At 67.7% G+C, this 57,671-nt stretch carries 44 protein-coding genes (1 of these 44 running past the window's edge); 26 read left to right on the forward strand and 18 right to left on the reverse strand.

The features are described 5' to 3' along the window. Positions 1-623 precede the first annotated feature (623 nt). The 7 genes from argS to DB354_RS01530 all read left to right on the forward strand — a co-directional run bounded on the left by argS (position 624) and on the right by DB354_RS01530 (position 10,110). A complete protein-coding gene (argS, locus tag DB354_RS01500) occupies positions 624-2,399 on the forward strand; it encodes an arginine--tRNA ligase (protein ID WP_107833667.1) in 1,776 nt (591 codons plus the stop codon). A 326-nt stretch (positions 2,400-2,725) separates the two neighbouring features. Beyond that, positions 2,726-3,475, forward strand: coding sequence for a DUF4339 domain-containing protein (locus DB354_RS01505; protein WP_107833668.1), 750 nt, complete (start codon positions 2,726-2,728; stop codon positions 3,473-3,475). Position 3,476: 1 nt separating this feature from the next. Beyond that, positions 3,477-5,216, forward strand: coding sequence for a YihY/virulence factor BrkB family protein (locus tag DB354_RS01510; RefSeq protein WP_107833669.1), 1,740 nt, complete (start codon positions 3,477-3,479; stop codon positions 5,214-5,216). 136 nt (positions 5,217-5,352) lie between these two features. Continuing rightward, on the forward strand, positions 5,353-7,026 hold the full coding sequence (locus DB354_RS01515; RefSeq protein WP_158277313.1) for a peptidyl-prolyl cis-trans isomerase: 1,674 nt from the start codon (positions 5,353-5,355) through the stop codon (positions 7,024-7,026). Between the two features lie 419 nt (positions 7,027-7,445). Further along, positions 7,446-8,999 carry a TolC family protein gene (locus DB354_RS01520; protein ID WP_107833671.1) on the forward strand — a complete coding sequence of 518 codons (1,554 nt, stop codon included), beginning with the start codon at positions 7,446-7,448 and terminating at the stop codon, positions 8,997-8,999. Between the two features lie 145 nt (positions 9,000-9,144). Beyond that, on the forward strand, positions 9,145-9,669 hold the full coding sequence (locus DB354_RS01525; protein WP_107833672.1) for a hypothetical protein: 525 nt from the start codon (positions 9,145-9,147) through the stop codon (positions 9,667-9,669). A gap of 3 nt (positions 9,670-9,672) precedes the next feature. Next, on the forward strand, positions 9,673-10,110 hold the full coding sequence (locus DB354_RS01530) for a hypothetical protein (protein WP_107833673.1): 438 nt from the start codon (positions 9,673-9,675) through the stop codon (positions 10,108-10,110). A 232-nt stretch (positions 10,111-10,342) separates the two neighbouring features. Here DB354_RS01530 and miaA read toward each other — a convergent pair whose 3' ends face one another. Beyond that, positions 10,343-11,305 (reverse strand): tRNA (adenosine(37)-N6)-dimethylallyltransferase MiaA, encoded by a 963-nt coding sequence (miaA, locus tag DB354_RS01535; RefSeq protein WP_233256519.1) that lies wholly within the window; start codon positions 11,303-11,305, stop codon positions 10,343-10,345. Between the two features lie 37 nt (positions 11,306-11,342). Then, positions 11,343-12,728 (reverse strand): glutamate--tRNA ligase family protein, encoded by a 1,386-nt coding sequence (locus DB354_RS01540; protein WP_107833674.1) that lies wholly within the window; start codon positions 12,726-12,728, stop codon positions 11,343-11,345. A gap of 48 nt (positions 12,729-12,776) precedes the next feature. Here DB354_RS01540 and DB354_RS01545 point away from each other — a divergent pair, with 48 nt between their 5' ends. Further along, entirely contained in the window at positions 12,777-13,559 is a 783-nt protein-coding gene (locus DB354_RS01545; protein WP_107833675.1) for a M14 family metallocarboxypeptidase, read from the forward strand. Between the two features lie 62 nt (positions 13,560-13,621). On the opposite strand, the gene DB354_RS01550 is transcribed toward DB354_RS01545, so the two are convergent. Both DB354_RS01550 and DB354_RS01555 read right to left on the reverse strand, forming a co-directional pair. Further along, a complete protein-coding gene (locus DB354_RS01550; RefSeq protein ID WP_233256520.1) occupies positions 13,622-14,368 on the reverse strand; it encodes an RluA family pseudouridine synthase in 747 nt (248 codons plus the stop codon). 101 nt (positions 14,369-14,469) lie between these two features. Then, entirely contained in the window at positions 14,470-15,408 is a 939-nt protein-coding gene (locus DB354_RS01555; protein WP_107833737.1) for an SDR family NAD(P)-dependent oxidoreductase, read from the reverse strand. Between DB354_RS01555 and raiA the strand changes: the two genes are divergently transcribed. Continuing rightward, entirely contained in the window at positions 15,364-15,738 is a 375-nt protein-coding gene (raiA, locus tag DB354_RS01560; protein WP_107833738.1) for a ribosome-associated translation inhibitor RaiA, read from the forward strand. The genes DB354_RS01555 and raiA overlap by 45 nt on opposite strands. 117 nt (positions 15,739-15,855) lie before the next feature. Here the strand turns inward: raiA and DB354_RS01565 are convergent, their stop codons facing one another. Beyond that, positions 15,856-16,110 (reverse strand): hypothetical protein, encoded by a 255-nt coding sequence (locus tag DB354_RS01565; RefSeq protein ID WP_107833677.1) that lies wholly within the window; start codon positions 16,108-16,110, stop codon positions 15,856-15,858. Positions 16,111-16,311: 201 nt separating this feature from the next. On the opposite strand from DB354_RS01565, the gene mgrA reads away from it, so the two are divergent. Further along, positions 16,312-17,319, forward strand: a complete 1,008-nt coding sequence (gene mgrA / locus DB354_RS01570) for an L-glyceraldehyde 3-phosphate reductase (RefSeq protein ID WP_107833678.1) — start codon at positions 16,312-16,314, stop codon at positions 17,317-17,319. 48 nt (positions 17,320-17,367) lie between these two features. Here the strand turns inward: mgrA and DB354_RS01575 are convergent, their stop codons facing one another. Beyond that, the gene (locus tag DB354_RS01575) at positions 17,368-17,688 is read right to left on the reverse strand and encodes a hypothetical protein (protein ID WP_146180063.1); all 321 of its coding nucleotides are present in this window, start codon (positions 17,686-17,688) and stop codon (positions 17,368-17,370) included. A gap of 192 nt (positions 17,689-17,880) precedes the next feature. Between DB354_RS01575 and DB354_RS01580 the strand changes: the two genes are divergently transcribed. The 5 genes from DB354_RS01580 (at position 17,881) to DB354_RS01600 (ending at position 27,441) form a co-directional block, all read left to right on the forward strand. Continuing rightward, positions 17,881-19,551: an AarF/UbiB family protein gene (locus DB354_RS01580; RefSeq protein WP_107833680.1), complete on the forward strand. Its 1,671-nt coding sequence runs from the start codon at positions 17,881-17,883 to the stop codon at positions 19,549-19,551. Between the two features lie 207 nt (positions 19,552-19,758). Then, positions 19,759-21,084 carry a glycosyltransferase gene (locus DB354_RS01585; RefSeq protein WP_107833681.1) on the forward strand — a complete coding sequence of 442 codons (1,326 nt, stop codon included), beginning with the start codon at positions 19,759-19,761 and terminating at the stop codon, positions 21,082-21,084. Then, complete coding sequence (gene glf / locus DB354_RS01590) at positions 21,077-22,198, forward strand: UDP-galactopyranose mutase (RefSeq protein WP_107833682.1); 1,122 nt, start codon at positions 21,077-21,079, stop codon at positions 22,196-22,198. Before DB354_RS01585 ends, glf begins: the two co-directional genes overlap by 8 nt. Positions 22,199-22,233: 35 nt before the next feature. Next, positions 22,234-25,065, forward strand: a complete 2,832-nt coding sequence (locus tag DB354_RS01595) for a sugar-binding domain-containing protein (RefSeq protein ID WP_107833683.1) — start codon at positions 22,234-22,236, stop codon at positions 25,063-25,065. A gap of 156 nt (positions 25,066-25,221) precedes the next feature. After that, entirely contained in the window at positions 25,222-27,441 is a 2,220-nt protein-coding gene (locus DB354_RS01600; RefSeq protein WP_107833684.1) for a family 1 glycosylhydrolase, read from the forward strand. Between the two features lie 5 nt (positions 27,442-27,446). Here the strand turns inward: DB354_RS01600 and DB354_RS01605 are convergent, their stop codons facing one another. The 5 genes from DB354_RS01605 to DB354_RS01625 form a co-directional block, all read right to left on the reverse strand. Then, positions 27,447-27,959, reverse strand: a complete 513-nt coding sequence (locus DB354_RS01605; protein ID WP_107833685.1) for a response regulator — start codon at positions 27,957-27,959, stop codon at positions 27,447-27,449. 129 nt (positions 27,960-28,088) lie between these two features. Next, positions 28,089-28,649: a response regulator gene (locus tag DB354_RS01610; protein ID WP_158277314.1), complete on the reverse strand. Its 561-nt coding sequence runs from the start codon at positions 28,647-28,649 to the stop codon at positions 28,089-28,091. Positions 28,650-28,938: 289 nt separating this feature from the next. Further along, positions 28,939-30,906, reverse strand: coding sequence for an exo-alpha-sialidase (locus tag DB354_RS22590; RefSeq protein WP_233256521.1), 1,968 nt, complete (start codon positions 30,904-30,906; stop codon positions 28,939-28,941). Positions 30,907-30,931: 25 nt separating this feature from the next. Further along, positions 30,932-32,854, reverse strand: coding sequence for a DUF5060 domain-containing protein (locus DB354_RS01620; protein ID WP_233256522.1), 1,923 nt, complete (start codon positions 32,852-32,854; stop codon positions 30,932-30,934). Between the two features lie 156 nt (positions 32,855-33,010). After that, complete coding sequence (locus tag DB354_RS01625; RefSeq protein ID WP_107833687.1) at positions 33,011-36,217, reverse strand: TonB-dependent receptor; 3,207 nt, start codon at positions 36,215-36,217, stop codon at positions 33,011-33,013. 335 nt (positions 36,218-36,552) lie between these two features. On the opposite strand from DB354_RS01625, the gene DB354_RS01630 reads away from it, so the two are divergent. The 4 genes from DB354_RS01630 (at position 36,553) to DB354_RS01645 (ending at position 42,985) form a co-directional block, all read left to right on the forward strand. Further along, positions 36,553-37,713 (forward strand): iron-containing alcohol dehydrogenase, encoded by a 1,161-nt coding sequence (locus DB354_RS01630; protein ID WP_107833688.1) that lies wholly within the window; start codon positions 36,553-36,555, stop codon positions 37,711-37,713. A 35-nt stretch (positions 37,714-37,748) separates the two neighbouring features. Next, positions 37,749-38,756 carry a 4-hydroxythreonine-4-phosphate dehydrogenase PdxA gene (gene pdxA / locus DB354_RS01635; protein ID WP_107833689.1) on the forward strand — a complete coding sequence of 336 codons (1,008 nt, stop codon included), beginning with the start codon at positions 37,749-37,751 and terminating at the stop codon, positions 38,754-38,756. Positions 38,757-39,228: 472 nt separating this feature from the next. Beyond that, complete coding sequence (locus tag DB354_RS01640) at positions 39,229-41,214, forward strand: tetratricopeptide repeat protein (protein ID WP_107833690.1); 1,986 nt, start codon at positions 39,229-39,231, stop codon at positions 41,212-41,214. A gap of 223 nt (positions 41,215-41,437) precedes the next feature. After that, positions 41,438-42,985 carry a sodium/solute symporter gene (locus DB354_RS01645; RefSeq protein ID WP_146180064.1) on the forward strand — a complete coding sequence of 516 codons (1,548 nt, stop codon included), beginning with the start codon at positions 41,438-41,440 and terminating at the stop codon, positions 42,983-42,985. A gap of 1,366 nt (positions 42,986-44,351) precedes the next feature. Here the strand turns inward: DB354_RS01645 and DB354_RS01650 are convergent. From DB354_RS01650 to DB354_RS01670, 5 genes are all read right to left on the reverse strand, one after another. Then, complete coding sequence (locus DB354_RS01650; protein WP_107833692.1) at positions 44,352-45,446, reverse strand: LacI family DNA-binding transcriptional regulator; 1,095 nt, start codon at positions 45,444-45,446, stop codon at positions 44,352-44,354. A gap of 230 nt (positions 45,447-45,676) precedes the next feature. Further along, positions 45,677-47,347, reverse strand: coding sequence for a hypothetical protein (locus tag DB354_RS01655; protein ID WP_107833693.1), 1,671 nt, complete (start codon positions 47,345-47,347; stop codon positions 45,677-45,679). Further along, entirely contained in the window at positions 47,344-48,867 is a 1,524-nt protein-coding gene (locus DB354_RS01660; RefSeq protein ID WP_107833694.1) for a hypothetical protein, read from the reverse strand. Before DB354_RS01660 ends, DB354_RS01655 begins: the two co-directional genes overlap by 4 nt. Then, positions 48,864-49,781 carry an ABC transporter ATP-binding protein gene (locus tag DB354_RS01665; RefSeq protein ID WP_107833695.1) on the reverse strand — a complete coding sequence of 306 codons (918 nt, stop codon included), beginning with the start codon at positions 49,779-49,781 and terminating at the stop codon, positions 48,864-48,866. Before DB354_RS01665 ends, DB354_RS01660 begins: the two co-directional genes overlap by 4 nt. Before the next feature lie 8 nt (positions 49,782-49,789). Then, positions 49,790-50,173: a GntR family transcriptional regulator gene (locus DB354_RS01670; protein WP_107833696.1), complete on the reverse strand. Its 384-nt coding sequence runs from the start codon at positions 50,171-50,173 to the stop codon at positions 49,790-49,792. 153 nt (positions 50,174-50,326) lie between these two features. Here DB354_RS01670 and pyrR point away from each other — a divergent pair, with 153 nt between their 5' ends. The 6 genes from pyrR to tsaE all read left to right on the forward strand — a co-directional run bounded on the left by pyrR (position 50,327) and on the right by tsaE (position 55,560). Next, positions 50,327-50,893 (forward strand): bifunctional pyr operon transcriptional regulator/uracil phosphoribosyltransferase PyrR, encoded by a 567-nt coding sequence (gene pyrR, locus DB354_RS01675; protein WP_107833697.1) that lies wholly within the window; start codon positions 50,327-50,329, stop codon positions 50,891-50,893. 62 nt (positions 50,894-50,955) lie between these two features. Then, positions 50,956-51,900: an aspartate carbamoyltransferase catalytic subunit gene (locus DB354_RS01680; protein ID WP_107833698.1), complete on the forward strand. Its 945-nt coding sequence runs from the start codon at positions 50,956-50,958 to the stop codon at positions 51,898-51,900. Positions 51,901-51,941: 41 nt separating this feature from the next. Then, positions 51,942-53,231, forward strand: a complete 1,290-nt coding sequence (locus tag DB354_RS01685) for a dihydroorotase (RefSeq protein WP_107833699.1) — start codon at positions 51,942-51,944, stop codon at positions 53,229-53,231. A gap of 140 nt (positions 53,232-53,371) precedes the next feature. Next, entirely contained in the window at positions 53,372-54,199 is an 828-nt protein-coding gene (locus DB354_RS01690; RefSeq protein ID WP_107833700.1) for a CPBP family intramembrane glutamic endopeptidase, read from the forward strand. A gap of 16 nt (positions 54,200-54,215) precedes the next feature. Then, complete coding sequence (thiL, locus tag DB354_RS01695) at positions 54,216-55,145, forward strand: thiamine-phosphate kinase (RefSeq protein WP_107833740.1); 930 nt, start codon at positions 54,216-54,218, stop codon at positions 55,143-55,145. Then, positions 55,123-55,560 (forward strand): tRNA (adenosine(37)-N6)-threonylcarbamoyltransferase complex ATPase subunit type 1 TsaE, encoded by a 438-nt coding sequence (tsaE, locus tag DB354_RS01700; RefSeq protein ID WP_107833701.1) that lies wholly within the window; start codon positions 55,123-55,125, stop codon positions 55,558-55,560. The genes thiL and tsaE overlap by 23 nt, the downstream gene beginning before the upstream one ends. A gap of 67 nt (positions 55,561-55,627) precedes the next feature. On the opposite strand, the gene gcvH is transcribed toward tsaE, so the two are convergent. Then, entirely contained in the window at positions 55,628-56,011 is a 384-nt protein-coding gene (gene gcvH, locus DB354_RS01705; RefSeq protein WP_107833702.1) for a glycine cleavage system protein GcvH, read from the reverse strand. 69 nt (positions 56,012-56,080) lie between these two features. After that, positions 56,081-57,178, reverse strand: coding sequence for a glycine cleavage system aminomethyltransferase GcvT (gene gcvT, locus DB354_RS01710; protein WP_107833703.1), 1,098 nt, complete (start codon positions 57,176-57,178; stop codon positions 56,081-56,083). 143 nt (positions 57,179-57,321) lie between these two features. Here gcvT and lgt point away from each other — a divergent pair, with 143 nt between their 5' ends. Next, positions 57,322-57,671, forward strand: the 5' portion of a protein-coding gene (gene lgt / locus DB354_RS01715; RefSeq protein WP_107833704.1) for a prolipoprotein diacylglyceryl transferase. Its footprint extends 514 nt past the window's final position; 350 of the gene's 864 nt are visible here — the first part of the coding sequence; its start codon is at positions 57,322-57,324; its stop codon lies beyond the right edge, outside the window.

The raw sequence follows: 57,671 nt of genomic DNA on the forward strand, positions 1-57,671 counted from the left end.
GGAAGAAAAGACAGGCTATCTGCTACAACGAACTTGAAACCACATGCCCGCCTTTCGCGGTTCACCCCTCCTCTCGTCCGCCGTCTGCGCGCTTCCGGGTTCCTTCGTGTCCATTCGAGTCCATTCGTGGTTACCCTTCCTTCCGAACGGTTCCGTCCTCCCAAACCAGGGTCCACCGCGAACGGCCGCGAACTGAGCCGCAAAAACGGGCGGTGGTCGCCGCCGCACCCGCATTCCTCCCTCGCGATCAGCCGCCCCAGATTTTCGCGTTCCTTCGCGCCTTTCGCGGTTCCCCCCTCGTCTCGTCCGCCGTCTGCGCGCTTCCGGGTCCATTCGTGTCCCTTCGAGTCCATTCGTGGTTACCCTTCCTTCCGAACGGTTCCGTCCTCCCAAACCAGGTTCCACCGCGACACGGCCGCGAGCCGAACCGCGAAAACGGGCGGTGGTCGCCGCCGCACCCGCATTCCTCTCTCGCCCCCGCCCACCCCACATTTTCGCGCTCCTTCCCGCCTTTCGCGGTTCCCCCCCTCCTCTCGTCCGCCGTCTGCGGGCTTCCCAATTGGCGTTTCAGGCCCGGGTTTCCGGTCTTGCCGGCGGCGGCGGGAATCCGGTTTGCTGCCGGGATGCACGTTACGTTCAACCTCCTGGAAGAACTGGAGCAGACCCTGAAGGCCGCGGCCGCGACCGCGGGGCTGGCTGACGCCGCCGCGTTCGCCCCCGAGGTGCGCACCGCCGATCCGCGTCACGGCGACTTCCAGGCCAACGGCGTGCTCGCGTACGCGAAGGCGCGGAAAATGAACCCGCGCCAGGTCGCGGAGAAACTCATGGCCGCGCTGCCCGCCACGCTCCGCGAGACCTACGACCTCACCATCGCCGGACCCGGCTTCATCAATTTCACCCTCAAGCCCGCCGTCCTCCTCGCCTGGCTCCAGGCGCACGACTCCGCCGAGCACCTGCGCAAGGGCGCCGCCGCCGCGCACGCCGGCCAGACCTGGGTCGTCGACTACTCCTCACCCAACACCGCGAAGCAGATGCACGTCGGCCACCTGCGGTCCGCCGTCATCGGCGAGGCGATCTGCCGGCTGCTCGCCTTCACCGGCGCGAATGTCGTGCGCGACAACCACCTCGGCGACTGGGGCACCCAGTTCGGCAAGCTGATCTACGGCTACAAGCGCTGGGTGAACCCCGAGGCGCTCGCCCAGGACCCGATCGAGGAGCTCGAGCGGTTGTACAAGGCCGGCAACAACGCCACGCCCGAGGGCTCGCCCGAACTCGAGGAGGCGCGCCAGGAGCTCGTGAAGCTCCAGAACGGCGATCCCGAGAGCTACGCCCTCTGGCAGAAGTTCTCCGAGGTCAGCCTCGGCGCCTTCCAGCAGATCTACGACCGGCTCGGCATCCGGTTCGACCACAACCTCGGCGAGAGCTTCTACAACGACAAGGTCGACCGCGTGTACCGCGAGCTCACCGAGACCGGGCTCGCCGAAAACAGCGAGGGCGCGCTCGTCGTCTTCCACGACGAACACCCGCGCTTCAGCCGCAACGCCGAGCGCCCGAATCCGTTCATGGTGCGCAAGGCCGACGGCGCCAGCGGCTACGCCTCCACCGACCTCGCCACCGCGCTGTATCGGGCCGAGCACTTCAAGGCCGACGGCATCGTCATCGTCACCGACTTCCGCCAGTCCGACCACTTCGAGCAGCTCTTCCTCACGCTGAAAAAGTGGTTCGCCGCGAAACACTACCGCCTGCCCGAGCTCCACCACGTCACCTTCGGCGCCGTCACCGGCGAGGACGGCAAGGCCCTCAAGACCCGCAGCGGCGACGTCATCAAGCTCAAGGCCCTCCTCGACGAGGCCGAGGAGCGCGCGTTCGCGATCGTCTCCGAGAAGAACCCCGAGTTGTCCGAGACCGAGCGCCGCGAAATCGCCCGCGTCGTCGGCGTGGGCGCCGTCCAGTACGCCGATCTCTCGCAGAACCGGAGCAGCAACTACGTCTTCTCCTGGGACAAGATGCTCTCGCTCGAGGGCAACACCGCCCCGTACCTGCTCTACGCCATCGCGCGCATCCACTCGATCTTCCGCAAAGCCGGCGCCACGCCCGCCGCGCCGGAGACCGAGGCGGCCGCCACGGTCTTCGAGACGCCGACCGAGCTCACCCTCGCGCGCAAGATCGCGAAGTTCCCCGACGCCGTGCGCCTCGCCGGCGAGACGCTCCGGCCGCACTACCTGTCGCTGTACCTCTTCGAACTCGCCGGCGACTACAGCTCCTTCAACAACGCCGACAAGGTCCTCGTCGACGACCCGGCCGTCCGCGCCCGCCGCCTCCTCCTCTGCGCCCGCACTCTCCTGATCCTCGAGTCCGGCCTCGGACTCTTGGGTCTCCGCACCCTGACTCGGATGTAAAGGCCCGAAGTGCGGGGGGGCCCCATCTCTTTCTCTTACTCTTCCTCTTACTCTTACTCTTACTCTCGAGGGATTGAGGGATTGAGGGTCGCCCCGAGAAATCGTAGCCGCCCCAGGTCGTTCTCGTTCTCGAAATCGGTATCCGCGGAAATGCGGTCCGTCGGTATCCGTGTCCGTATCCGTGATTTTTCGGCGGCGGCGCCGTCGGCGCCGCCGCCGAGAGAACGAGAAAGAGAACGAGTAAGAGAAAGACCCGAGCCTTGTTCCCCCTGGTGAGCCCCAAAACGCTCTTGCCGGTCCCCCGGCCCCCGACCACCCTGCCGCGCATGGCCACGCAGGAAATCTACATCCGCAATGCGTCCGAAACCGAGGCCCGCGGGCCATTCAGCATTCAGCAGGTCGCGGACCTCGCGGAGGCCGGCCAGGTCACCCAGGAAACGCTGGTCTATGATGCCGAGACGGAGCAATGGCGCACGATCGCCGACCAAGCCGAGCTGCTGGCCCAGGTCTTCCCCGAAAAGAAGAAGCACACGCTGAAGAAGGCGGAGTTCAAATCGCTCAACAAACCCCAGGAGAACGCGAAGGAGATCAGCGTGCAGGACATGCTCGCCGCCGCCGAGGGGCGCACCGCCGACACCAAGGGCAAGGCCGACCCCGAGATCGCCATGGCCCGCGCGGCCCGCATCGGCATGATCGGCGCCATCGTCACGTGCGCGATCGCTGCCGTCGCCGAGATTCTCCCGTCCGCCGACGTGCTGAACGGCTTCACTCCCGGCAAGCTCCTCGACCACCCGCTCCTGGCCCTCGGTGCCATCGACGTCATCCTCGCGGTGTTCCTGGCGCTCGGCATGGCCTCGTTCTATCCCGTCGTCCGCTTCCGCGCCGCGCTCGGCCTCGGGCTGCTCGGCTTCATGTTCTACGCCCAGGGCCTGTCCGGTGCGCTTGGTGCCGTCGTGCTCGGCAGCACCGGACTCTATATCTGCACCGTCGCGGTGAGCATCCTGCCAGCCATGCTCGCGGCGGCCGCCGGTGTCGTCGGCATGGGCCTGCTCGCCTGGCAATTGCTGGGCCATTGATATGCCGAACGCCGCGCCCGCCTCCCCGTCGGGTTCACCCCTGCGGAGTCTGACGGCCCTCCGCCGGCGTCTGGTTCACATCTACAACCGGGAGATCTGGCAATCGGCGTTCCTGCGCGACCGCACTCCGCGCGGCCTGCTGTACGCGTTCCTGCGGGTTGTCTCGATCTCCATCACGGTGTTCCTCGAGACGCGCGTCACCAGCCGCGCCGCCGCCCTCAGCTTCAGTTCGCTGCTCGGACTCGGCCCCTTGATCGCGATCGCCGTCCTCGTCGGCGGCTTCGTGCTCGGCGACAAGGGCGACGAGGTGATCTCGGACAAGATCGGGCGCGTCATCGAGCTCGTCGCCCCGCAGCTCAGCCTCGAGGCCCGACACTCCGAAGCCCGTGCCGCCGGTACCACCGCCGCCGCGCCCACGCCCGACCCCTCCCGCGCCGCCGCCCAACCAGCCACGCCCGCTCCCGCCCCTGCATCCGCCGTGCCGCCGCCCGCGCCAAACGCGCCGACCACCTTGGCGCCGGCTCCGACACCGGCCGACTCCTCCACCCCCGCCCCCGCCCTCAACGCCCACACCCCGACCGCGCCGCCCGGCCACCAGGCGATCGCCAAGCGCGTCAACCCCGACATCGTCCACTTCGTCCGCGGCATCATCACCGCCGCCCGCTCCAGCTCCGGCGGCGCCTTCGGTGCGATCTCGCTGATCATGATCGTGCTGCTGCTGTTCAAGACCATCGAGGACGCCTTCAACGACATCTGGGGCGTGCGCGTCGGCCGCTCGATCATCGTGCGGATCGTGTTCTATTGGACGATCCTCACGCTCGGCGCGGTCATCTTCTTTGCCGCGATCACGCTGCTCGGCGCGGGCACCTTCATCAACGTCTTCGAGCCGATGTTTCGCGACCTGCCCGGCGGGCATGAACTGCTCCGCATGCTAAAGTGGTCGCTCCCGCTCTTCTCGATGACGCTGTTGGTCGCGCTGCTGACGATTGTCTACCGCGTGATTCCCAACACGCGCGTCTTCTGGGCCGCGGCATTCCTCGGCGCGCTCGTGGTCACCGGCCTGCTGCTGCTCAACAACTACGCCGGCATGCTCTACGTCCGGCGCGTCATCCTCACCCGCAGTCTCTATGGCTCCGTGGCGCTGCCCCTGGTCCTCCTCTTCGCCCTGTACTTCTTCTGGCTGTACCTGCTGATCGGCGGCATCGTGAGCTACGCGGTGCAGAACGTGCAGTTCCGCAACAGCCAGGCCGCCTGGAGCACGCTGCCGGAAAACACGCGCGAGCGGCTCACGCTGGTGGTCTTCCTCACGATCTGCCGGCGGTTCCGCGAGTGCCTGCCGCCGATCTCCGCCTCGGACCTCAGCGTCATGCTCAAGGTCCCCACCCAATTGGTGAACGAGTGCCTGGGCCGGCTGGAGAAACTCGAGCTGGTGATGCCGGTCCTGCCGAAGACCGATCAGACCGAGCCCGACACGTGTTACCAGCCCGCGCGTCCGCTGAACCGCATCACGCTGCACGAGTTCAAGACCCGGGACGACAGCTTTGGCGAAAACCTGGTGGGCAGTTCGCTCGATCACATCGACCCCATCATCGCGCACTACGACGCCGCGCTGAACCGTCTCAGCGAGAACGAACTCTTCCAGAAGTCGCTCGACGACCTGTTTGCCGAATACAAGTTCGACGACTCGAGGCCGCCGTTCACCCTTGGCTCGCGGCCCGCCGAAAATCCGCCGTCGGCGTAATTCGCGCGGGCGCGGAGTGGAAATTGCGGCCATCGCGGCGCCGCCTGCATCGGGCGCCGACCGGCGCATCCGGGGTTCACCCCACTTCGCCCTTGCCACCGGCTTGGCCGAACCTACCGTCGCCGTTTTCGACCCGATGATCTCCTGGATCCAGAAATACTTCCAGCACCACTTCAAGACGATCTTCGCGATCCTGCTGGCGGTCACCATCATCTCCTTCATTTTCACCATCGGCGCCTCCCCAGGCATCGGCCGCGGTGACCGTCGCTACGTCGACCGCGAGTTCTTCGGCTACAATCTCGCGATGGCCGGCGACCAGCAGCGCCTCATGGGGGATGCGACCCTGAGCATCAACCTGCAGGTGGGCGCGATGATGGGCCTCGATAACGACCAGGTGCAGCAGTACGCGTTTCAGCGCGCTGCCAGCCTCCACCTCGCCGACACCTGGCACATTCCCGCCAGCACCGAGGCCGAGATCAAGGAGGCCATCAAGAAGTTGCGCATGTTCGCCGGCCAGGACGGCCAGTTCGACCCGAAGGCGTACGCCACTTTCCGCGACAACCTGAAGAACAGCAAAGGCGGCGTGAACGCGGCCGACATCGCCCGCGTGATCGGCGACGACGTCCGCATGGAGAAGGTCAACGCCCTCCTCGCCGGCCCCGGCTACGTGCTCGCCCGCGACGTCCGCGCCCAGCTCGAGCGCGCCGACACCACCTGGACCCTCGCCATTGCGACGGCCGACTACGCGTCCTTCGCGCCCGACTTCAAGCCGACCGACGTCCAGCTGACCAAGTTTTTTGAGGACAACGTATTTCGCTACGAGATTCCGCCCCGCGTCGTCGCGACCTATATCGAGTTCCCGGCCGCCAACTACGTGGCCAACGTGAAGATCACCGACGCCGAGGTGCGCGCGTTCTACGACGCCAATCCCGCCCGCTTCCCGAAGCCCGCCGCCGCCAAGCCCGCCGACCCGAAGGCGCCTGCCAACGCGGATGCCGATTTCGCCGCCGCCCGCCCGCAGGTCCAGGCCACGCTCATTCGCGAACGCGCCCAGAGCCTCGCGCAGAAGGCCGCCAGCGACGTCGCCGTCGCCATCTTCGAATCCAAGATTCCCAACGGTCCCGCCCTCGAAGGCGTGCTGGCCGGCCGCAAGCTGCAGCCGAAGCCGCTCGCGCCGTTCACCCGCGAGGCCGGTCCCGCCGAGCTCGGCAACTCGCCCGAGATCGCCGACGCCGCGTTCCGCCTGAACAAGGACCGCTACATTTCCGACGCCCTCCCGACGCCAAACGGCGCCGCGGTGCTCTTCTGGAAGGACATCGAACCCGCGCGCAAGCCGCCGTTCGTCGAGGTCCGCGCCAAGGTCCTCGCCGACTTCACCGAAAACGAGAAGCGCAAGCGCTTCGTCGAACTCGGCAAGGTCGCCAAGTCCCAGATCGAAGCCCGCCTCAAGGCTGGCGACGCGTTCGACAAGGCGGTCGCCGCCGCCGGCTCCAGCTCGGGCCTCAAGTTCGAGACCAAGAGCATCGCCCCGTTCTCCCTCCGCAGCCGCCCGCAGGACCTCGATTACACCCTGCTGACCGCGCTCGAGCAGCTGAGCAAGGGCCAGGTTTCCGACATGGTCCTCAGCCCCGACAAGGGCGTGCTCGTCTACGCGCAGGACAAGAAGCTGCCGGACCTGAGCGAAGCGAATCCCAAGTTCGCCGAGACCAAGGCCCAGCTCGCCACGTTCTCCGCCCGCATGGGCGCCACGGCCTACGTGGCCGAGATCGTCGAGCGCGAGCTCAAGCGCACCGAGCCGAAGGTGCAGTGAACCATTGATCCGCGGCACACTCCGCTGATCCCAGCGGGCGTGCCGCTCGCGGAGCCAAGTCTTCCCCCCATGGCCCTTTTCGGCCTCACTTCCGGGGTGACCACCGGCTCCAGTCTTCCCGACGCGCCCAGGCGCGTCGGGCTCGCCTTCCACCCCGCTCCGCGCACCGCCGTGTCCGGTGCGTCGATACCGTTGGGTTCGGCCTTCCCGGGGGGGCACTTTCTTCACCTGCGGCATCACCCCGGTCGCGCCCCAGATTCGCCGCAACTTTCCGACGCCCGCTCCGTCTCGCCCCGCCAGACACGGCGCTTTTCGGTCCGCGGCGCGAAACCTTCGGGGCCTCGTTTTGGAAACCAGTAACTTTCACCCGCGCTGCGTGTTCTACCTAGACCGTCGCCCTGTTGCCAAAATCTGAAGTCATGCCCAGCACCTCTGTCCGCGCCCTCCTCGCCCTGACGCTCCTCTCCGCCGCCGCCTTGCGCGCGCAGGAGACCCCCGCCGCCCCCGCTGCCGCGGTCCAGCCCTCCGCCCAGGAGCAAACGCTGATGCAGCAGACCACACCGCCCCCGAGCCCCGGCGGCGCTCCGCTCACGCTCGAGGAGTGCATTGCGCTCGCGATGAAGAAGAACTTCGACCTGCAAATCCAGGGCTACACCGTCGAACAGGCCCGCGAGACGCTCAATGTCGCCCGCGCCGACTTCACGCCGACGATCACCGGCAGCAGCACCCGCACCCTGAACCGCTCCTCCTACGCGGTCCAGCAGCAGGACGGAACCACGCTCGTCCTCCCGCGCGACTCCAACAGCACGCGTTTCACCGCCGGCGTAAGCGAGAAGATCCCGCAGACCAACGGCACCCTCTCCCTCACCAGCAACCTTTCGCGCTCCTCCACCCGCGTCCCCTCCTATTCCAGCGGCGTCACCGCGAACCTGAGCCAGCCGCTCCTCGGCGGCGCCGGCAAGACCGTCGCGACCGCCTCCCTCGAGCGCGCCAAGCTCGGCGTCGGCATCGCCTACGTGAACTACCGCAGCCGCGTGCTGACGGTCATCCGCAACACCGAGAACGCCTACTACGACCTTGTCGCCGCCCGCGAAACCCTCCGCATCCGCCAGCTCTCGCTCGAGCTCGCCCGCCGCCTGCTCGAGGAAAACCAGGCCAAGCGCACCTCCGGCGTCGCCACCGACCTCGATGTCGCCACCGCCGAAGTCGGCGTCGCCAACGCCCGCCGCGCCGAGCTCCAGGCCGACCAGGCCGTGCGCAACGCGGAAGACGCCCTCCTCGCCCTCGTCAACGTCGACAACCTCGACGTTCGCCCCGGCCCGGTCGCGTTCGACGACTATCGCGACGGTGTGCCGTCGTTCTCCAAGTCCTACAAGGCCGCCCGCGACAACTATCCCGACACCCTCTCCGCGACCGACACGATCAAGCAGCTCGAAATCGACGTCGCCACCGCCAAGCGCAACCGCCTGCCGTCGCTCACGCTCAACGCCTCCGTCGGCTACAGCACCGACGACACGTCGTACGGCGACGTCATCAACTCCCTGCCGAACGATCACGGTGACGCCCGCTCGCTGAGCCTGCAGTACTCGATGCCCTGGGGCATGCGCGCCGACCGCGCCCGTTACCGCTCCGCGGTGGCCAGCCTGAACTCGCAAAAGGTCCGCCTCGAGCAGCTCGAGCAGCAGCTCCTCGTCAACGTCCGCAGCGCCGTCCGCGCCGTCGAAACCAATCTCGCCAGCGTCGAGATCGCGGCCCAGGCCACCCAGCTCGCCGCCCGCCAGTACGACCTGCAGAAGGCCCGCTTCGACGCCGGCCTCTCCACCAGCCGCCTGGTCCTCCAGGCGCAGGACGACCTCGAGCAGGCCCGCGTCAACGAACTCAGCGCCAAGGCCACCCTCCGCAGCGCCGTCGCCGAGCTCCACCGCCTCGAAGGCTCGTCCATCCAGCGCTTCGGCGTCCAGCTGCCGCAGTGAACGAATGCAGAATGGAGAATGTAGAATTTAGAATGCTCTGGTCCTGAGTCCGGTTCCGAGCGGCCATTCTGCATTCTCCATTCTCAATTCTTCATTTGCCTTTCCGCGTCTCGCCAAGGCGCCAATTCGCTGCTTTTTTCGGCGCATGTTCTTACCGGATGCGTTCCAGCGCTCCTCCCGCCACCCTTTTGCCATCCGTGGTTCGATCCTGCTGCCGCTGGCTCTCGTGATCCTCCTGCTGGCCGCTTCCGCTGCGCTGATCGTCCCCCGCGCGCAAGCCGCCCAGCGCCGGAGCCGCGCGATCGCGACCATCACGGATTTGCGGCAGTTCGCCGCCGCCTTTCAGCACTACGCCCATGAAAAGGGCGATTGGCCCGAGACCAGCACCGCCCCCGGCGCCGTGCCCGCCGGCATGGAGAAGACCCTCGACGTCTCCCGCTGGCAGAAGACCACGCCCATCGGCGGCCGCTACGTCTTCCTGACCAACACCCGCCTCCGCGGCCAGCGGCTCCGCGCCGCCCTCTCGATCGTCAGCGTCGGCGAGGACCGCGTTTCCGCCGACGCCCGGCAGCTGGAGACTCTGGTCCAACTCGCCCGCGAAGCCGGCTTCCCGCCCAACCGGCTCCGTCTGGGTTTCCGCCAGGAGCCGTTCTACGTGATGGAGCACTAAGCCATGGCCACTCCCTCCTCCTCCGCCACCACCCCGCGCTGGAAAACCAGCGCCGCGCTCTTGCTGATCGTCGCCGCCCTCGCGCTCTTCGCCCGGACCTACCTCGGGGCCACCCGACAGGAGAGCGTTCTCGCCCTCCCTGAGCTCGCCCGCTTTCCCGACCAGGCTGAGCACGACAGGCGCCTGCGCGACGTCATCGGCACCTTCGCCACGGGCAAAGAGGCCGGTGAACGCGTCATCACCGTCCTCCCCAACGGCACTGTGCGCTTCGCCCTCCTCGGCCCCCTCGAGCGGACGCTCCTCGAGACCGACTCCTACCACCTCGCCCTGCACCACAACCGCATCGCCATCGCCACCAGCGAGAGCGGACTCATCGAGGTGCTCGGACTCGACCGTCTGGCCTACTGCGGCGACGAATATCGCCGCACCACCGGGGGCTGACGCCTCATTGCAGCCGGTCGAATCGGCGCCCCCCTCGAATCGACCAGCCCTCGCGCCCCCCAGAGACAACGGCCGGCGAGTATCTGGACATTATCCCGCCAGTATCCGGACATTATTCCGAGTATCTGGACATTATCGCGCAAATTACTGCGATTGGGCGCGATATAATTGCAGCCCTCGTCCCCTCCTGCTCGGGCGCTCGTGCTCGGAGCACCTCGGCAAGCTCCGCGGCTCAGTCCGCAAACAGCTCGGCGGCGTCCCGCAACGCCGATGCCGCCAGCACCCGATGCGTCGGCAGCTGCGTCCGAAACCAGGTCCGCTGCTTCTTCACGAGCGCCCGCGTGTTCTTAACGATCTCCGCGGCCAGTTCCGCTTCCGGCAGCCGGCCGGCCAGCACCGCGAGCACCTCGCGGTAGCCGATCGCCTTGGCCGCACTGGGATTCTCCTCCAGCCCTTCGGCCGCCACCCGCCGCACTTCCTCGACCAACCCGTCACGCAACATCGCCGCCACCCGGGCCTCAATCCGCTGCGCCAGGTCCGCCGGCTCGCGGTCGAGCCGCGTCAGCCGCACGTCAAAATCCGCAAACGCCGAGGGGCGCCGCGCGAACGCCTCCGCCAGCTCCTGCAGTGTCCGTCCCGCCGCCAGGCATCGCTCCAGCGCCCGGGTCACGCGCCGCGGGTTCGCGACATCCAGCGCGCCGAGTCCCTGCGGGTTGAGCGCCCGCAGCCGCTCCAGCACCTGGTCCGGCGCCAATGCCGTCACCTCCGCCCGCAGCTCCGGGCTTACGTCAACGTCGTCCGCCACCGGCGCCAGGAACGCCTTCAAATAGAAACCGCTCCCGCCCGTCACGAGCACCGCCCGCCCGCGGCCGCGGATCTCCTCGATCACCGCGCGCGCCCGCGTCACGTAGGTCGCGATATCCATGCGTTCGCGCACGCCGCACACGTCGATCAGGTGATGCGGCACCCGTGCGAGCTCGGCGCGGGTCGGCTTCGCGGTCCCAATGTCCATGCCGCGGTAAAACAGCAGCGAGTCGCACGAGACGATCTCCGCCCCGTGCGTCTCCGCCCAGCGCAACGCCCACTCGGTCTTGCCGACCGCCGTGGGGCCGGTGAGCAAATGCAGCACCGGCTTCCCTCCGCCGGTGCCCGCCGCCGCAGCGCCGCCCAGACTGGTCTCAGGAGGGACGTTCACGCGGCGAGGCTCGTGCGGACAGCCGGGACTCCGGCGCTCAGGTGGCGGCCAGGAAACGCGTCATCCGCGCCAGCACCCGGTCGCGGCCGAGGATCCGGATCATGCCGGTGATGCTCGGGCCGACGTTCGTGCCGGACAACGCCAGCCGCGCGACCGCCTGGTAATCGCCAAAGCCCAGCGCGTTCTTCGTCGCGAGGTCCTTGATCGCCTGCTCGATCGCGGTGTCGCTCGACAGGTCGAACGTCGGCAGCGCCGCCATGAGCTCGCGGAGCCGCGCCTTCGGGTCGCCCTTGCCCATGACCTTGTCGCGCACCTTCGCGTCGACCGGAAAGTCCTCGGTGAAGAAGTACCCCGTGTACGCCGGCAGCTCCTCCACGCCCTTGATCTTTGGCTGGCTGAGCAGCATCACGTCCCGGAAATACGCCGGCTCCGCCGCGAGCGCCGCCTGTGCGACCGCGTTCCCGGTCTGCCGCTCGAAGTAGCCGCGCGCGAGGGTCAGGAACGCGTCCGCCGGCAGCGCCAGCAGGTACGCCATGTTCATGTGCGCGAGTTTCTTCTCGTCGAAACGCGCGTTGCTCTGGTTCACGCCCGGCAGGTCGAACAGCCGGATGATGTCCGCGATCGGCATCTTCTCGCGGTCGTCGCCCGGGTTCCACCCCAGCAGGCAGAGGAAGTTCACCAGCGCCTCCGGCAGGTAACCGCGACGCTGATACTCCTCGATCAATGCGCCCTGGTCGCGCTTCGACATTTTGCCCGGGCCGTTCTGCTTCAGGATCAGCGGAATGTGCGCGAACTCCGGCGGCTGCACGCCAAAGGCCTGATACAGCAGCACGTGCTTGGAGGTGTTCGAGAGATGATCCTCCCCGCGGATCACGTGCGTGATCTGCATCGCGATGTCGTCGATGACGTTCACCAGGTGAAACACCGGGCTGCCGTCCGACCGCACGATCACGAAGTCCTCGTCCTCGACGCGCTCCACGCGTCCACGGATCAGGTCGTTGATCACCACCGGCGCCGCCTTCACCTTGGTCACCGTCTTCTTGCGGTGCGCGTCAAAGACCTCGTAGCGCTCGCCGTCGACTTTGAGCCACGTCGCGCCGTCCTTCTCGTACGCGCGGCCCGACGCCAGCAGGCGGTCGATGTACTCCTTGTACACGGCATTGCGCTCACTCTGCTTGTACGGGCCGTAGGCCCCGCCCACCTTCGGACCTTCATCCCAGTCCATGCCCAGCCAGCGCAGGCTGTCGTAAATCACATTCAGGAATGCCTCACTGTTGCGCTCCTTGTCCGTGTCCTCGATGCGCAGGACGAAGGCGCCGCCGGTGTGGCGGGCGTAAAGCCAGTTGAACAGGGCCGTCCGGGCACTGCCGATGTGGAAGAACCCGGTCGGACTCGGAGCAAAGCGAACACGAACTTGAGACATGCCGATGGAATTCGCAGATTCCCAAACCAAAGGAAAGGTTTTCGTTCCGTGCCCACACCCACCGCCCTTCTCGACCCCGCCACCTATCTCGCCCGTTTCGAAGCCGCCGCTCCCCGCGCGGGCTTTCGCCTCGAACGTTTTGGCGAGATCGCCGATTACCCGCTCCTGGCCGCTTCCCGCCGCACGCCCGGCCCGCGGCCGCGCATCTACCTCTCGGCCGGAATCCACGGCGACGAACCCGCCCCGCCGTTCGCGCTGCTCGCCGCCCTCGAGCAGGGCGTCTTCGACGCGCGCGCGGTGTGGATCATGTGCCCGCTCCTGAACCCGCTCGGCTTCACGCGCCGCACCCGCGAGAACGCCGAGGGCGTCGACCTCAACCGCGATTACCGCGCGTTTCGGACCGCCGAGATCCAGGCCCACGCCCGCTGGCTTCGCGCCCAGCCCAACTTCGACCTCGCGATCTGCGTCCACGAGGACTGGGAGTCCAATGGCTTCTACCTTTACGAGCTCAACGCCACCGGCACCCCGGGGTTTGCCCGGGAGATTGTCGATGCCGTCGCCGCCTGCTGTCCGATCGATCCCGCCACCGTCATCGATGGACGGCCCATCTCGGCGCCGGGCATCATCCGGCCCGACGGCGACCCGTTCGAGCGCGATCTCTGGCCCGAGGCGTTCTACCTGCGTGCGCACCACACGCAGCTGAGCTACACCTTCGAGACCCCGTCGTCCTTCCCGCTCGACCAGCGCGTCAACGCGCTCGTCACCGCCATCCGCACCGCCATCGATCAGCTGCTCGGCGCGCCGGCCGATACCCGTCCCGCCGCCGACTGACTCCTCAGCCCCGCTCCCGCACGGCGGCATCGCGGGAGCTCCGCCGCCGCTCTTGCCCGCGCTCAGGCCGGCAGCGCGAGTCCGCGCTCGGCGCAGAATGTCTGCATGTCCGCCGCGAGCGGCGCCGTGAACACGTGGTCCAGCCCGGCTCCCCGCAGGTCGATCTCCGCGCAATGCAGCGCCTGCCGCGACAGGAGCAACTGGGCCGCGAGTCGCGGCGTCCAGCCATGATCGATGAACTCGAGGTAACAGGTCGCGTCCCCGCCGTAGATCTTGTCGCCGACCATCGGATGGCCGAGCCACTCCGCATGCGCCCGGATCTGGTGCTTGCGCCCGGTCTCCGTCACCACGCGCACCAGGCTGAACGGCTCGGCCGCCTCCGCGGGCGAAACCGACAAGGGCGTGAAATGGCTCACCGCCTTCTGGCCGTCCGTCGTCACCGCCGATTTCAGAAACACCATGCTGTGCACGTCGTCGCCCAGCGGCTGATCGACCGTCACCGGCGCGGTCAACCGCCCCCGCAGGATCGCTACGTACGCTTTGCCCACCGTGCGCTTTTGCATGGCCACTTGCAGGCGGCTGGCCATGGCCGCGTCCTTCGTCAGCACCACGATCCCGCTCGTCTCCCGATCCAGCCGGAAAACCAGGTGCACCGTCGGCAACCCGCTGTATTCGCGCAACGCGCCAACCAGGCTCGACCATGGGCCCGCCTTCGACGGGTGGCAGACGACGTCACCCGGTTTGTTCACCACGAGCAGGCGTTCGTCCTCGTACACGACCCAGCCGGGCACCTCGGACGGATCGATCATGCGCACCGGCCCCGTGGTGCGGGGTCGCCGCGGCCAGGCGCAAGCCCGCCGCGAAAAGACGTCGTCGGGCTCGCCCACCGGCCCGGTCGTCGGCACGTCGCTCACAAGGCCACCCGATCCCGCCGGTAGCGGCCTAGGACCATCGCCGCGAGGCGCGCCGCCAGCGGTTTCGGAAGTTTCGACGCGGCAAACGTGTACGCCCGGTTCTTCCATCCGGTCACCAGCTGGCTGCGGCCCCGGCCCAGCGCATCCATCGTCAGCGCGACGACCTCGTCCGCCGTCATGCTCAACGCCGGCGAGACCGCCCCGTCGCGCAGCCCGGCCGCGCGAAAGAAGGCCGTCTCGGTCGGTCCCGGACACACGGCCAGCGCCCTCACCCCGGTGCCGCGCAATTCCTCGTTCAACGCCAGGCTCCAGTGCAGCACGAACGCCTTCGACGCCCCGTAGGTCGCCGCGTACGCCGTCGGCTGAAACGCCGCGGTCGACGCGATCGTCACGATCGCCCCGCCACGCTGCTTCAGCACCGGCAGCAGCCTTCCGGTCAGTTCCACGACCGCCCGGACGTTCACATCAATCATTTCGAGCTGCCGCGTAAGATTTGGCTCAGGAAACCGGCCATATGCGCCGAAACCACTATTGTTGATGAGCAGGACCCGCCCCCTCGGAGTACCTTCCAGCCAGGCGATGACTTGGCTTGCGGCATGCTCAACCTCCCCCATGCGGGACAGGTCACAGGCGATGTGCTTCAGCTCGGATGACGCAGAAAAGTTCTCCGGCGAACGGCGCGACAGGTTGCAAATCCGCAGCCCCGGGTGCACCTTCCGCGCGTGCCCGATGAATGCCTGCCCAAGGCCGGAAGACCCGCCGGTGATGACAGCAGAGGAAAAGGATTGGAGGACTTCGCTTAGCGAGGTGGGCACGTTGAAACAAAGGGATGCTTTTCCCACGGTCCGGCGCCGCGCCGGGCTTTGGAAACCCAAAACAAACGCAGAAACATGAACAGCCAAAACAACCACGAAGTGATCGTTTCCGGCATTCATCTTGAGCTGACCCCGTCACTCAAGACATTCGTCCGCGAGAAAGCCGAACGTCTCTTCCGCCATGAGGAGCGCATCGTGCGCGTCCGCGTGGAACTGGAATGCGACCGCAGCGCTGCGATCGGCATGCAGTTCAAGGCTAAGGGCCACATCGAGATCCACGGGCCCGATATGAATGCGGTCGTTCAGACCGATGACTGCCACAAGGCTATTTCCATGCTGGTCGACAAACTCGACCGGATGCTCCAGCGACGTCACCAACTCCATCGCGTCAAACGCAACCACCCTCACGCCGTCGAGCTGAACTCGACGCTGCCCAAGGTCGTCACCTAGACGCGTCCGCTGCGTGATCTTCCCCCGGCCCGCTGGTCGCCAGCGGGCCTTTTTGTTGAACGCCTTGGCCACCCGGCCACAGCCACACGCCCTGCCCGCCCCCCGGCCTGAGTCGCTTCACCGCCAGCGTTCGCCCCCGCTGATCTCGCGCACCGCCATCTGGCCGTCGATCAGGTCCAAGGCGGACGCCACCAGCGGCAGGCGCACGTCGAGTTCGCTCATGATTTCCTTCCGCACCTCGCGGATCTGCGGCACGGACATCGTCTTAAGCGCCGCGCTGATCACGGCGATGATCATCTCGGCCTGCTCCTCCGCCGAGAAGCCATTCAGCGAGTTCAGTATCCTGGTGGCAAAATCGTCGTCCGCTTCCATGGGTGCCGTGTTCGTCCGCCACCATGCCCTGCCGTTCCGCCTCCGCCCATGGGGTGCTGACCGCTCGGAGAGTCCCCTGCGCCGGCACGGTGAAACTCCCCGTCGCACCCGCGGCCTGGGCCTGAGGCAGGAGCCGCTGCCTGACGGTCTGCAGCCTTTCCCGTTGCCGCGCCGCACCGCGCCGATGACGCTGCCGCCACCATGCCCTACGTCCCCGCCCCTTCCCGCTACTCGAACCCGGCGTTGTACCGGCGCTGCGGTCGCAGCGGCCTCCAGCTTCCCGCGCTTTCCCTCGGCCTCTGGCACAACTTCGGCGCGGTCGACGACTTCGCGAACAGTCGCGCGCTGATCCTGCGGGCGTTCGACCTGGGCATCACCCACTTCGATCTCGCCAATAACTACGGCCCGCCCCCCGGCTCGGCCGAGGAGACATTCGGCCGCGTCCTGCATGCCGATCTCGCCGCCTACCGCGACGAGCTCATCATTTCCACCAAGGCCGGTTATACGATGTGGGAGGGCCCCTACGGTGACTGGGGCTCCCGTAAGTACCTGCTCGCCTCCCTTGATCAGAGCCTGCGCCGGATGCGCCTCGATTACGTCGACATTTTCTACTCGCACCGACCCGATCCGCACACGCCCCTCGAGGAAACGATGGCAGCCCTCGACCACGCCGTCCGCCAGGGCAAGGCGCTGTACGTCGGCCTCTCCAACTACAATGCCGAGCAGACCGCCCGCGCCGCGCGCATCCTGCGCGAACTCGGCACGCCCTGCCTCATTCACCAGCCGAAGTACCACATGTTCGACCGCTGGATCGAGGGTGGGCTCACGCGCGTCCTCGCCGAGGAGGGCATTGGCTCCATCGCCTTCTGCCCGCTCGCCCAAGGGCTTCTCACCAATCGCTATCTCAACGGCATCCCCGCCGACGCCCGCGCCGCCCGCGATCCGCGCTTCCTGAAGCCGGAACACATCACCGAGGAGAAGCTCGGCAAGATCCGGCAGCTCGACACCCTCGCCAAGCGCCGGGGTCAGTCCGTCGCCCAGCTGGCGCTTTCCTGGGTGCTCCGCGACCCGGTCGTCACCTCCGCGCTCATCGGCGCCAGCAAGGTCAGCCAGATCGAGGAGAACGTCGCCGCGCTTCAGGCCCCCGCCCTCAACGTCGAGGAGATCGCCACCATCGAGCGCATCCTCAGCGGCCAGGTCTTCGCCTGACCGCGCCTGTCCCGCCGCCCGCGCCGATCTGCGCGGCGGCGCCGCTCGCTACAGCGCCGCCGCCGCCCAACCCGGCACGTCGAAGCGCCGGCCGTGCAGGTGGTCGCGCATCGCTGCCTGCAGCCAGGGACGCGTGCAGGAGCTGTCGAGCACCTCGATCTGCGTGCGGCCGTCCTCCTGGTGCAGTTGGTACTTCTCGATCGTCACCCCGATCGCGCTCACCTCGCCCTGCAGCTGCACGACGACGTCGATCCGCTTGCGCCCCGAGTCGATCGTCAGCTCCTCCACGGCGCCATAACGGCCGATCAGGTTGTTGGCGTAGCTCTTCGCCGCCTTGCTGGAGATGAGGTCTTTGGCCGCGGTAAACATCGCCGGCACCGTAGCACAGCAGCCGGTCATTGCGACTCAGGTCTTGCCCCACCGGGAAGCCACCCAGTCCGCCCGGCATCATTCTCCCGCGGCGCCACCAGCCGGGTTCGCGGAGGGCCGGCGAGAACCACGCCCGCCCTTGCCTGTCCGCATCCCGGCGCCCGCCCCGTCACCGCGGCCGCCGGATCGTCCATGAAGCTCTCCGCCCATCATCTGAAACGTTACCGGGAAATCGCCGCGCTCCTCTGGAAGTACGGCCGCTCCGATCTCGTCGCCCGCCTCAAGGTCGACGACGAGCTCACCCCGGACCAACCTGCCGCCAACCAGAACGTCAGCCCGGAGCAGCTCGCCGACGACCTCGAGGCCATGGGCCCGACCTACGTGAAGCTCGGCCAGGTCCTCGCCGGCCGCCCCGACCTCATTCCCGAGCCCTACCGCAAGGCCCTCGCCCGGCTGCAGGATAACGTGAAGCCGTTTCCCTATGAGGACGTCGAGCGGATCGTGGTCGCCGAGCTGGGCGTGCGCATCTCGAAAGCCTTCGCCCGCTTCGATCCCGAACCCATCGCCGCCGCCTCCCTCGGCCAGGTGCATTTTGCCCACCTCCGCGACGGCCGCCCGGTCGTCGTGAAGATCCAGCGGCCCGACATTCGCCCGGCCATCGCTCACGATTTCGAGGTGATGGAGCAGATTGCCGCCATGCTCGACGCCCACACCGAGGCCGGCCGGCGCTACCGCTTCAGTTCCGTCGTCGAGGAGTTCCGCCTCACCATCCAGAACGAGCTCAACTACGAGCGCGAGGCCCAGAACCTGATCGCCGTCCGCCACAACCTCGAGGAGTTCGAGAACATCCGCGTGCCGGAACCCATCCTCGACTACACCACGCGCAACATCCTCACGATGGAGTACGTGACCGGCCGGAAGATCACGTCGCTCACGCCGCTCGCCCGCCTCGACGTCAAGGGGGAGCCGCTGTGCGAGGATCTGTTCCGCGCCTACCTCAAGCAGGTCCTCATCGACGGGCTGTTTCACGCCGATCCCCACCCGGGCAACGTCTTTCTCACCGACGACGGCCGTCTCGCCCTCCTCGACCTCGGCATGGTCGGCCACACCACGCCGCAGATGCAGGAGCATCTGCTCAAGCTCCTGTTCGCCCTCAGCGACGGCAACAGCGACACCGCCGCCGAGATCGTCACCCAGATCAGCGAACGTGCCGACGACTTCGACGCCCAGGCCTTCCGCCACCAAATCACCAAACTCGTCGCCCAGCGCCGCGACCAGGCGCTGCAGCAGATGCAGATCGGCCGTTCCCTCCTCGAGGTCAGCAAGAACGCCGCCGAAAACGGGCTTCACGTCCCGAGCGAGCTCACCCTCCTCGGCAAGACCCTCATCCAGCTCGATGAGATCGGCCGCATCCTCGCGCCCGACTTCGATCCCAACGGTTCCGTCCGCCGCAATCTCGACGAGCTCATGGTCCGCCGGCTCAAGAAGGACGCCAGCAAGGGCAACCTCATGGGCTCGATGCTCGAGATGAAGGGCTTCGTCGGTGCCCTGCCGGGCCGCCTCAACCGCATCTTCGACGTCATCACCAACGCCGAGCTCGAGGTGAAGGTCCGCTCCCTCGACACCAAGGTCGTGATGGAGGGCATGCAGAAGATCGCCAACCGGATCACCACCGGCCTCGTCCTCGCCGCCCTCATCATCGGTGCCGCACAGCTCATGCGCGTCGAGACGCCCTTCCGCCTCTTCGGCTACCCCGGCATCGCCATTCTCTGCTTCCTCGGCGCCGCCGCCGGCGGGTTCTGGCTCGTGATCAGCATTTTTGTCCAAGACTACAAAACCCGGAAACGCCTGACGCCGCGTTGAGGCGTCCGCCCCGCAAATACCGCCCGGTCGTTCGCACGGCCGCTCCGGCGCGCCCGCGATGCTGCAGCCTTTTCGGATACGAACTCGCGTGGCACGCCTCGCGCAAATCCGGGTCAGTCAGCGGCGCGGGAAAGCCAGCACGGGAATCGCTCCGGTGAGCGAGGGAGATCCGTCGCGGCGCCCGCGGAACCTCCATTCTCCGATCTTATGTCGCAACCGACCTGGCCCCGCGCCTCCCACTCCGACGCCAACCCTCTGCTCCTTCCCGGCCGTCAGCCTCGTCCGACGCCCGCCGCCGAGAAGCCGGGCAGTACGCGCCATCGTGAGCCGCCCGTCTCCCCGTCCCTGCCGCCAATTATCGCGTTCTCCCACCTGTCCTGGAATTGGGTGTGGCAGCGCCCGCAGCAGTTCCTCTCGCGCTTCGCCCGCCAGCAGCGGCTTCTCTTTGTCGAAACCTACTGCAGCGATGTGCCGGCGACGCGCATCGATCTCGTGCCCGTCGCGGGCCATCCCAACGTCACGCTCGCCCAGATGCACCTGCCATCCGCCCGCTGGTCCGACGGCGCGTTCATCGACGCCGAGCGGCGCCGCGCACTCAAGGCCACGCTCGGCACCTCTCTGCGCGGTCGGTTCGAGCGACCCCTGCTCTGGTTCTACGACCCCATGGCCGTCGTCGCCTTCGCCGGCCACCTCCACGAGCGCGCCATCGTGTACGACTGCATGGACGAGCTCTCCCAGTTCCGCGGCGCACCGCCCGAACTGCTCCTGCGCGAACGGCTCCTCCTCGAGGCCGCCGACGTCGTGTTCTGCGGCGGCCAGAAGATGCGCCGCCGCCGTCTGCCCGTGAATCCCAACACCCACTTTTTCGGCACCGGCGTCGACTGCGACCACTTCGGCGCGGCCCTCGACCCCTCCCTGACGCTCGCGCCCGAGGTCGCCGCCCTCGGCGCCGCCCCCGTGCTCGGCTACTTTGGCGTCATCGACGAGCGCATCGATTATGAACTCCTCGCCGCGCTCGCCGACGCGCGGGACGACTGGCACGTCGTCATGATCGGGCCGCATGCCAAGGTCGACCCCGCCACGTTTCCGCGCCGGCCGAACCTCCACTGGATCGGCCCGCGCGACTACGCGCAGCTTCCCGCCCTGACGAAGGGTTTCTCGGTCGCGCTGATGCCCTTCGCCCTCAACGCGGCCACCGAGTACATCAACCCGACCAAGGCCCTCGAATACATTGCCGCCGGCCGTCCCGTGGTCTCGACCGCCCTCGACGAGGTCCGCCTCAACTTCGGTCGCGTCGCCCGCATCGCGTCGTCCCGCGCCGAGTTCATTGCCCTCTGCGCTGCCGAGGTGGCCTCGCCCTCCCGGGCCCGCATCGCGCGCGGCCGCAAGCTGGCCGCCGACAACACCTGGGACGCGATCGCCGCCCGCATGCAGGCGCTCATCGAGCCGGTGCTCGCCGCCGAGGACGCCACCGCCGCCGCCACCGATCAAACCCTTCCCACCTCCGCCCTCCCGAACCTCGCCTATGTTTGATTACCTCATCGTCGGCGCCGGCTTCGCCGGCAGCGTGCTGGCCGAACGGCTCGCCCGCGGGATGAACAAGCGCGTCCTCCTCATCGATCGGCGCAATCACATCGGGGGCAACGCCTACGACTGCTACGACGCGCACGGCCTGCTGATCCACCAGTACGGCCCGCACATCTTCCACACCAACTCCGAGGAGATCTTCCGGTACCTCTCGCGCTTTACCAGCTGGCGCCAGTACCAGCACCGGGTTCGCGCCTGCGTCGACGGCCAACTGGTCCCCATCCCGATCAACCTCGACACCCTCAACTCGCTCTACGGTCTCGGGCTCACGCCCGCCGCCATGAAGGACTATCTCGCCTCCGTCGCGGAGAAGCGGGACACCATCAAGACCTCCGAGGACGTCGTCGTCTCGTCCGTCGGCCGGGAGCTCTACGAGAAGTTCTTCCGCGGCTACACGCGCAAGCAGTGGGGACTCGATCCGGCCGAACTCGACGCCCAGGTCACCGCGCGGGTCCCGGTCCGTTTCAACCGAGACGACCGCTACTTCACCGACACCTACCAGGCGATGCCCGCCCGGGGGTTCACCCGCATGTTCGAGAACATGCTCGACCATGAGAACATCCGAATCCTGCTCCAGGCCGACTACCGCGAGGTCGCGCAGGAGGTCGAGTACGGCGAGCTGATCTTCACCGGGCCCATCGACGAGTACTTCGATTACCAATACGGCCCGCTGCCATACCGCTCGCTCGAGTTCAAACACGAGACGCACCACCGGCCGGTGTTCCAAGCCGCGCCTGTCGTCAACTACCCCAACGAGTACGCCTACACCCGCATCACCGAGTTCAAGTACCTGACCGGCCAGGAGCACCCGCTCACGAGCATCGTGTACGAGTTTCCGCAGGCCGAGGGCGATCCGTATTACCCGATCCCGCGGCCCGACAACGCGGCGCTCTACCGCCAGTACCACGCCCTCGCCGAGGCCACCCCCGAGGTGCACTTCGTCGGCCGCCTCGCGACCTACCGCTACTACAACATGGACCAGGTCGTCGGTCAGGCCCTCACGTTGTTCAACAAGCTCAGCGGGCAGAAGCGTCCCGCCCGCGCGGTCGCGCTCGCCTGACCGCGCGACGCCCCACCCAGGAAGTCACGCACCAGATGTTTCCCTGCGCCTCGATCCCGCGCCCCGAACACCCGCGTCCCGATCGCCAGCGCGGCCAGGTGGAGGGCGTCGACTGGCTGAACCTCAACGGCCACTGGCAGTTTCGCTTCGACCTCCACCGGCGCGGGGTCGAGGAGCACTGGTTCGATCCGGCCGGGCCGGACTGGCGCGAACAGATCGTCGTCCCGTTCTGCTGGGAATCCCTCGCCGCCTGGGGCGAGGGCGACACCGCCGGCGACGAGACCTACTTCTCCCCACGGGTCTTCGTGAACCCGCTCGAGGTTTCGAAGGACAACCACCGTTCCGCTCCCCGCTACGAGGTTGGCTGGTACCGGCGCACCATCGCGATCCCCGACACCGCGCCCTGGCGCCGCAAGCGCGCGATCATGACCGTCGGGGCCGCCGACTTCTTCACCGATGTCTGGTGCAACGGCGTGCACCTCTGCCACCACGAGGGCGGCTATGTGCCGATCGAGGTCGACCTCACCGACGCGCTCCGCCCCGCCGGGCCCGACGGCACCCGCCAGGGCGTGGTCGTCATCCGCGTCGAGGACCCGATGGACAACCGCGAGCAGCCGGTGGGCAAGCAGTGGGGCTGGTACACGACCACGAGCGGCATCTGGCAGACGGTGTTCGTCGAGCCCCGCCACGAGTCGCACATCAGCCACTTTCGCATCCTGCCCGACATCGACGCCGGGCGCGCCAGCTTCGAGGTTTTCTGCGCGCACACCGCCGACGACATGAGCGTCGTCATCGACATCGTTCCACCCGACGCGCCCCCGCACCGCATCACGCTCAAGCTCTATGCCGACGTTGCCACGGGCGTGGCCGAGGTCGATCCCGTCACCCTCTGGGACCCGAGCAGCCCGCAGCTCTACCGCGTGATCTTCCGGCTCGTGAACGACGACAGCGAGTTCGACGTCATCCACGGCTATTTTGGGATGCGCAAGATCAGCACCGCGCCGTCCACCGATGCCAACGCCCCGGCCATGCTGTGCCTGAACAACAAGCCCATCTACCTCCGGGGCGCGCTGTATCAGTCGTACCATTGCGACGGCATCTACACCGCCACCGACGCCCGCACGCTGCGCAACGACATCGCCTTCGCCCGCGAGGCGGGCTTCGACTTCCTGCGCGTCCACATCAAACTCGATGACCCCATCCTGCTCTACTACGCCGACAGCCTCGGCATCCTCCTCATGCAGGATTTTCCGAACTTCGGCGAAGGCGGCGACACCCCGCTGGGCCGCCGGCGGTTCGAGGAGATGATGCGCGCCGGCATCCAGCGCGACTTCAATCACCCGTCGATCATCGCGTGGTGCCTGTTCAACGAGACCTGGGGCTTCGGCGGGCAGACTGAGCTGATGAAGCTCATCGGGCCCGACGCCGGGAAGAACCCCAGCGCCCAGGCGGTGAAGGACAAGCTCGCCAACCAGACCTCCTTCCAGTGGGTCCACCGCATGTGGGAGATCGCCAAGACCATCGATGGCACCCGCCTCATCGAGGACATGAGCGTGGTCGTGTGGGAGCACCTCACCGCCTACGGTCACGTCGACACCGACATCAACTCCTGGCACTTCTACATCGACGACTACGACCGCGCCCGCTCGCACATCGCGAACGTCGTCTCCCGCTCCTACCGCGGCTCGAGTTTCAACTACATCGAGGGCTTCCAGCAGCAGAACGCCCCGCTCATCAACAGCGAGTACGGCGGCATCGGCGCCCTTGACGGCAACCGCGACGCGTCCTGGTCCTTCAAGTTTCTCACCAACGAGCTCCGCCGCCACCCCCAGCTCTCCGCCTACATCTACACCGAGCTCACCGACGTGGAGTGGGAGTACAACGGCATGCTCACCTACGATCGCACGCCGAAGGAGTTCGGTTACCACCCGACGCTCGTGAACCAGGGCGACGTGCTCCCGATCGACGCCGCCCCCATCCGGCGCCAGGACCCCGGCGCGCCGGTCACGGTGGACGTGTATTCCTCCCACTTTTCCCGCCGGCGCCGCGACAACATCGTCCTGCAGTGGCTCTACTCGGGCGTCGACACCCTCGGCACCGTGCACTCCACGCTCGCCCGCGGCCGTGCGGCCATCGACTTCACGCATCATCGCGTGGAGCTGGCCCAGCAGATTCCCCTCATCACGCCCAACGAGCCGATGCTTTGCACTCTCTCCGTCGCCGCCGTCACGCCCGCCGGCGAACCGGTCGCCTCCAACTTCATCCAGCACTTTGTCTCATCCGGCCCCGCCCCAGCCCGGGAGGAGCGCGGCGACACCCTCGTCCTGCGCGCCGGCACCCACGCCTGGGCCGCGGGCGAGTGGTCCGACGGCGGCTGCTCGCGCGAGGAGGCGGAGCGGCTCGGGTATTGTTTCGGCCGCGGCGCCGGGTTCTTCGAATGGGTTCTCGCCGACGAGGCGCTGCGCGAGATCGGACGCGCTCGCCGCGTGCGGTTGTTGTGCGAGGTCTCGGCGCGCCGCGAGGGCACCCAGCAGACCAGCGCGCACAAGCACCCGAGCGCCTTCGAACTGCATGTGAACGACCTTTGCGTCCACCGCGGCGTGCTGCCGGATCACCCCCACGACACTCGCGGCTCGCTCAGCTACCTCCGCGGCGGGCTCGGCTCGTACGGCTACCTCATGCGGGTCACGCTCGAGGACTCGGCGCTGGAACGGGCCGCGGCGGAGTGCGCCACCACCGGGCAGCTTCGTTTCCGTTGCCTGGTGCCGATCGAGGCCGCACCTCGCGGCGGGCTCACGGTTTACGGATACGACACCGGACGTTTTCCCATCCCGCCAACCGTGGTCGTCGAGTGGGCCCGAGAATAGTCCGGCACCGGTCGCATCGCCGCGGGTCTGCGGCGCCGTCGCCACGTCCCGCGCCGTCTCGAATCGGCGCGACCGCCACCGGCCGCCAAGGTCGCACGCGGGGGACGCCCCCGGAGCCTTCGTCCGCGGGAGATCGGCGGCCAGACGCCGAGCACCATGACCGACCACCTGCAAACTCCGCGCCCAGCCCCGATCGAGATGTGGGGCGGCATCGAATGCTCCCATGTGCGCATCGGGGAAGCGGTTCGAAACCAGCTCGCGCAAACCGGCCACGCCTCGCGCCTCGAGGACCTCGACCGGATCGCGGCCCTCGGAATTCGGGCCCTGCGCTATCCCGTCCTTTGGGAACACCACCACGTCGGCGGCGGGCAGATCGACTGGCGTTGGGCCGACGAGCGGCTGGGCCGCCTGCGCGAGCTGGGGATCCGCCCCATCGTCGGTCTGATCCACCACGGTTCCGGCCCGCTCGCCGGAGGCCTCCTCGACGCGGGGTTTGTCGAGGGCCTCGCGCGGTTCGCCCGCCAAGTTGCGGAACGCTATCCGTGGGTCGATGCCTACACTCCCGTCAACGAGCCCGGCACCACCGCGCGCTTCGGCGGACTCTACGGCCTCTGGCACCCCCATGCGCGGGACAACGGCTCCTTCGGTCGCTGCTTCGTCAACGAATGCCTCGCCACCCGCGCGGCCATGCGGGCCATCCGCCAGGTCAATCCAGCGGCGCAACTCATCCAGACCGAGGACATCGGGAAGGTGCACAGCACTCCGCCTCTCGCCTACCAGGCCCGCTACGAAAACGAGCGGCGGTGGCTCACGTTCGACGTGCTCTGCGGGCGCGTCGATCCCCGGCACCCCGTCCACGCCCACCTGATCGACTGCGGGATCCCGCGCGCGGAGCTCACCTCCTTCGTGGACGATCCGTGCCCGCCCGACGTGCTCGGCATGAATCACTACGTCACCAGCGAACGGCTCCTCGACGAGTGCCTCGAGCGGTATCCAGCCAACACTCACGGCGGGAACGGCCGCGAGGCCTATGCCGACGTCGACGCCGTGCGCGTCCGCGCCGAGGGGCTCGGGGGCGTCGAGCAGCTCCTCCTCGAACTCGCCGAGCGTTACCAACGCCCCATCGCGATCACGGAGGTGCAGCTGGCCTGCACCCGCGAGGAACAGGTCCGGTGGCTGGTCGAGATCTGGCAGGCGGCCGAGTCGGCCCGCGCGCGCGGCGCCGACGTCCGCGCTGTCACGCCCTGGGCCCTCCTGGGCGCGTTCGACTGGGATTCGCTCCTGGTCCAGCCACGCGGCCGTTACGAGACCGGCGCCTTCGACGTGCGTGGCGGACGTCCCCGGCTCACCGCCGTCGGCCGCGCCATCACCGCCCTCGCACGCGAGGGACGTTTCGAACACCCCGTGCTCAGCACCCCGGGTTGGTGGCGCCGGCCCGTGCGGCTCGAATACCCGGCCGTGCCCGCCCCGGCCACCGGCCGCGGCACCGCGCTCGCGTCCGAGCCCCGCGCCACCGGCCGCCCTCTCCTGCTCCTCGGCACCATGGGCGCGCTCGGGCGCACCTTCCTCGATGCCTGCGCGCTGCGCGGCCTGCCCGTCGTCGGGCTGGGCCGGCGCCAGGTCGACGTCGCCGACCTGCGCGCCCTGCGCGAGGTCGTCGCCGCCGTCCGCCCGTGGGCGGTCATCAATGGCACGGGCGACGAGCACATCGACACCGCCGAACGGGCCCCGGCCAACGGCCGCCGCGACAATCTGACCACCGCCGAAAACACCGCACGCGTGTGTGCGGAGCTGCAGCTCCCGCTCGTCACATTCTCCAGCGCCCTGGTCTTCGACGGCACCGCCTCCCAGCCGTACGTCGAGGACGACCGGCCCAATCCGCAAAGCGAATACAGCCGCGCCAAGTTCGCGGCCGAGCAGGCCGTCGCTGCCTGCTGGCCCCGCGCGCTCATCCTGCGCACCGGTTACCTGTTCGGCTCCGCCGAAGCCAACGAAGCGACCGCCCGCGTCCTGCGCGCGCTGGCGTCCAACCGGCGCGTCGGCGCTTCGGCCGAGCATCGTTTCAGCCCCACGTACATTCCCGATCTCGCGCATGCCGCGCTCGACCTGCTGATCGACGACGAGTCGGGCCTCTGGCATGTCGCCACGGCGGGCGCGCCCACCTGGTTCGAGTGGACCCGGCAACTGGCCCGCGTGGCGGGCTACGATCCCGATCGCGTCGTTCCCGCCAGCCCGCGCGATCTCGGCTGGGTCGCTCCGCGCCCGCGCAACGCGACGCTCGGGAGCAACCGCGGCCAGCTCCTCTCCGAGTGGCAGGCGGCGCTCCGCCGGTTCGCCGCCACGTTGCCCGGCGACCGCGGCGCGGTCGCGGCTTGACTGCGCTACACCGTGGGCAACTCCACCTGCCGCCGCCCCAGCGCCAGCATCAGGTTGCAGGACACGGGAAACGAGTCCGCACACGAAGCGGCGACGGCATGCTGCTCGGCGGCGGCGATGATCGCGCGCAGTTGCTCCGGTTTGGGAAACTTCGCCGTGTAACATTGCGCGCCCAGGCGCAGCGCCTCCAGCAGGCAGTCCGGGTCCTCGCACGACGAGAGCATGATCACCGGCACGCTTTGCAGCGGACCTTGGGCGCGAATCCAGCGGAGGACGTCGAGGCCGCTCATCCCGCCCATCTTCACGTCCAGGAAGCAGGCAACCGGGGCGGGCGCTCCCCGCAGGACCTCGATCAGCGCATCCATCATCTCCTCCCCGCGCGCGAAGGGCCGGCAGGGGTACGCCACGCCGGCGGCGGCGAGCAGCGCACGGAACAGCTCCCGGTCATTCTCATCGTCATCAGCCGCGAAGAGGACGCCCGGAGCCACGGAGTCGGGACGCTGTGAAGGATGGGTCATCACCGGAGGAAGCGGAACATCGCGCGGCGTGCGGCCGCAGCACCAGCCTACCGAACCCGCGCCGCCCAGCCATGGGGTGGCGACCCCGAGTGCAGCGTAAAAGGCACCCGCCCGCCGGGGACGCTCGGATCAGGCCGTGATCGTCTGCGGGTACACGCTCCGAATGATCGTCCCGAACGTCTGCACGCTGGGATACTTCACCAGGTAGCGGTGCGCGCCGAGTTCATGCGCGCGGGCGACATCCGCCGGCTCGATGGAATTCGAAAGCACCACGATCGTCATCGGCAGCGTGGTTCGGTGCTGCCGCGCCCATTCGAGAAAGCCGAAGCCGCCCAGCCCGCCCATCCGCAGGTCGAGGAACAGCAGCCGCGGCGCCCGGGCGCGGACCTCCGGACCGGCCGCCACGATGGCGCCAAGATAGTTCACCACTTCGGTGCCGTCATCGAAAGTCAGGAGCGGGTGCGCCGTCCCGGTCCGGCCGATCAGGCGGCGGATGAAAAACCGGTCGTCGGGGTCATCGTCCGCAACGAGGATCGGCGGCAGCGAACGATCAACACCGGACGGAGCATCAACAACGGGACGGAACGAGCCGGGCGCAGCGGCGTTCCCCGTCGGGAAGGCTGTGGACGGGAAAACGGCGCGGGAGACGAGCGGAGCCACGAGAGACGCATCGGACGGAAGAGTTTGCATGGGCAAAAGAGCTGGCGGCGCCGACGACCGGCACCGTGCGCCCATAGTACGCGACGCGGGCCCCTGGTGCCCTTGGGTCGATACCCAATTCGCGGTGGGCTCTCCGCCCCGTCAGCGGGCGGCTCGCCGCCGGGAGATTTCCCCTCTGGAAACGCCGGTCGCGCACCGCGCCACCCGCGCCGCGGCCCCACCGCACTTCACGATCCTCGGAGGTGCGGTGGTCGCGGAAACGGTGGGTGTTCACCCACTGGCGCCCGGTCTCCGCGCCAGCCGTCCGCGCGTCGGCCAGCTAGAGCTTGCTTGGATCGACCACCACGTGCCGGATCATCTTCCGGTCCCACGTGTAGGTGATGTGCACGCGTCCGTCGCGCCCCTGGATCACCGCGGGATACGCGTAGCCCGCCTCGCGCGGCTCGTCCTCGAGGGTGAGCACGTGACGCCAGGTGATGCCGTCGTCGGACATTGCGACGTCCAGAGGATAACGGACGCCCTTGGTCGGGCGCTCCGGCGGCGGGACCGAGTGGTTGTACACCATCAGCTGGCGACCGTCGGCCAGCGTTACGGCATCCGTGCCTGAGTTCGGATTCGGCAGTTCCGTGCGCTCCAGCGGCGACCAGCTCCGGCCCTGGTCCTTCGACCAGGTCGACGCGATGACGCCGTTGCGCGTCCGACTGAGCGCCTGCAGGCGGCCATCGCGATGAAACAGCACGCTAGGCTGGATCGCCTCGAGGCCATTCGGCTCCACCGGCCCGATGAGCGACCAGGTTCTCCCGGCGTCACGTGAGAGCTCGAAGTGCGCGCGCCATCCGCCCTTCCCTTCGGTGCTGCTCGGCGCGATCCAGGTCCCGTCCGCGAGTTCGACCGGCTTGTTCTTGATCGGACCGAGAACGTTCTCCGGCAGCCGTGTGGGCTGCGACCAGGTCCGGCCGCCATCGCCCGAGGTCATCACCATCCCCCACCACGTGCTCGGCGAGGGACCCACCTTGTAGAACAGCACGAGCGGCCCGCTCCGCGGCTGGAAGAGCACCGGGTTCCACGTCGGCAGCCGCGGCCCGGTCGGCTGGACGCCGTTGGCCACCTCGACCGCCGGCAACCAACGGCCGCCCTCCTGCCGCGCCACCCAGATGCCCACGTCGGGATCGCGTTCCTTCGTGCCGCCAAACCAGGCCGCCAGCAGCTCGCCCGCGGCGTTCTCGACGATCGTCGATGCGTGACACGAGGGATACGGGGCGCGCTCGTTGATGAACTCGCTGCCCAGCACCGCCGCCGCGCGGTTTGGCCGCTGCTGTATCAGTCGCTCCACCACGCTGCCCGGGACCGTAAGCACGGTGCCGTGGCGCGCGTCCTTGGGAAAATGCACCCGGTCGCTCGCGTCGGTCCAGGTCTTGAGGTCGCGTGACACCACCAGGCCGATCGCGTTGAGCCGGTGCTTGTCGAAGTACACGCGCCACTCGTCCCCCACCTTCAGCGCGGAGGGCCCCTCGGCCCAATACGCGCCCGTGATCGCCGGCGACGCCGGCTGCCAGGGGCCCTCGGCCGAGGCGCCGCGCACCATCCGGATGTTCTTCTCCAGCGGCGTGAGCGACTCGTTCTTCGCAAACAGCAACCAGCTGTCACCGTCGCGCGCCAGCGTGGCGTCGATGACGTTGAACCCGCCGTCGTACAGCAGCCGTGTCGGCGTGAAGGTCACAAAATCCTTCGTCGTGGTGGCGTAGATCCGGTTGTTGCTTTCGGCCCGCTTGTTCGTCCCCGCCGTCTCCGGGAATTTTCCGAGCACGGTCGAGGACCAGAAAATCAGGAACTGCTGCTTCGACTCATCCCACACGATCTCCGGCGCCCAGGTGTTCACCGTCAGCGGCTCGTGCGCCATCACTGGGAGCGCGCGCTGGTCGGACCAGTGGATCAGATCCTTCGACGAGGCGTAGCCGATCGTCTTTCCCGCCCAGGACGTCGTCCACACGAGGTGAAACGTGCCGTCGGGCCCACGCAGCAGGCATGGATCCCGCATCAGGCGCGACTCGCCCACCTGCGGCCGCAGGCAGCTTTCACCGCCGTTGAGCGCCTCCCAAGTGTAGCCATCCCGGCTCCAGGCGAGCCGGAGTCCGTCCGCCTGCTGCTCGTGCAGAAAGTACGTGAAGAGAAAGCACGTCTCCGGCAGCGGTGCCGAGGGTGCAGCCGGCGCGGACGCGGCGAACAAAAGCCCCGCCAGCGCGCACGTCGGCGCTCGGAGAAGGGAGAAGAGTCGGGCGTTGATCATAAAGTGAGTGGCAACGGGTCAGAGGTCAGACGTCAGAGGTCGGATGTCGGAGGTCAGATGTCAGAGGCCGAAGGTCAGAGGTCAGACGCAGGACGCCCCGGTGACGATGGCTGCAATTATAAGTGTCTAGGCGGTGGCAACTAGCGGGATAATGTCCAGATACTCCTGAATAATGTCCAGATACGCCGGGGATAATGTCCGGATACTCACCCACCCGACTTCCGGCTTCGGACTTCCGTCTTCCGTCCTCCGTCCTCCGGATTCCGTCCTCCGTCTTCCGTCTTCCGTCCTCCGGCCTCTGGCTTCCGGCCTCTGGCCTCTGGCCTCCGGCCTCCGGCATCTGCTCGCCCACGCGGCGAATGCGCAGCGCGAGTCCAGCTCGGCCGGGCAGCGGCACCACGCGATCTGCCGCGTCCACGTAGGTGTAGCTGTCGGCCGGTTTCACGGTGAACTCCCCGTCCACCGGCGTCACCGTCATCGCCCAAGGATCGAGCACCTCCACGCGATACCGCTGGCCCGGCGCCACGCCGAGGCAGGGCAGATGAAAAGGCCAGGAGGTCGGCGCTTCGCGGCCAAGATACACGAGGTAGTACTCGCCGGGTTGCCCGCCGATGGTCGGGTCCTGCCACGGGTCGATCGGCTCGATGCCGTCCGCGGGACCGTCTTCAAGCACGTCGCGCAGAAACGCGATCCGCGCGGGGCTCTCCCCCACCAGCGCGCCGCCGGCGGACAGCCAGCTCGTGCCCGCCGCGCCGCGCAGCGTCTCGCTGTGCCCGACGTAGGTGCCCGCCACCGTGCCCGCCCAGAACCGGTGCACCAGCTCCTGCGCCGGGATCCGGCCCCAGCGGGGCCCAGTGTTTCCCTCGTACTTCACCTCGTCGTACACCACCGGTTTGTTCCAGGCATCCCGGTACAGCTGCGCCCGGCCCGCCTCCTCCGTCGCGAGTCCATTCTGGATACTGGCATGCGTCACCCAGGGCTTGTGGTTGTCGTAGAGGCGCGCGCCGTTGTGGATCGACCGCAGGTGGCCGTACGGGTCCGCCGCCTGGACGACCTGGAACAGCCGGTCCCACTCGGGCTCCGTCTTCGTGCGCAGGAAGTCGTACTCATTCGCCAGCGACCACCACACGTTCCGGTACGCCGCCAACCGCGCCACCACGTAGCGCACGTACGCGTCCTCCTCCGCCGCCGTCATCGCCTCGAAACTCCAGCTCTGGCCATACGGGTGAAACAGGATCACGTCCGCCTCCACGCCGACGTCCCGCAACTGCGCGACGCGTGCTTCGAGGTTCCGGAAGAACGCCGGATCGTAACGCGTGAAGTCCCACTGCTTCGGGGCCATGCCGACAAACGGAAACGCCACCGCGGGTGGGCATGGCGAGCCGTTTGACGGCAGCACCAGCATCCGCGCCTTGTTGAAGGGTGACGCCGCCAGCGTCTGCACCGTCTCCTCCTGCTGCGCCGCCGGACGATACAGCCAGTTGTAGATCGTCGTCCCGATCGGGCGAAACGGCGTGCCGTCGGCATGCGCAAAATGAAACGTGTGCCGCACACCCACGGGACCGTGGTTCGCACCGCTCGCCGGCAGCACCTGGAACGCGCCGGTCTTTCCCGTCAGCAGCCGGCGGTTGCTGCGCGTCTCGTAGTGCCAGCGCCCCGGCCGCGGGGGCATGAACCGCACGCGGTAGACGCCGTCGCCATCGTAGAAGCCCGCCACCTCGAACATCTGCGCGCCCGACGTGAACACCGCCGAAAGGCGCACCTCGGCGAAGGGGTTGCCGTCGGCGGGTCCCGCCAGCGTCAGCTCATACACGTCCCATTGCGCCACCGTCATCCGCCCGACCGGCACGCCCGCTCCTGGGGCGACGGCAAAGGCGCGCGCGCCGCCACCAAACGCCAGGGCGCAGAGGAGAAACCAAGGGAATAAGCGGGAGCGCGAACGGTTCACAGGTGACGCGGGAGGCAGCGAGCAGGACGCAGCCGGGTGACAGCGGTTGCGACGGGCGCGGGAAACGCGCCGGAAAGACAACGCGGCCCGCGCCGGAGGGGCGCGGGCCGCGGAAGGCTTCAGGCGATCAGCCGATCGCCGTCCTCGGGAGCAGGCTCAGAACGTCGCGCGGAAGCCGAGCGAGTACTGCGCGCCGTAGTCCTCGATGTTGGTCTTGGTGGCCCAGTACGCCACGCCCGGACCCGACACTTCCCACTCGCTCTGCGCGTTGAGCAGGTTGCGCACGGCGAAGAACGTCGAGTAGCGCTTCGTCAGCTGGTACTCGGCGCTGGCGTCGACCTGGTAGCGGGCGCGGATGTACTCGTTGGCGCCGGTGTACCAGTTGCTGCTGTCACGCAGCATCCGGCCGCGCCAATTCACGAGCACGTTGCCGGTGAACTTCGGGAAGTTCCAGCTCACGCCAAAATTCCGGGAGCGCGGGATGTAGCGTTTCCAGTCCGAGGAGGTAATGCGCGAGCCCGAGAGATCGAGATGCGTCGCATTGGCCATCAGCGTGAAGTGGCGCGCAAAGCTGTGGCCAACCGGCTCCAGCCAGGGTCCCCACTCGGCGAGATTGGCGAGCGGCAGGCTCACGCTGGCTTCCCAGCCCTGGATCCGCGCGTCCGCCACGTTGATCCGGCGGGTGTATTTGTAACCCAGCGCTTCGTGGCCGATGCCGAGTTCGTCGAGCAGCGCCTGATCGGCGATCTGACTGATCGAGCTGAAAAAGTTCCGAATGTCCTTTCGGTACACATTGAACATCAGCATGCCGCCCTTCGGCATGTAGTACTCGATCGAGTAGTCGTAATTCTTCGCGGTCCAGGGCTTCAGGCCAGTGTTCGCGCCGGTGATCCACCCGATGTCCGGCGAGGACTGGGACTGGTTCAGGTTCTCCTGCACGTAGAGGTTCGGCACGATGTCCGAAAGGTTCGGCCGGCCGATCGTCTTGGCGAAGGCAGCGCGTAGCAGCAGATTCTCAGTCAGGTTGAACGTGGCCGCCGCGCTCGGGTGGTAGTACGAGTAGTTGCGAGACGCGTAGTAGCCGCGCTTCGTGTAGAGGGCCGCGTTGTAGGCGGCGGAGCCGCTGGCGCCGAGTTCGGGCCGCACCGTCGTGGTGAGCTTCCCGTTCGCATCGCGGACATACAGGTTGTTGTAGTCCTGCTTGTAGCCCATGCCCTCGTCCTCGGTCAGCTCGTAGCGCACGCCGCCGACCAGCCGCAGCCGGCTGCTGAACATCTTGGCATCGGCCATGAGGTAGCCCGACGTGATGGTCTCGTGGAACCACGGCGAACGCATCGCGATGTTCTTCACCGTGTCACCCATCTGGCCGGTGGTCTGCGTCCACCAGTTCGGGTGCTTCTGGAAATCCTGGTAGATTTTGAAGACATCAGGCCACTCCGGAGCGACGCGGCCAAAGCCGGGGCTAACCCCCTTGTCACCCTGGGAGGCATAGCCCACCAGGCTGTTGTCGGCGTTACTCGTGATGCCATCGGGCCCCACATAGGTGTAGGCGATGGTCGCGTACTCCTGATCGCGCTTCGAATCGATGATGTCGCCGCCCAGCTTCACGGTGACCGGGATCCGCCAGATATTCAGGTTCCGGGCGAGGCTGCCACGGATCTGCTTCACGTCGTCGACGTTGTTCGCCGGCTCCGAGGCATTGGAGGCCTGCGTCAGCAGCCAGTTGCTCAAGTTGGTTTCGTCGATGCGCGTGCCCGCCGCATTGTAAACCTCCGTGGTGCCGACCTTGCCCTGCGAGGTGTCGAAGTCCCGCAGGTTGACGCGGGCGACGCCGGGCAGCGTGACGCTGATCGAGCGGAAGAAGCCCTTGGCCATGTCGCGCGTGCGGTTGTTGGCGTTCGAGTAGTTGAAACCCGACTCCCAGCGCCAGTCGTTCTTGTCGAACTCGAAGATCAGGCCCATCGAGCGCGTGAGCGCGTGGCGCTCCTGGAAGCTCGTGCTCATGCCCATCGAGCCGCCGCTGGCGTTGCCGAGCGTGTTGTGCTCATCCCACGTGACCGGCGTGTTGTTGCCGGTGTTGTAGGTGATGCCGCGGGAGGCGGTCTGCTGCTTCTGGGCGGTCGCCATCAGGTTCAGCTTGATGAGCGCATTGTCGAACGGCTTGAAGTCGACGGCCAGGCCGGCACCGGAGCGGTCCGAGCGGTTGGGCGCGAAGCTCGTGTTGAAGCTGTTGACGAACGGCGCGGTGATCGAAACCGCCTTGGTCGGATCCGTGCCGGCCGGATTCGCGTTGCCGGTGAAGCGGTAGCCCATGACCGACTTGTTCTGCAGATAGAACTGGCTCGAGTGCTGCGCGGTGACGACGAAGCCGAGCCGCTTGTTCACCGGCATCACGTACTGGATGTCGAACGAAGGGAGCACCTTGTAGGTCTTCTCGTTGAACGGTCCGGCGCTGTTCTCGTAATCGATCTCCTTCTCATTCGCCGAGAGGTAGGCCGAAACGCGCAGCTCGGGGCGGACACGCTCGAAGGCGCTCTTCGTGACGAAGTTCACCGAACCGCCAAGCACGTTGGCCGACATGTCCGGCGTCGGCAGCTTCACCACTTCCACGCGGGAGATGTTGTTGATGTTCATGCCCTCGAGCACGAACTGGCGCGACGAGGTCTGCGTGTTGGCCACGAGCGTGCTGGCCAGCTGGCCGCCGTCCATCGTCACGTTGGTGTAGTTCGGGTCGAAGCCGCGAACCATGATGCCGGAAGGCGTGTTGCCGTCCTTCACGTCGAGCGAAATGCCGGGCAGGAACTTCACGAACTCACCGATGTTGCCCTGGTTGATCTCGCCGAAGGCATCGGTGGAGACGACGTCCTTGCGGGCCGCCGCGAACCGCTGCTCGTTGATCGCGATCGCCGCCGCGCTCATCTCGCGCTGGCTCTGCACCACGAACTCCGAGAGCTTCACAACCTTGTTTGCCTCATCGGCCGTCATCGTGACGTCGACCGTCGCGCTGCCGCCGGCCGGCACCGTCACCGTCTGTTCCGTCGCGGTGAGGCCGGTATAGAAGACCGAGATCTTCGCCTCGCCGGCCGGCACGCCACTGATGCGGAACTCGCCGAATTCATTCGTGAGCGCCTCGCGCGTCGTACCGATGACCCGCACGCGGGCGTTGTTCAGGTACGAGCCGGTGTCCACGTTCTGGACCCGACCTGTGATCACGCCCGTCGCGGCGGTCTGCGCCTGCGCCGGAGTGAGAATAGCCAACGCAACGAGCAGAGCGCAGAGCGGCGCGAGGAAACGCGACGCCAGCGAACGGCGGGTTGCGGAAACGAATTTCCCAAACGGGAATCTGCCGATCCGAGTAATCATGGGGTGTTAGGTGAGGTTTGCCCCGGCTCCACCAGCCGGGCGTTATTTCATCTGAAACAACAGCAATATTGAGCCGTTTCATTGAAACTGTTGTCAATGCCATTTTCGGCCGGCCGGTCCGCCGCCTTGCCGCCAGTCAGCCGCAACAGCCCGACATCGCCCCGTAAATCCGCCGATTTGCCCTCGGAGTCCCGATGCATGGGCCGCGCCCGGGGACGGCGTCCGCGGCGTCAGTGAAATTACGATCTTGACCAAGATTTTTTCATGAAACCCACTCGGGTTGCCCGTTTTGCGCCTCGCTTCCATGAAAGCCCCGGCGTGAACGTCACCTCGCCATGATCTTCGCTTCGTCGCGCCCCCTCACCCTGCTTCAGGCCGGCACCCTCACGTTCGGCCCCGGTTCTTCCGCCTCCTGTGGCCGCCTCCTGGCCGAGCGTGGCTGCCGGCGCGTCGCGCTGGTTTCGTCGCCGGCCATCGCGGCGACCGCCGAAGCTTTCGCCGCCCCACTGCGCGCCGCCGGGCTTGAGGTCGTCCCGCTCTACTCCGTGCCGGCCGAGCCCGACGTGGCCGCGCTCGACGCGCTGCGGGCGGAGGTCGGATCCTCCGCCCTCGATGCCGTGGTCGGCATCGGCGGTGGCAGCGCGCTCGACGTGGCCAAGCTCCTGGCCGGCATGCACGGCCGATCCGAGCCGGTCGGTCGGTACTTCGGCACCGGGCTCCTCCCCGCGCGCCGCGTCGTCCTCGCCTGCGTCCCCACGACCGCCGGCACCGGCAGCGAGGTCTCGCCCAACGCCATCCTCTACGATCCCGCGGATCAGTTGAAAAAGGCGGTGATCAGCCCGCACCTCGTGCCCGATATCGCGCTGGTCGACCCTCAGCTCACCGTCACCTGCCCGCCCGCCCTCACCGCCGCGACCGGCATCGACGCGCTCGTGCACTGCCTCGAGGCCTACGCCAACCGCTTCGCCCATCCGATCGTCGATCTCTACGCGCTCGAGGGCATCCGGCTCATCGCCGGAAATCTCGAGCGCGCCGTGAAACAGGGCGACGACCTCGAGGCCCGTTCCGCCGTCGCGCTGGGCAGTCTCTACGGCGGGCTTTGCCTCGGGCCGGTGAACACCGCGGCCGTCCACGCCCTCGCCTACCCGCTCGGCAGCGAGTTTCGGCTCCCTCACGGGCTCTCCAACGCCCTCCTCCTGCCCCACGTGGTGAAGTACAACCTGCCCGCCGCCCCCGAGCGCTACGCCGAGATCGCGCGCGCCCTCGGCGTCACCGTCAGTGGTCCCGCCGCCGACATCGCCGCCCGCGGCGTCGACCGGCTCGAGGCGCTCTGCGCCGCCTGCAACGTGCCGACCCGGCTCTCCGCCGTCGGCGTCAAGGCCGAGCACATCGCCGGCCTCACCGCCTCCGCGCTCAAAGTCACGCGCCTCCTCAAGAACAACCCGCGCGAGCTCTCCGCCGCTGACATCGAGCAGATTTATCGCCAGGCGCTCTAGCTCGCCCGCACCCCACGTCGTCCCGATCCCGCCGCATGAACTCGTCCCCGCTCCCCCTCGTCGCCATCACCATGGGCGACCCCGCCGGCACCGGCCCCGAAATCATCACCAAGGCCCTCGCCGGCCCCGAGCTTTACCAGCTCTGCCGCCCCCTCGTCGTCGGCGACGCCGCCACGCTCCAGCGCGCCCTCGGCTACACCGGCGTCAACGTCACGGTCCGGGCCGTCCGCGCCGTCGCCGAGACCACCGGCCGCCATGGCATGATCGAGGTGCTCGATCTCGCCAACGTCGACGCCGCCCGGCTCCAGCTCGGCCGCGTCGACCCCATGGCCGGCAAGGCCGCGTACGAATGCGTGAAGACCGCCGCCGAGCTCGCCCTCGCCGGCCGCGTGGGCGCCATCGTCACCTCCGCCATCAACAAGGAGTCGATGAACCAGGCCGGTTATCACTACGACGGCCACACCGGGCTCCTCGCCGAACTCTGCCAGGCGCCCGACGCCACGATGATGCTCGCCGCCGACGGCCTGCGCGTGAGCCACGTCTCCACGCACGTGCCGCTGCGTGTCGCCATCGAGCGCGTCCAGCCCGAGCGCATCCTAAGTGTCATTACGCTGACGCATGCCGCGATCCGCGGTCTCGGCATCGCCAAGCCCCGCCTCGCCGTGGCCGGGCTCAACCCGCACGCCGGCGAACACGGGCTCTTCGGCGACGAGGAGGAAAAGTTCATCGCCCCGGCCATCGCCTCCGCCCGCCAGCTGGGCATGGTCGTGTCCGGGCCGTACCCAGGCGACACCGTCTTCTTCCGCGCTCTCCAGGGCGAGTTCGACGGCGTCGTCGCCATGTACCACGACCAGGGCCACGTCGCCGTGAAGATGCTCGGCATCTGGCGCGGTGTGAACATCACCCTCGGGCTCCCCATCATTCGCACCTCCGTCGAACACGGCACCAACTTCGACATGGCCGGCACCGGCAAATCCGATCCCCGCAGCCTCGTTGAGGCCGTGAAGCTCGCCGCCGCCCTCGCCCGCACCCGCGAGGTATAGAGAAATCTCTCTCTTTCTCGTTCGCTTTCTCGTCACGGAGCGCACGGAGGTCGGAGGAGGACACGGAGGAAGGCCGACCCACGCGGATCTTTGCTCCGTGCCCCTCCTCCGATCTCTGTGACCTCCGTGTCCCGCCAGGAGGATCACCCCTTCTTTCGCCCGGAAATGTCCGCGCAACGTCCCTATCCCTCAGAAATCTCGCATTCGTCCCAAATACGGTCACTTCCGCGATTGTTCCGAAACGTGCGCGCAAGCTAGACTCTGCTGAACCGCGATCCTGCCTCGCGGCTCCGAAACGACAACGAGAACGACCGCCCCGGCCCCCTGTCTGCAGCCTCCCTGCCTCCGCTCCCACCACTCCATCCTCCCGTCCGCCCGTCCCCACTCACTCGGTCCCCCTGCCTCCGTTCCCCGTCCCTCCGTCCCCACTTTCACTTTCACTCTCGCTTTCACTCTCACTTTTGCCTCCTCCATGGCCGAATCTTCTGAACTCCTCGGGCGCGCGCCGGAACCGGTGCCACCGCACGTCGTGGAGCCTCGGCCAGTCTTCGTCCCCGATCCGGAGGCCCCGTGGCGGCGCTGGTTCGCGGCGCTGCTGATCGTCGCCGCCATCGGTCTCGCCTACGCCAACAGTTTCCCGGGGGCCTTCTTCTTCGATGACGATGCGGCAATCCTGCAGAACACCTCGTTGCGCGACCTCGGTAACTGGCGCCGTGTGCTGTGGCCGCCGGTCGAAGCCGGCATTGGTGGTCGCCCCCTCGGTAACCTCACCTTTGCGCTGAACTACGCGCTCGGCGGCTACAGCCCCGCGGGTTTTCACGCGGTCAACCTCGCGATCCATGTCGCGGCCGCGCTCGCGCTGTTCCTCCTCACCCGGCACACGCTCCGGCGTCCGCGCCTCGCGCCCCGGTTCGCCGCCCTTGCCACCCCGCTCGCCGTGGTCGTCGCCCTGCTGTGGGCACTCCACCCGGTGCAGACCAACGTCGTCGACTACGCCTCCCAGCGCACCGAGGGGCTGATGGCCGCGCTGTACGTGTTCTGTTTGTACGCCTTCGCGCGCGGCCTCGAATCGGGCTCGCGTGGCTGGACGACCCTCGCCGTCGCCGGCGCCGCCCTCGGCATGGCCACGAAGGAGAACATGGTGACGGTGCCGCTGCTGGCGCTGCTCTATGATCGCACGTTCGTCGCCGGCAGCTTCGGCGCCGCCGTGCGCCGCCACGGCTGGCGTCATCTCGCCCTCGCCTCCACCTGGCTCCTGCTCGCCGGCCTGATGGCCTATTCGCGGCTCAACGCCCGCGGCGTCGGGTTCGGCATCGGCCGCTCCGCCTCCGATTACGCGCTCACCGAGATCCGCGCCGTCGCGCAATACCTGCAAGTCGCCGCCTGGCCGCATCCGCTCGTCTTCGACTATGGGACCAACTTCTACGTGGGCGACTTCGCCGCAGTGTGGCCACAGGCGCTCCTGCTGTTCCTCGCGCTCATCGCGACGATGTGGGCCCTCGTCCGCCGCCCCGCCGCGGGCTTCGCCGCCGCCTGGTTCTTCCTCACGCTCGCGCCTTCCTCCAGTATCGTACCCGTCGTCCAGCAGCCGTGCGCGGAGAACCGCCTTTACCTGCCGCTCGCCGGCCTCGCCGCCTTCGTCGCCATCGCCGGTACGCGCGCCCTCGGCCGCCGCGGCCCGCTGCTGTTTGGCGCCGCGGCCGCCGCGCTCGGACTCGCCACGGTCGCGCGCAACCCGGTGTTCGCCAGCGAACTCGCCGTCTGGACTAACACCGTGGCCGTGAATCCCGGCAACGCCCGCGCCGCCAACAACCTCGCCAACGCGCTCCTCAAGCGCGGGCGCAACGAGGAGGCCATGGTCCACATCGAGCGCGCGATCGCGATCTCCCCCAACTATGCCGACGCCCACAACAACCGCGGCGTGGTCTTCCTGCGCCGGGGCCAGTTGCAGGAGGCCATCACCGAGTTCCGCGCCGCGATGAGGAACAAGGCGAACTACGCCGACGCCCACTACAACCTCGGCCAAGCCTACGTGCAGTTGCACCAACCGGCGGAGGCCATCGCCGCGCTGCGCGAATCGCTTCGGCTCCACCCGGGCAATCCCCGCGCGCTGAACAATCTTGGCATCGCGCTCCTCGACGCCGGTCGCGTCGACGAATCCCTCACGGTTCTCCGCCAAACGCTGGCGATCGACCCCGCGATGCCCGAGGCCCACTACAACCTTGGCAACTCGCTCGCCCGCGCCGGCCAGCCCGAGGCCGCGCTCGCCGCCTACGACCGCGCCCTCGCTCACGACCCGAAGTTCGCCAAGGCCCACAACAACGCCGGCGTGGTCCTGCTCCGGCTCGGCCGGCCCGCGGAGGCCGCCGACCGCTTCGCCGCCGCCCTTCAGATCAAACCGGAGTACCCCGAGGCCAGGCGCAACCTTGAGCTGGTCCGGCCGAGCGCGCACCATTGAGGCTCGCCGCGGGCGTCCCGCCCCAGCCTCGCTCCGTCGAGGCGTCTTCAACCGGGACGCGTCCCGCCGTGCCGCGCGCCCGGTGCGAGCTACGAGACGGTACCGCAATCTGCGGGATTGATGCGGGCCCGACGTCCCGCCACACCCAACGCCTCCCGGGCACCTGCCCACCAGCAACGCTTCGAACGCAGGTGCGTCTGTCACCTCGCCCCCGCCCCTCCCCTTGAACCTCCATACCTTGGACTACCTCGTGCTCGCCGCCTACGCGGTGGGTATCGTCACGCTCACGTTCATCGTTTCGCGCCGCCAGAAGACCTCCGAGGACTACTTCGTGGCCGGCCGCTCCATGCCCGCCTGGGCCGTCGCGATGGCGCTCATGGCCGCACTGATCAGCAGCAGCACCGTGATCGGACACCCGGCGACCGTCTATCAGAAGGGCATGATCCTCCTGCTGGGGAACGCCTCGCTGCTGTTCGTGCTCATCTTCGTCTCGCGCGTGATCGTCCCATTCTACCGCCACGTCATCGGCATGAGCGCGTACGAGTACATCGGGCAGCGCTTCGGCGTCGGCGGCCGGCTCTACGCCTCGGCCGGGTTCGTCGCCTCCTGCGTGTTCGATCTCGGGCTCACTCTCCTCACGACCGCGATCGCCCTGAACATCATGACCGGGTGGAACCTCACCGACGTGCTGTTCTGGACCGCGGGTTTCACGATTCTCTACACGATGATCGGCGGCATGGAGGCCGTGGTCTGGTCGAGCGTCATCCAGGGCTCCGTCCTCATCGGCGCCGCCTTGATGATGATCGGGCGGCTCGTTTTCGCACCCGAGGCCGGCGCCCCAGGCGCGGTCGTCGTGGAGGCCTGGCGCGACGGTCGCTTTGGTCTCGGCTCCTTCGAGTTCAGCTGGAAATCGCTCTTCGACCCGGAGGTCACGACGCAGTGGATCTTCCTGCTCGCGTACCTCGGCAACTGGTGCCGCCGCTACATCGCCGACCAGCACATGGTGCAGCGTTACCTGATCGCCCGCACCGACCGCGACGCCAGCCGCGGCGCCTTCTGGAACGGCTTCCTGTGCGTCCCGGTCTGGGCGACGTTCATGACGATCGGCGCGTGCCTCTACGGCTACTACAAGCTGACCGGCAACGCCGGCCCGGAGCTGAGTGACAACATCGTGCCGCATTTCATCGTGCACTACATGCCGGCCGGCTTCGTCGGCCTCATCCTGGCCGCGATCATCGCCGCCACGATGTCCTCGATCAGCGCCGACCTGAACAGCATCGCGACCGTGATCACGACCGACCACGTCGGCCACTTCGTCCCTAACATGGCCGACCGCACCCGGCTCCGCGTCGGCCGCCTCATGGTCGTGGTCGCCGGCCTGCTCGCGATGGCGGTGGCGTACCTGATGCGTCCCACCGCCGGCGCCGCCTCCGTGATGGAGCGAGGCGTGACCGTCGCGGCGATCCTCTCGGGCGGCATGCTCGGCCTGTTCTTCCTGGGCTTTCTCACGCGCCGCGCCACCCGCCGCGGGTGCTATATCGGCATCTTCGCCTGCGCGGTGTTCACTGCGTGGGGACTCCTCACCGAGCCGAAGCACCGCGTGCTGGACCTGCCGTTCAACTTCGAGATGAACCCGATCCTCATCGGCGTGTTCAGCCATGCGGTGCTCTTCGGCGTAGGCTACCTCGCCAGCCTCCTCTTCGGCGGCCACCGCCCCGAGAACGTCGAGCAACTCACCTTCCGCCGCGCCAGCCTCAAGAAAATGGGCTGAAAAGCTGAAAGTCTGAACGCTGAAGGAGGCGACGGTTGCCCGCGCCGCCCGCGTCGTCTCCTTCGCGCGCCTCGTTCCCCTTCGGTCTCAGCCTCCGACGTCAAAACCTGAGGTCACCGCGAGCCCAGCCACGAGAACTCGCGGTCGGCTGCCCCGACCTTCCTTGGTTCGAAACCGGCAACCTTCAAACCTGCAACCTGCCAACGTCGCACGCGCGGTTCAACGCGCCCCCGCCCACCCCAGGTTTTCGCGCCCCTTCGCGCCTTTCGCGGTCACCCTCCTCCGCCCCTCCACATTCGTCTCCCTTCGTGTGCATTCGCGGTTAAGTCCGGTTTGAACCGCGAACGGCCGCGAACACTCGCGGTCGTCTTCCCCAACCGTCCGTGGTTCGGAAACGGCAACCTTCAAACCTGCAACCTGCCAACGTCGCACGCGCGATTCAGCGCCCCCTTCCCCAATACCTAAGCTCACCGCGAACGACGCGAACCCAGCCGCGAAAACCCTCGGTACTCGCTCCCGCTCACGCCTTCGCACCCAGTGCCCGTCCACCCCAGGTTTTCGCGCCCGTTCGCGCCTTTCGCGGTTCCCATCCTCCGTCCCTCCACATTCGTGTCCCTTCGTATGCATTCGTGGTTAAGCCCGGTTTGAACCGCGATCAGCCACGAACACGCGGTCGTCTGCCCCGACCTTCCTTGGTTCGAAACCGGCAACCTTCAAACCTGCAACCTGCCAACGTCGCACGCTCGATTCAGCGCCCCCTTCCCCAATACCTAAGCTCACCGCGAACGACGCGAACCCAGCCGCGAAAGCCCGCGGTCCTCGCTCCCGCTCACGCCTTCCCCCCGGCGCCCGCCCACCCCAGGTTTTCGCGCCCGTTCGCGCCTTTCGCGGTTCCCATCCTCCGTCCCTCCACATTCGTGTCCCTTCGTATGCATTCGTGGTTAAGTCCGGTCTGAACCGCGATCAGCCACGAACACGCGGTCGTCTGCCCCGACCTTCCTTGGTTCGAAACCGGCAACCTTCAAACCTGCAACCTGCCAACGTCGCACGCGCGGTTCAGCGCCCCCTTCCCCAATACCTGAGCTCACCGCGAACGCCCGCGAACCCAGCCGCGAAAACCCTCGGTCCTCGCTCCCGCTCACGCCTTCGCCCCCAGCGCCCGCCCACCCCAGGTTTTCGCGCCCGTTCGCGCCTTTCGCGGTTCCCATCGCGCGTGAGCTGATCACTCGTGCTCTTCAGCCATTCGTGGTTAACCGAAGGCCTTGCTGATCATCCGCCCCTTGTGCCTTCACCCCGAGGCCCATGGGGCTGGACCGCGGGCGGTGCTGAACGATGCGCGTGGTTCGTTGGCTATGCCGCGTTCGGCTCAGGCGTGATCCAGCGTCACGACGGAATCGCGTTCCACCAGCGTGGGCTCGACGAGCACCTCCACGCTGAGCGGTTCATCCGGGTGCCGCATCCGCCAGAGCAGCTGGTCCACGGTGCGGCGGCCGATGAAGTCCGCATGCACGTCGATGGCCGTCGGCGCCGGGTTCAAATCCATCACCAGGGACATCTCGTTGTTGCACGAGACCACGCTCACATCGACGCCCGCGCGCAGGCGGCGCCGCTCGAGCGCCGAATAGAGCTGCACCGCCGCCCGGTCCGACGGTACGAACAGCGCGGTCGGCCGCGTCTTCACCGGCAGCTTGATCCAGCGGTCGACCAGCGTATTCACGTTGCCCTGCTGCGTCGTGGCCGGCAGCGGCCACACCAGCGGATCGCGTCGCTCGCTCTCCAGGATCGTTGCCTCGCAGCCCGCGCGGTCCGCGCAGGCCATGAAGCCCGTCTTGAGCCGCTCGAACTGCGTCTGCCCCGGCTTCGGGTTCAGGAAGCCGAGCCGCCGATGCCCCTTGTCGCGGAAATGCTGCACGACCAGCCGCGTCGCGACCGTCGTGTCGAAGTTGCAGTGGTCGCCGCGCGCGTTCTCCAGCCGGCCCATCAGCCACACGTGGGGGATGCGATAAACGTGCGCGAGCAACTCGCACTCGGCCTCGGGCGGCAGGACGCCCTGGTTCGGGCCCTTCAGGATCAGCCCATCAACGCGTTTCTCCGCCAGGAACGGCGGCACGCGGTCCCCGCGCGGCACGTTGGCGATCATGATATTCCGGCCCAGCCCGGCGAGCGCGTGCTCGATGCCCTGGAGCGCCGCGCCGATGACCGGCAGGTGCGCGAGGGTGTCCTCCATGCCGAAGATGATGATCGCGATGTTGCCCAGCTGCGTGGGCGCCGCCGGCGCGGCCGGTGCGGACCGTCGCTGGCGCAGCCGCGTGTAGTTCAGCTCCCGTGCCGCATTCAGCACGCGCGCGCGGATCTCGGCGTTCACGTCCGCGTAGTTGTTCAGCACGCGGGAAACGGTCCCGAGGGACACGTCCGCCGCCTTGGCGACATCAGTGATCGTGGCTGCCTTGGTCTTGGCCATGGAGAGGAACGTTAGGCGTGCGCACAGCCGGTTGCCTCCGCTGGGAGCGACAACGATAGCCTCGGAACGAGACGGATGACGCGGCGCATGAAAGAAGGCCCCCGGGGAGCCCGGAAGCCGGGCTGGATCTATTTCAGATGAAAGAAGAACCTGTCAATGAAGTTCATGAAATTATGTAATTCGCGCCGACTGCTCACCGCATCCTCCCTGCCGACCCAATCGCGTGTGAACTACCGCTTCCGCTGCAACGCCTCGACCGAGGCCTTCACCGGCGCTCGCGCCACCTCGTCCCATCCGACCACCGCGAGTGTCAGGTGCTCGGCGTACTGAGGATCGGCAAGCACCCAAGCATCTCCCCGACGCCAGACCGTCATCGTGCTCGGGGCGGGCGACGTCGAAGGTGTGATGATCATCCCGCCGACCCAGACGCCGCTCGCCGGCCAGATGCGGTCGGCTCGCACGACCTCGTTCATTTGCCGGTTGAGAAACACGTAAACGGGTGCGTCAGCCCGCCAAGTTTGCTGCCCCAACAGTAGCTCCGCCGCCGACATCACGCGCGCCACGCGCATGGTCACGTCCAGTGATTCGTGGGGCAATGACGTGCGTCTGGTGACCCTCCGTTCGGTCGAAACGGACTCCACTAGAAATGCAGAGCCAGCCCTCCGAAGGCACGCACCCTGGTGCAAGCCAATTTCTCCGAGCACCAAAGGACGCAGGATCCGCAACTGCGCCGTTAGTTCCAATCTCGGTGCCGCAGGGATCCGCGGCAGGAACCCCGCGCCACGACCCGACAACGTCAACGCCGTCGCACGCCGCTGCGGCGGCGGCCTGGAGGCCCGGGCCGTGAACCAGCGCTGCGTCTCGGGGTCAGCGACTGGTTCGGGCATACCCAGCGCATGACGGAGTGGCGCTTGTGATACCCGCCGCCCGAACTGCATTCTCAGCTTCGTCTCTGAGGCATCTGGCCAAACGAGGAGCGAGCGAGCCGAAACCAGTTCGCACTGGTAGATATCCAAATAGTGCGGCGGGACATCCACCTCGACGTCCAAGCGCACTCGGGTCGTTCGGTCAGGTAATCCGTATGCTGAGGCAGACCGGACCTTCACCTGCGGGTCGCGCACATTCTCGGTCTCCAAGCGCCAGACGCGCGAATTGCCCCCCTCCGTGCTCGCCTGGATCGCCTCTTCCGCGAGACGCCCGGCAAATCCGCTTCCGGCCAGACCCAGTACGAGCACCGCAACGGACAGCGCCGTTCGGCGGAATGTGTACTGCAGGACGAGAACGATCGCCGCGACAGCCGCGAAGACAACCAACGCCAGCTGCAAGACAGCAAAGGACCAAACAGCGCCTCCCGAGACGCCAACCACGAATCCACTCCAGAACAGCGCCCCGGCCCCGAGCGCGGCCGCTACCGCCAGCGACCAAATCAGAACCCGGCTAAAGGTGTCGGTCAGCGCCGCCATCGCCGCGGCAGGCAGCACCACGACGAGTTGCAGGAGCGCCACCCCAACGACCACCCCGCCCACTTGAGTCAAAGTCAGATCAAAGTACCACCACCATGGCCCATGCAGCAGGATCGGCACTGCGATGAGCCCGAGCAGCAGGACGCTGAGCTTCGCCGTCAGCAGTCGCCACGTGCCAATCGGGCGGGTCTGCCAGAAGGCCCGCGTTCCGACCACAGGGTCTTCCTGCACCACCATCGCCGTGATGAGAAACGTGAGCGCGGCAACGATTCCCTTCGGCCACGCCAGACCGGAGGCAATCGTCGGGAAGGTCAGCCCGACGTCGAGGAAGGCGGCGAAGCCTAACCCGAGCTCAACTGCGACCGCCAGCCACAGTCCGATCAGAAGCGGCAGTACCCGCCGCAGGTCCTTTTTGATGATTGCGATGATGGTGTTCATGGCGCGACTTCCCCCTCAGCGGCGACGTCAACCGGCTGGCTCACCATTCGGTCACTCGTGATTTCGACCCAGCGAATCGTCGTGGGGACGCGCGGCGATGTGACCCACTCCGTGGCCAGATCGGGTACAAGGTAGGCCGCGACGCGCGCGGTCACTCCGTTGGCCGAGACCTCGGCCGTTGAAGGAGCAACGAGGCGACATAGTTCGCCCGTCCGGAGGTTGTGCAGGAACGGACGCACCGCCCAGCCCCGCAGCGCCAACTCATTCCCCAGCCGGGCGGAAAAGCTCGAGACCTCGCTCGTGGGTCTCCGTTCGAGGAAGGCGAGTCGCCAGCGCGTGTCCCCGCTCCGTTCGGCACCCAGATACTGCCGGATTTCGCTGCCGCTGCGCCACATCGCGCCCGGCTGCATCGCAACGTCCGGAAATGAGGTGAAGTGCAGGCGGCGGAACAGGAGTTCGCCTTTGAACCGCCCTGGGCCGGGCTCCTGCCGCAACGGCCTGCCATCCGGGCGGATCATCCCCAAGTGCCAAACCAGAGCGGCAGGCGGACGCCAATCGGTGAGTTGCTCCTCTCCCCATTCGCCCAGGGGCCGCAACACGACTGGCTGCTCACGCCCCGCGGATAGAATCACCCCGCGCCCATAGACCGGCGCCAAGTACGCGCCCTCCTGCTCACCGCTTCGGACTTCGATACTCCCGGGTCGATCTCCGACTGTCGCCCACGTGACTTTGAGCTCCGCTGGCCGCACACCCGCCGCCGGCCACGGAGCCTCCTCGAATCGAAGGTGCCCAGTCGGGAAAACCTGTCCCCAAAACCGCAGCGCCACCAATCCCGCGACCAGCACCGCCCAAATCGCCCACGTCTTCCGTCCCAGGTACTGGCCGACCAGCAACACCAACGCTCCGGCAACCATCAGCCCGAGCAGGAGCGTCCGATCAACCGGGCCCAAAACCTCCAAGTCCTGGCTAAAGGAGGGCGTCTGGAAGAGGCGCCCGGCGCAAAACATCACGGCCACGAGGAAAACCACGGACGCGATAAACATGTGCCCGGCATTCCGCGTCAGCGAGGCAACCAGCAAGCCGGGCACGAGCACGACGAGTTGCAGTCCGCAGAAGCTCCACGCGCAGCCGAGGACGTCGGCCGGCGTGAAGCTGCACCGAAACCAAATCGGCACGAGCAAGAGTACGGGCGCGACAAGGAACAGCAGCACCGCCGCGAGCAGCTTTGCGGTCAGCAGCCGCAAGGGGGCAATGGGGCGGGTGCGCCAAAACGTCGTCGTCCCGACCAGGACGTCCTGCTGTACGATACCGCCGGCGAGCATGTAGCCGGTGACCAGTTGCAGTATCATCACGACGGAGACATAGGCGCCGATCGCGTACAGATCGCTGGCGAACGGTGGGCTCGAGGGCCCTGCCCTTAGCAATAGCACCGGTCCCGCCACCACCAGCAGCAGCCAGAGCGCCACCGGCCAGGCCAGCCGGCGCATGTCCTTGGCCGCGATATGCCAGATCAGCTTCACCGGCCCACCTCCTGACCGGCCGCCGCGCGACCGGCGCGCGCCAGCACCAGAAAGATCTCCCGCAGCGTCATGGGCTTCGCCACCACGCTCGCCCGCGGGAACCGTTCCCGACACGCCTGCTCCGTCGCCGCCCGCTCGTAGTCCGACGCCACGAACCGCACCAGACTCCCGCTGCGCTCCACCTCGAGCCACGTCGCGGGCACGTTCGCCAGGTCCGCCGTGCCGTCATCCAGGCTCACCTCTACCTGCCGAAAACGCTGCTGCAGTGCTTCGGTCGTCTCCGCCAGCCGCAGCCGCCCGGCCTCGATCATCGCCACCCGGTCCGCCAGCCGCTCCACCTCGTCGATGTCGTGCGAGGACACGAACACTGTCCACTCACCCTGCGTCGACACCTCGAGCACGCCGCGGATGAACTCGTCCCGCACCAACGGGTCCAGCCCGCTGAAGGGCTCGTCCAACACCAGCAGCTTCGGCCGGTACGCCAGCGAGGACAGCAGCGCCGCCTTCATCAGCATCCCGCGCGAGAGGTGCTTCAACTTCCGCTCCTCCGGCAACGCGAACTGCGCCAGCAACGCCTTCTCCAGGTCCCGGTCCCAGGTCGGATAAAACGGCCGGCAGTAGTCCAGGAGCTGCCGCACCGTCATCCAGAGTGGCAGTTCCTGGTTTTCGGAGACGTAACCGATCTGCGCCTTCTCCCGCTCGCCGAGCCGGCGGGAATCCACGCCCAGCACCGTCGCCGAGCCGTGCGTGGGACGCAGCAAATCGAGCATCAGCTTGATCGTCGTGGTCTTCCCCGCGCCATTCGGTCCCAGCAGCGCGAATACGCTGCCCGCCGGCACCTCCAGGTCCAGCCCGTGCACCGCCTCCGTCCGCCCAAAGCGCCGCGTCAACCCGTGCGTCTCGATGATGTTCATGAAAATCGCTATTTGCCGCCGAGCTTGCGCCAGTGCGCCGCCACCGACGCCTGCACGTCCTCGAGCGGCACACCCAGCTTCCGCGCCTCAACCACCAGCCGCTCCACCTCGTCGCCCAGCAGTTCGGCCTTCTCCCGCCGCCCGCCCGCCGCCGGCGCCGCCACCACGCTGCCCACCGCCGGCGTCGTCACCAGCACCCCCTCCGCCACCAGCGAGGCCACCACCTTGTGCGCCGTGTTCGGATTCACCCGCAGTTCCTGGCTCAGCACCCGCACCGAGGGGAACTTGTCGCCCGGCCGCAACTGCCCCGCGACCACCGCCCGCTTCACCGCGAACAGGATCTGCTCCGCCACCGGCAGTCCCGGCTTCAACTCGATCGAGAACGGCAGCATGGTGCTGTACTAGCTGCACTAGTACGGTTGGTACGGCAAGCCAAATTTTCCCCGCCGCTCTCGCGCGACCACCAGGGGAGCCGCACGGCGACCGGACACGGCGACACAAAAAGTTCTTCCCAGACTTCGCCGCACGCGTCAGAAGGATGCCTCGTGGCCAAACTCCAGACTATTGGCGCGAACGAAATCCATGCTGCCATCGAGCAGCTCGCCGCCGCCATTTCCCAGCAGCACGCGCGCAAACCGAAGCTCCTCCTCCTTGGCATCGCCAACGGGGGCGTCGAACTCGCCCGCCGCCTCGCCGCCGCCATCGGCCGGCACGCCCCGGGCCGCACCGTCCAGGCCGGCGTGATCGACATTTCCTTTCATCGCGACGACATCGCCCGCCACCCGGTCCCGAAGGAGTTCGTGCCGACCCATATCCCGGCCGACGTCCATGGCGCCACGGTCATCCTGGTCGACGACGTGCTCTTCTCCGGCCGCACGGTGAAGGCCGCCCTCGACGAGCTCTTCGACCACGGCCGTCCGACCAAGGTCGAGCTCGCCGTCCTCGTCGACCGCGGCGCGCGCCGGCTCCCCATCGCCGCCGACTACACCGGCCTCAGCCTCGCCGTCGCCGAATCCGAGAAGGTCGTCGTCAAGCTCGACCCGGCCAATCCCCAACGCGACGTGCTCCGCATCGAGTCCGCGCCCCTGGCTGCCCAGCAGTCCGCGAAGTGACGCCCCGCCGCCACTCCGCTCCGCCCTCCGCCTCGTCCCCGCCCACCTCTTTTCGCACTTCCATGCCCTGGCACCGACGTCACTTGCTCACGCTCGAGGAGCTCTCGCTCGCCGAGATCGAACAAATCCACGCGACCGCCGCCGCGTTCAAGCGCACGCTTAAACGCTCCGTTCGCAAAGTCCCGGCCTTGCGCGGCAAGACCATCGTCAACCTCTTCCTCGAGCCGAGCACGCGCACGCGGATGGCGTTCGACATGGCCGCCAAGCGGCTGAGCGCCGACGTCATCTCCTTCGACGCCGCGAGCAGCAGCACGACCAAGGGCGAGACGCTGCGCGACACCGCGCAGAACATCCAGGCGCTCCAGGCGGACCTCATCGTCATCCGCCACGCCGCCGCAGGTTCGCCGCTCTACCTCTCGCGCATCCTCGACATCCCGGTGATCAACGCCGGCGACGGCGCCCACGAGCATCCCACCCAGGGCCTGCTCGACACCTTCACCATGAAGGAGCACCTCGGCTCCCTCCGCGGCCGCAAGGTGGTCATCCTGGGCGACATCCTCTTCAGCCGCGTCGCCCGCTCCAACATCTACGCCCTTACGAAAATGGGCGCCGCCGTCACGCTCGTGGGTCCCTCCACCCTCGTGCCGCACGGGTTCACCGACATGGGCGTCGAGGTTTCGCACGACCTCAAGTCCGCCCTCGCCGACGCCGAGGTGGTCATGCTCCTCCGCATCCAGCACGAGCGCCAGGCCGCCGGCCTGTTCCCCTCGCTGGGCGAGTACACCAGCATGTTCGGTCTCAACAAGACCCGCGCCTCCTGGCTCAACCCGCGCGCCATTATCATGCACCCGGGCCCGATCAACCGCGGCGTCGAGATCGACAGCGAACTCGCCGACGGCGAGCGCAGCGTGATCCTCGAGCAGGTCACCAACGGCATCGCCGTGCGCATGGCTGCCCTCTACCTGTGCTCGGGCGGCCAGCCCGAGAACGTGATGCCGACCGAGTAAACCGCCGTCCCTCTTTCGAGCCTCCTGGGCCCTTACCAACCATGCCTAATCTTTGGATCCGCCACGCCCGCGTCATCGATCCCGCCTCCAAGCGCGACGAGACCGGCGATCTCTTCATCGCCGAGGGCAAGATTGTTCCCTCCCTTCCCGTCGCCGCCCGGAAGCGCGCGCGCCAGATCGACGCCCGCGGGCTCGTCGCCTGCCCCGGCCTCGTCGACATCCACGTCCACTTCCGCGAGCCCGGCCAGACGCACAAGGAGACGATCGCCACCGGCTCCCGCGCCGCCGCCGCCGGTGGTTTCACCACCGTCGTCTGCATGCCCAATACCTCCCCCGTCGCCGACAACGCCGGGACGATCCAGTACATGAAGGACGCGATCACCCGCGACGCCGTCATCAAGGTCCTGCCCACCGGCTGCATCACCGTGGGCCAGAAGGGCCAGGCGCTCGCCCCGATCGGTTCGCTCAAGCGCGCCGGCGTGGTCGCGATCACCGACGACGGCGACTGCGTGCAATCCAACGAGCTCATGCGCCGCGCCGTCGAATACGCCAAAATGTTCGACCTGCCGGTCATGGACCACTGCCAGGATCATTCGATGACCCAGGGCGCCGTAATGAACGAGGGCCCGATGTCCGTTCGCCTCGGCCTGCGCGGCTGGCCGCACGCCGCCGAGGACCTGATCGTGGCGCGCAACATCATCCTCTCCGAACACACCGGCGCCCACATCCACCTCCAGCACATTTCCTCGCGTTTCTCGGTGGACATGATCCGCCGCGCCAAGGGCCGCGGCGTGCGCATCAGCGCGGAAGGCACCCCGCACCACATGGCGCTGACCGACGCCGCGCTCGCGACGTACGACACCAACTTCAAGATGAACCCGCCGATCCGCACCGAGGAGGACCGGCGCGCGATCATCGCCGGCCTGCGCGACGGCACGCTCGACTGCATCGCCACCGACCACGCCCCGCACACCGAGTCGGAGAAGGACCGCGAGTTCGATTTCGCGCCCAACGGCATCATCGGACTCGAAACCGCCCTCGCCGTGTCGCTCGAGGTGCTCGTCGGCCAGAACCGCTTCAAGCTGCCCGCCGTCGTCGACCTGATGACGCGCCGGCCCGCGCAACTCCTGAACCTCCCCGCGGGCACGCTCGCCGCCGGCGCCCCCGCCGATGTCTGCCTGTTCGACCCGGAGAAGGTCTGGCGCTACGACGCCAAGGCCGGCTTCAGCAAATCGAGCAACTCGCCCTGGCACGGACGCAACTTCACCGGCCGGGTCGTCACCACGATCTGCGATGGCCGCGTGGTGTACGACCACGGGAAGATCAAGTAACCCGCGTCCGCTTCGCTCACTTACAGGCCGCCCCTCCCGGGCGGCCTTTTTTATCGGGTGAGGTCCGCCGGACGCACCAGCAGTTCGACCGATTCTCTGTCGTTGCAGGCGCCCGGAAATTCCTCAGCACTCTCTCCCTCATGTCCGGCTTCGCCCTCCCCATGCTCGTCTTCGAGATTCTCCTCTCCCTGGGAGGTCTCGTCCTGCTGTGGCGGCACGTGGCCTCGCCCGCAGCCCGCCTGAACGCGCGGCCTTCGCCGCTGCCGGCATGGAAACCCGAAATCACCGAGCTTCTCATCCTCATCGCCTTCGTGACGCTGGGAATGTTCATCGCTTCCTTTGGCGCCAACCTGCTGATCCGCGCCAACGGCCTCCGCGGCGATATCGCGATCGTTGCCGGCGGTGCCGCCGCCCAGATCGGCATGCTGCTGGGAGTGATCTTCTACGCCGCCCGCTGCCCGGGCTATCGGCGCCAGGCGGAGATCGGTCTCGGCCGCATCCTGCGGTCGGGCGTCGTCACCTTCCTCATCGCCATGCCCATCCTTCACGCCACCGGCCAGGCGTGGGATCTCCTCCTGCGGCTCTTCGGCGTGCCCGCCGAGCGCCAGGACCTGATCCGGATGTTTCTCGAGGCGGAGTCGGGCTGGCAGATCACCTCGCTCGTCCTGCTCGCTGTCGCCATCGCGCCGGTCGCCGAGGAGCTGATCTTCCGCGCCGGACTCTTCCGTTTTCTCCTGACGCTCGCGCCGCGTTTCCTCGCGCTCCTGCTCCCCGGCGTCTTCTTCGCCGCGCTGCACGTCAACTGGGTCACGCTCGAGGGCTTCGCCAGCTTCCTGCCGCTCCTGGTGCTCTCGCTCCTTTTTTCCCTGGCCTACGAACGCACCGGACACATCGGCACCGTCATCGTCGCGCACGCGCTGTTTAACCTGAACACGATCGCGATGATCTTCTGCGGCGTCGGGACGTGAGCCGTGTCGGATGACCATGCAGCCGTTCACGTCGCGCCGCGCTGAATCCGTCGCCGCCCTCGGCGAGGAGGCCCTCATCGCGTCCATCCGCACCTGGCTCGGCCGCGCCAACCCGGGCGCGCCGTACGGCATCGGCGACGACTGCGCCGTCCTGCCGCCCTCCCCGCACCGCCAGCTCATCACCGTCGATCCCGTGATCTTCGGCCGCCACTTCGATGCCTCGATCCCCGCGCGCGACGTGGGCGCCAAGCTGCTCAAGCGCAACTTGAGCGACATCGCCGCGATGGGCGGCCGTCCGCGCGCCGCCGTCATCGCGCTGACGCTCGACGCCCGCACCCGCACCGCGTGGGTGCGCGAGTTCTATCGCGGCCTTGCCGCGACCGCCCGCCGCTTCGATGTCGCGGTCGTCGGCGGCGACGTGGCCCAGGCCGACGGCGTGCTCGCCGCCAGTCTCACCCTGACAGGCGAGGCGACCACCAGCCGCGTGCTCACGCGTGCCGGCGCCCGCGTGGGCGACTGGATCTATGTCACCGGTGCGCTTGGCCACACGCTTCACTCCGGACACCACTTCCGTTTTACGCCGCGGCTCGCCGAAGGCGCCTGGCTTGCCGCCCGCGCCGAGGTTCGCGCGATGATGGATGTGAGTGACGGCCTGGCGAAGGACCTCCGCGCGCTCACACCCACCGGCTCCGTCCCCGCGCTCGCTCCGGCCGCCCTGCCCCGGCGCCGCGGCGCCGACGTGCGCGCGGCACTCGGCGACGGCGAGGACTACGAACTGGTGTTCGCGGTCGCCGCCCGCGCCGACCGCGAGGCCTTCACCCGCGCCTGGCGCCGGCGTTTTCCCCGCGTGGCGTTGAGCTGCATCGGCCGCTTCGCGCGGCCCGACCGGCTCCCGCCGGATACCCTGAAACTGCAGGACTTCCGTGGCTACGAACATCTTCGCTGACCTGCGCGCGGGGATCGTCACCGCGTCCGCCGAACAGACCCGCAGCATCGCCCTGCGGCTCGCAGCTGCGCTGCCGCCCGACACCACGCTCGCCCTGCACGGCGACCTGGGCGTCGGGAAGACGACGTTTGTCCAGGGCCTCGCCCATGGCCTCGGTATCCCGGGCGTGATCACGAGCCCGACCTTCAACATCTTCACCCTGCACCGCGGCCCCACCAACCTCGTGCACCTCGATGCCTACCGGCTGGAGAGCGCCCGGCAGATCGAGGACCTCCTGCTGGAGGATTTTTTGATTTCCCCGTGGTGCCTCGCGATCGAATGGCCGGAAAAGATCTCCGAGTGGGTGCCGGCAACGGCGCTGCACCTTGACCTGCAGATCACCGCGGAAGAGCGGCACCGGATCCAGTTGCGCTAAAAGCAAACCGCGCGGGCGGACCTGCGTCCTGTCCCCGCACGGCAAAAAAAACCAGCCAACCCGCGCCTTACTCCGCCACTTTGGCGTAGGCCACCGCGTCGAGCAGGCCGTTGATCGCCGCCGGATCCGCGGGCTTCAGCTTCAGCATCCAGCCGTCGGTGTACGGCGCCTTGTTGACGGTCTCAGGCGCGGACTCGAGCGCGGTGTTCACCGCGAGCACCGCGCCGGCGATCGGCGCGTAGACATCGCTTGCCGCCTTCACCGATTCGACGACGCCGAAGGTCTCACCGGCCTTCAGCACCGCGCCGACTTTCGGCACCTGCACGTACGTGATGTCACCCAGGGAATTCTGGGCGTAGTCGGTTATGCCCACGGTCACGGTGCCGTCCGCTTCGGGACGAACCCACTCGTGGGATTTGGCATAGCGCAGCTCGGCGGGGATGTTGCTCATGAGAGGGAGAAAGAAAGGTGCGGGTGACGGGGGCAATGCAAACTCCGGTGCGCGGAGACGCCCGCCGGCTCAGGACTTCTTGAGCGGCACGAACGGCGGCGTGACGAGCTGGAGGCCGAGCCGCGCGCCGCGGATGTCGACCGCCAGCGGCTGCGTCGCCGCGGGGGTTGCCACGAGCGCGGACCCGATGGCCTCGTTGAGGATCGGCGAAAGCGTGCCGGAGAGGACGTGGCCCACGACCGCACCGTCGGCGCCAAGCACCGGCGTCTCCGCACGCACGATCCGGCGGTCGCCGGTCTTGAAGAAGACGACCTTGTTTGGGCCGCCGTTCTGCTTTTCGCGGAGCAGCGCCTCGCGCCCGATGAAGTCGGGCTTGTCGAGCTTCACCGTCCAGCCGAGCCCGGCCGTGAGCGGCGAGATTTCGGCCGTGATCTCGTGCCCGTACAAGGGATACCCCGCCTCAAGCCGCAGGCTGTCGCGCGCGCCGAGACCCGCAAGTTCGAGCCCGCGCGGCGTGCCGGCGTCGAGTACCGCCTGCGCCAGCGCCTGGGCATCGCCCGTCGCGTGGTACAGTTCAAAACCGTCCTCGCCGGTGTAGCCGGTGCGGCTGACGATGCATCGCACGCCCGCGACGGTTGCCTCGGTGAAATGGTAGTACTTCACGAGCCCAAGCTTCGCCCCGGTGAGCGACTGCACGATCTCGGCCGCCCGCGGTCCCTGCACCGCCAGCAGCGCGTAATCCGCGCTCCGGTCGGTGACGGTGACGTTGAACTTCGCCGCCTCCCCGCGGATCCAGGCGAGGTCCTTGTCGATGTTGCCGGCGTTGATGCAGAGAAAGTAGTCGTCCGTCCCGTGCATATACACCAGGAGGTCGTCCACCACGCCGCCGGCGGGATAGCACATCGGCGAGTAGAGCACGCGCCCCGGGAAGAGGCGGGCCACGCTGTTGGTGACAAGATGATCGAGGAACTTGCCCGCCTCGGGCCCGCGCACGTCCACCTCGCCCATGTGACTCACATCGAAGAGTCCCGCCGTGCGGCGCACCGCCTTGTGCTCCTCGAGGATGCTGCGGTACTGGACCGGCATCTCCCAGCCGGCAAAGTCCACCAACCGGGCGCCGTGCGCGGCGTGGAAATCACGCAGGGGCGTGCGTTTCAGTTCGTTCATGGAGCGAGCTTCCGGCGGGCGGCGGCGCAGCGGCAAGGCTGTTCTTCACGGCCGGCTCGCGGAGGCCCGACACGCGGGGGCGTCACGGCTTTCTGCACTCCGGGTTTGAACCCGCCCCGAACCGACACATAGATCGCACGCTCATGTCTTTCCTCGCCGCCTCGATCAATGGCCACTGGGTCCATGACCTCAGCCCGTTCTTCGGACCGCATTGGGGCAACATCGGCATCCGCTACTACGGCCTGTCGTACCTTCTGGGTTTTGTGACCGCCTGGTGGCTGCTCGTCCGCTACGCGCGGTCCGGGCGATCGCTGATTCCCGCCGAACGCGTGCCGGACCTCATGGTCGCGATCGTCCTCGGCGTGCTCGTCGGCGGGCGGCTCGGCTACTTCCTCCTGTACCAGCCGCAAACGCTGCTGGAGGCGCCGCTGGATTTGCTGCGCGTCTGGGACGGCGGCATGGCGAGCCATGGTGGGTTCATCGGCGTGACCAT

This window comes from Opitutus sp. ER46 (genome assembly GCF_003054705.1).
In the GTDB taxonomy this organism is placed as follows: domain Bacteria; phylum Verrucomicrobiota; class Verrucomicrobiia; order Opitutales; family Opitutaceae; genus ER46.

Coding starts and splice junctions, on each gene's coding strand:
- argS (WP_107833667.1), top strand. CDS start 624: ATGCACGTTACGTTCAACCTCCTGGAAGAACTGGAGCAGACCCTGAAG.
- DB354_RS01505 (WP_107833668.1), top strand. CDS start 2,726: ATGGCCACGCAGGAAATCTACATCCGCAATGCGTCCGAAACCGAGGCC.
- DB354_RS01510 (WP_107833669.1), top strand. CDS start 3,477: ATGCCGAACGCCGCGCCCGCCTCCCCGTCGGGTTCACCCCTGCGGAGT.
- DB354_RS01515 (WP_158277313.1), top strand. CDS start 5,353: ATGATCTCCTGGATCCAGAAATACTTCCAGCACCACTTCAAGACGATC.
- DB354_RS01520 (WP_107833671.1), top strand. CDS start 7,446: ATGCCCAGCACCTCTGTCCGCGCCCTCCTCGCCCTGACGCTCCTCTCC.
- DB354_RS01525 (WP_107833672.1), top strand. CDS start 9,145: ATGTTCTTACCGGATGCGTTCCAGCGCTCCTCCCGCCACCCTTTTGCC.
- DB354_RS01530 (WP_107833673.1), top strand. CDS start 9,673: ATGGCCACTCCCTCCTCCTCCGCCACCACCCCGCGCTGGAAAACCAGC.
- DB354_RS01540 (WP_107833674.1), bottom strand. CDS start 12,728: ATGTCTCAAGTTCGTGTTCGCTTTGCTCCGAGTCCGACCGGGTTCTTC.
- DB354_RS01550 (WP_233256520.1), bottom strand. CDS start 14,368: ATGATCGATCCGTCCGAGGTGCCCGGCTGGGTCGTGTACGAGGACGAA.
- raiA (WP_107833738.1), top strand. CDS start 15,364: ATGAACAGCCAAAACAACCACGAAGTGATCGTTTCCGGCATTCATCTT.
- DB354_RS01555 (WP_107833737.1), bottom strand. CDS start 15,408: ATGAATGCCGGAAACGATCACTTCGTGGTTGTTTTGGCTGTTCATGTT.
- DB354_RS01565 (WP_107833677.1), bottom strand. CDS start 16,110: ATGGAAGCGGACGACGATTTTGCCACCAGGATACTGAACTCGCTGAAT.
- mgrA (WP_107833678.1), top strand. CDS start 16,312: ATGCCCTACGTCCCCGCCCCTTCCCGCTACTCGAACCCGGCGTTGTAC.
- DB354_RS01575 (WP_146180063.1), bottom strand. CDS start 17,688: ATGTTTACCGCGGCCAAAGACCTCATCTCCAGCAAGGCGGCGAAGAGC.
- DB354_RS01580 (WP_107833680.1), top strand. CDS start 17,881: ATGAAGCTCTCCGCCCATCATCTGAAACGTTACCGGGAAATCGCCGCG.
- DB354_RS01585 (WP_107833681.1), top strand. CDS start 19,759: ATGTCGCAACCGACCTGGCCCCGCGCCTCCCACTCCGACGCCAACCCT.
- glf (WP_107833682.1), top strand. CDS start 21,077: ATGTTTGATTACCTCATCGTCGGCGCCGGCTTCGCCGGCAGCGTGCTG.
- DB354_RS01595 (WP_107833683.1), top strand. CDS start 22,234: ATGTTTCCCTGCGCCTCGATCCCGCGCCCCGAACACCCGCGTCCCGAT.
- DB354_RS01600 (WP_107833684.1), top strand. CDS start 25,222: ATGACCGACCACCTGCAAACTCCGCGCCCAGCCCCGATCGAGATGTGG.
- DB354_RS01605 (WP_107833685.1), bottom strand. CDS start 27,959: ATGACCCATCCTTCACAGCGTCCCGACTCCGTGGCTCCGGGCGTCCTC.
- DB354_RS01610 (WP_158277314.1), bottom strand. CDS start 28,649: ATGCAAACTCTTCCGTCCGATGCGTCTCTCGTGGCTCCGCTCGTCTCC.
- DB354_RS22590 (WP_233256521.1), bottom strand. CDS start 30,906: ATGATCAACGCCCGACTCTTCTCCCTTCTCCGAGCGCCGACGTGCGCG.
- DB354_RS01625 (WP_107833687.1), bottom strand. CDS start 36,217: ATGATTACTCGGATCGGCAGATTCCCGTTTGGGAAATTCGTTTCCGCA.
- DB354_RS01630 (WP_107833688.1), top strand. CDS start 36,553: ATGATCTTCGCTTCGTCGCGCCCCCTCACCCTGCTTCAGGCCGGCACC.
- pdxA (WP_107833689.1), top strand. CDS start 37,749: ATGAACTCGTCCCCGCTCCCCCTCGTCGCCATCACCATGGGCGACCCC.
- DB354_RS01640 (WP_107833690.1), top strand. CDS start 39,229: ATGGCCGAATCTTCTGAACTCCTCGGGCGCGCGCCGGAACCGGTGCCA.
- DB354_RS01650 (WP_107833692.1), bottom strand. CDS start 45,446: ATGGCCAAGACCAAGGCAGCCACGATCACTGATGTCGCCAAGGCGGCG.
- DB354_RS01655 (WP_107833693.1), bottom strand. CDS start 47,347: ATGAACACCATCATCGCAATCATCAAAAAGGACCTGCGGCGGGTACTG.
- DB354_RS01665 (WP_107833695.1), bottom strand. CDS start 49,781: ATGAACATCATCGAGACGCACGGGTTGACGCGGCGCTTTGGGCGGACG.
- DB354_RS01670 (WP_107833696.1), bottom strand. CDS start 50,173: ATGCTGCCGTTCTCGATCGAGTTGAAGCCGGGACTGCCGGTGGCGGAG.
- DB354_RS01680 (WP_107833698.1), top strand. CDS start 50,956: ATGCCCTGGCACCGACGTCACTTGCTCACGCTCGAGGAGCTCTCGCTC.
- DB354_RS01685 (WP_107833699.1), top strand. CDS start 51,942: ATGCCTAATCTTTGGATCCGCCACGCCCGCGTCATCGATCCCGCCTCC.
- DB354_RS01690 (WP_107833700.1), top strand. CDS start 53,372: ATGTCCGGCTTCGCCCTCCCCATGCTCGTCTTCGAGATTCTCCTCTCC.
- thiL (WP_107833740.1), top strand. CDS start 54,216: ATGCAGCCGTTCACGTCGCGCCGCGCTGAATCCGTCGCCGCCCTCGGC.
- gcvH (WP_107833702.1), bottom strand. CDS start 56,011: ATGAGCAACATCCCCGCCGAGCTGCGCTATGCCAAATCCCACGAGTGG.
- gcvT (WP_107833703.1), bottom strand. CDS start 57,178: ATGAACGAACTGAAACGCACGCCCCTGCGTGATTTCCACGCCGCGCAC.